Source organism: Ruegeria sp. BB9 (assembly GCF_056539345.1).
On sequence record NZ_JBQFUU010000002.1, the window covers coordinates 284,481 to 339,511 of the forward strand.

Genomic DNA, 55,031 nt, shown 5'->3' on the forward strand with positions numbered 1-55,031 from the left:
TCTTCCAGATTCTGCCAATCAAATGGCAAATGGTCAATCGGCAAAGCCGCTACTATTTTTGCTGGAACGGCATGTTCAATGTCATATATAGTGAGGTTCCACTAGCCCAGCACAACGTATAGGAACTCTTATGAGCCGCTTTGCCGCCCCCATCGCCGAGCAGATATGGGACATGAAATACCGCTTCAAACAGGCGGATGGCACGCCGATCGACAAGTCGGTTGAAGATACGTGGCGGCGGATTGCGCGCGATCTGGCTCGGGTGGAAAAGGACCCCTCGCATTGGGAGCAGAAGTTCTACGAAGCGCTTGAGGATTTCAAATACCTGCCCGCCGGGCGCATCACGGCCGGAGCAGGCACCGCGCGGCAGGTGACGCTGTTCAACTGTTTCGTCATGGGCACGGTCCCCGACAGCATGGGTGGTATTTTCGACATGCTGAAAGAGGCCGCGCTGACCATGCAGCAGGGCGGGGGGATCGGCTATGATTTCTCGACCATCCGGCCGCGCGGCGCGGACGTGCATGGGGTGGCTGCCGATGCCTCGGGGCCGCTGTCGTTCATGGATGTGTGGGACGCCATGTGCCGCACGATCATGTCGGCGGGCTCGCGCCGGGGCGCAATGATGGCGACGATGCGTTGCGACCATCCGGATATCGAACAGTTCATCACCGCCAAATCCGACCCGGCCCGCCTGCGCATGTTCAACATGTCGGTGCTGGTGACCGATGCCTTCATGGAGGCGGTCAAGGCCGATGCTTCGTGGGATCTGGTCTTTGACGGCAAGGTCTATCACACGGTGCAGGCCCGCGATCTGTGGAACAAGATCATGCAGGCCACCTATGACTATGCCGAGCCGGGCGTGATCTTCATCGACCGGATCAACCAGGCCAACAACCTGAGCTACGCCGAGACCATCGCCGCCACCAACCCCTGCGGCGAGCAGCCCCTGCCGCCGTATGGCGCCTGTCTGTTGGGTTCGATCAACTTGGCACGGCTGGTGTCGGCACCGTTCGAAGACGCGGCCCAACTGGACGAGGCCGCGTTGCAGGAGCTTGTCGCAACGGCCGTTCGCATGATGGACAACGTGGTGGATGCCTCGAAATTCCCGCTGCCGCAGCAGGCCGCCGAGGCGCAGGCCAAGCGCCGTATCGGTCTGGGCGTGACCGGGCTGGCGGATGCTCTGTTGATGCTGGGCCTGCGCTATGGCTCGGACAAGGCGGCGCGTCAGACCGAGCGCTGGTTGCACGCGATCGCCCGCGCCGCGTATCTGGCGTCGGTCGACTTGGCCAAAGAAAAAGGGGCCTTTCCCCTGTTCGATGCCGAGAAATACCTTGCCAGCGGCACCATGCAGCAGATGGATGACGATGTACGCCAGGCCATCCGCGACCATGGGATCCGCAATGCGCTACTGACCTCGATCGCACCCACTGGGACGATCTCGCTCTATGCGGGCAACGTGTCGTCGGGGATCGAGCCGGTCTTTGCCTATGCCTACACCCGCAAGGTGCTGCAGAAGGACGGCTCGCGCACCGAGGAAGAGGTGGTGGACTATGCCGTTCAGATGTGGCGCGACAAGTTCGGCGACGTGGAACTGCCCGACTATTTCGTGAACGCCCAGACCCTGACCCCGGCCGAGCATGTCAAGATGCAGGCGGCGGCGCAGAAATGGATCGACAGCTCGATCTCAAAGACGATCAACTGCCCCGAGGACATCTCATTCGATGCCTTCAAGGACGTGTACTTGCAGGCTTGGGACATGGGCTGCAAGGGCTGCACCACCTATCGCCCGAACGACGTGACCGGTTCGGTCCTGACCGTTTCGGAGAGCGACGACAAAGTGCCGGGCGAGAGCGCCGATGCCCCGCACGAGGTGGATGGCGGTGACGTGATCTACATGTCCGAACCGCTGGATCGTCCGCAATCGCTTGAAGGGTCGACCTACAAGTTGAAATGGCCCGACAGCGAGCACGCGATCTATCTGACGATCAACGACATCGTCATTGGTGGTCGGCGGCGTCCGTTCGAAGTGTTCATCAACTCGAAGAACATGGAGCATTACGCCTGGACGCTGGCCCTGACCCGGATGATCTCGGCCGTGTTCCGGCGCGGTGGTGACGTGTCCTTTGTTGTCGAAGAGCTGAAGGCCGTATTCGACCCGCGCGGCGGGGCCTGGGTGCAGGGCAAGTACATCCCCTCGATCCTGGCGGCGATCGGAGGCGTGATCGAGCAGCACATGATCGCGATCGGGTTTCTCGAAGGCGAAGGCATGGGGCTGAAGTCTGACCCGCAGGCGCAGGTGGTCAACATGGACGCACCACGCGGCAAGGCCTGCCCGTCTTGCGGCCAGTATGACATGGTGATGATCGAGGGCTGCATGACCTGCCGCAGCTGCGGACACTCGAAATGCGGTTGACGAATGCCACATAACTGTCGTTAAAGTTGTATTGTGTTTCGCCGGAGTCTCAATTTGATTTGACTCTCCGGCAACATTCTCGTGAAAGCTGCAATTCCGTCTCTTTTCCGCCGGATTCATCGTTGATACACACGCTAGTGTACGGGGTGATGAGTTTGAAAGGTCGGGCGGGCAGATGACAGCCGGGTATAACGGTCGCGTAGCAGTATTTTGGTCCCAGACGGAAATTGACGGGCTTGAAGCAGCGCCTGTGGCAGATTTGGCCATTGGAGCGTCTTGGTCGTGGCATGGGTGCATGACACGCTTGCCGGATTGTGACGCGGAATATTCCGTGAAGACTGGACATGATCAGGCGTTGATGGCGTTGGCCGGGCATGGCCCCGAAGCCGCAACGCTGAAGCCGATCGCCACGCTTGCAGTTATCTCATTGACGAATGGGGCGCAGACCTACGAGGCCGAGTTGACGTTGGTCGAAGGTCAGAAGGACGCGGTTCTTCTGTTCGAAAATAGCTGCCCCCCGCGGGGTCAGGACTTCTGGGTGAGCGCCGTCGAAGAATATGCCGACGCAAGCCAATCGGGTGCGGGCAACGTTGTTTCCTTCCCCACGCATCGCAGGTCAACGGAGCAAACGTTGGTTCTTGCGCCGCACATGACGGCGACCGCCGCTGAATAAACGGCCCATTCCCTAGGAACTATTTCTTCGTCCACGCATCGCAGCGTGTTGACTCTGGTCTGTCCGCAGATATAAGCGCGGCTTCATTGGTGTTGGTGGCCCTCGCAAGGGGATGCCTGTCATGGGGGAAACCTCAAGAGGACAACGCCCTTCATAGTGGCCTGTCAGGGCCTCGACCTTAAGAAGGAGATCAGCCGTGACCAAACGCACGTCTGCCAAGCACAAAATCGACCGCCGGATGGGCGAAAACATCTGGGGTCGCCCGAAATCCCCGGTCAACCGTCGTGAATACGGCCCTGGCCAGCATGGTCAGCGCCGCAAAGGCAAACTTTCGGACTTCGGTCTGCAGCTTCGCGCCAAGCAGAAGCTGAAAGGCTATTACGGCGACCTGACCGAAAAGCAGTTCCGCCGCATCTACGCCGAAGCCGTACGTGTGAACGGCGACACCGGTGAAAACCTGATCGGTCTGCTGGAGCGCCGTCTGGACGCTGTTGTCTACCGCGCCAAATTCGTGCCGACCGTGTTCGCCGCACGTCAGTTCGTGAACCACGGCCACGTCAAGGTGAACGGCAAGCGGGTGAACATCCCCAGCTACCGCGTCAAGGAAGGCGACGTGATCGAGGTCCGCGACAAGTCCAAGCAACTGGCCGTCGTTCTGGAAGCCGTTGGCCTGGCCGAGCGTGATGTTCCGGATTACCTGGAAGTTGACCACTCGAAGATGACCGCGACCTTCGTGCGCACCCCGTCGCTGGGCGACGTGCCGTACCCGGTCATGATGGAACCGAACCTGGTCGTCGAATTCTACGCGAAGAACTGATCTTCGCAGACAGTTTCAGAAAACGGGCCGTACCTGCGAAGGTGCGGCCCTTTTTCATGGCCAGCACTCAGATCGGCAGAGGGCGGTCTTCTGCGATGGCCTCCATCGCGAAATACGAGGTCACGCTGTCCAGTTCGACCTTCTCGATCAGGCGCTGATAGACTTTGTCATAGGTCGCCATATCCTGCGTCACGACCCGTAGCTGATAGTCGTAGTCGCCGCCGATCCGGTGGAAATCCACGACTTCTGGAATGGTCAGGACATGGCTGCGAAAGGCCTGCAGCCACTCGGCCGAGTGGTGCCGGGTCCGCAGCATCACGAAAACCACCAGATTCAACCCCAGTTTTTCGCGTGCGATCCGGGCTGTCGACCCTGTCAGGACGCCTGCGTCGTTCAGCGCCTTCAACCGCCGCCAGCAGGCGTTTTGCGACAGTCCGACTCGCTCGGCCAGTTCGCGCTGGGAAAGGGTCGCATCTTTTTGCAGTTCGCGCAGAAGGCGCTTGTCAATTTGATCTACCTTTTCATTCATTCCAGATCATATGACCCAAAAAATTAACAAATCAAGCAAAGATAGGTGAAGATTACTCGGCTAAAGTAGATCATATTGGAAATGCAATATGGAGCCAATGACATGACCCTGTCCCATTTTCGTGCAGAAATCCAAGCCGCCACTCACAATTCGACCCTGCGCGACGGGCTGATCGGAGAGAACGTTCTGATCCCGGGTCTTCATGGGGACGTGCCGCTTGTGTACGCGGACTACGTTGCGTCGGGCCGCGCATTGCGGCAGGTCGAGGATTTTGTGGCCCAGCATGTTTTGCCTTTCTATGCGAACAGCCACACCGAGGCCTCCTATTGCGGTTCCTACATGACGCGACTGCGCCGCGAGGCGCGCGCGGAAATAGCCCGCATCGTTGGCGCGAGGGGAGATGACGCGGTGATTTTCACCGGGTCTGGTGCCACTGCGGGACTCAACCGGCTGGTCAGTTTGATGGGAGTGCAAGAGGCTGACCAGCCGGTTGTCTTGATTGGCCCGTACGAGCACCATTCGAACATCCTGCCCTGGCGCGAGAGCAAGGCGCAGGTCATCGAGATCCCCGAAGGCCCCGAGGGCGGGCCGGACATGGCGGTGTTGAAACAGACGCTGATCGACCATGGGGACTCGGATCTGGTGATTGGGTCATTTTCGGCGGCGTCGAACGTTACGGGCGTGGTCACTGACCCCGATCCGGTGACGCGGCTGCTGAAACGGCACGGGGCGCGCGCGGTCTGGGATTACGCCGGGGGTGGGCCCTACCTGCCGATGGATATGGGGCCGGACGATGCGCGCAAGGATGCCATCGTCGTGTCTCCGCACAAGTTTCCGGGCGGGCCGGGGGCTTCGGGTGTTCTGATCGTGAACCAGAGCGCCGTGCGCCGCACCTGTCCCAGCTGGCCGGGCGGGGGCACGGTCAGCTTCGTTTCGCCCTGGCGCCACGACTACAGTACTGATCTGGCCACCCGCGAAGAGGCGGGGACCCCGAACGTGATCGGCGACATCCGCGCGGCCCTGGCCTTCATCGTCAAGGATGCCGTGGGCACCGACGAGATCGCCCGGCGCGAGGCGCTGTACAACCGCATGGCGTTGGATGGGTGGCGTGACAATCCACACCTGACCCTGCTGGGCGTGGACCACCCGCACCGCCTGCCGATCTTTTCCTTCCTGGTCCGCGACACTGCAGGGCAACCGGTGCACCAACAGCTGTTCACCCGGATGCTCAGCGACATCTACGGCATTCAGGCGCGCGGCGGGTGTGCCTGCGCCGGCCCCTATGCGCATCGGCTGCTGGGCATCGACAAGGCGGCCTCGGAAGCGCTGCACGCGGCGTTGTCGGCCGGTGAAGAGATGAAGAAACCGGGTTGGGTGCGGCTGAACTTCTCGTACATGATGACCGAGGACACGGTTCAGTTCATCATCGACAGCGTCAATGACCTGTCGCGCCGCACGCAGGAATACGCCCCGTTCTACGCCGCTGATCCGGCAACCGCCCGCTTCAAGGCGGCGTGACGGAATTGCCGCTTTTCCCAAGGCCTTGAGACCTGTATGAGGGGCGCAACCAACGGAGCCCCTCATGAACAAGATCACCCCGCAACCCGGCATCATGGATATCGCGCTGTATCAGGGCGGTCAGTCGCATGTCGAGGGCGTGGAAAACGTCATCAAGCTGAGTTCCAACGAAAACCCCTTTGGCCCCAGCCCCAAGGCGATCGAAGCCGTGCGCGAAAGTGCCACGATGCTGCATCGCTATCCGGTGACCGATCACTACAACCTGCGCGCCGCGATCGGCGAGCGGCACGGGCTGGACCGCGACCGGATCATTTGTGGCGTGGGCAGTGACGAAGTGCTGCAATTCGTGGCCCAGGCCTATGCCGGGCCGGGGGACGAGGTGATCCATACCGAGCACGGCTTCTCGATGTATCCGATCATCGCCCGCATGGCCGGCGCGACCCCGGTCGAGGTGCCCGAGCGCGACCGCAAGGTCGATGTCGATGCGATCCTGGCCGCGGTGACTGACCGTACCCGCATCGTGTTCGTGACCAACCCGGGCAATCCGACCTCGACCATGATCTCGGACGCCGAGCTGACGCGCCTGGCCGAGGGCCTGCCGCAGACCTGCCTGATGGTTCTGGATGGCGCCTATGCGGAATTCGTGCCGGGCTTTGACGGCGGTGCCGGTCTGGTGGACCGGTTCGACAACGTGATCATGACCCGGACCTTCTCGAAGATCTACGGGCTTGGCGGCATGCGGGTCGGCTGGGGCTATGCGCATCGCGAAATCATCGACGTGCTGAACCGCGTGCGCCAGCCCTTCAACCTGTCGCTGACGGCCATCGCAGCAGCGGAGGCCGCCGTGGCCGATGTGGAATATGTCGAGTTCTGCCGGGCCGAAAATGCCCGCCTGCGTGAATGGCTGTCGGCCGAGCTGGCCAAGATTGGCGTTCCGTCCGATCCATCCTGCACCAATTTCATCCTCGCGCGGTTCGCGGATCAGGCCGAGGCCGAGGCCTGCGACGCCTATCTGCAATCGAAAGGTTTGATCGTGCGCCGGGTTGCGGGCTACAAGCTGCCCAACGCGCTGCGGATCACCGTGGGCGACGAAAAGGCCTGTCGCCGCGTGGTTGCGGCCATCACCGCGTTCAAAGGGGGCGCCGCATGAGCCAGATCTATGACCGCGTGGCGCTGATCGGGTTGGGTCTGATCGCCTCGTCGATGTACTGGGCGATCAAGCGCGCCGGGTTGGCGGGCGAGGTGACTGGCTATGCCAGGTCCGAGGCCACCCGCGACACTGCGCGGCGCATCGGGCTGTGCGACCGGGTCTGCGACACCGCGCAAGAGGCGGTGGAGGGTGCCGATCTGGTCGTGCTCTGCGTGCCGGTGGGCGCAATGGGCTCCGTCGCCAAGGACATCGCGCCGGTGCTCAAGCCCGGCGCGACCGTTTCGGATGTAGGCTCGGTCAAACGTCACGTCATTGAAGAGGTTGGCCCGCATATTCCTGAAGGCGTGCATTTCGTGCCCGCCCACCCGCTGGCCGGGACCGAGCATTCCGGCCCCGAATCCGGCTTTGCTGAGCTGTTCGACAACCGCTGGTGCCTACTGGTTCCGGTCGAAGGGTCTGACCCCGAGGCCATCGCCCGCCTGCGCGCCCTGTGGGAGGGGATGGGGTCCAATGTCGACGAGATGGATGCTGATCACCACGATCTGGTTTTGGCCGTCACCAGCCACGCGCCGCACCTGATCGCCTATACAATGGTGGGCGTCGCCGACGACCTGCGGCGCGTCACCGACTCCGAGGTCATCAAGTACTCGGCCGCCGGTTTCCGTGATTTCACCCGGATCGCGGCCTCGGACCCGACCATGTGGCGCGACGTGTTCCTGACCAACAAGGACGCGACGCTGGAAATCCTCGGTCGTTTCACCGAAGAGCTGTTTGCCCTGCAGCGTGCGATCCGTACGGGCGACGGTCAGCACCTGTTCGACTACTTTACCCACACCAGGGCGATCCGGCGCGGCATCATCGACGCGGGTCAGGACACCGACGCTCCTGATTTCGGGCGTGTGAAGGCCAAGTCATGAAACTGATCAAAGGCAAAGCCTTGTCGATGATTGCGGTGGTTTGGGCCGGCGCGGCCACTGCATCGGCCCCCGACACATCACTGGTTCCGGTTGCGCGGCCATCCCCGGCGGCAGAGCTGGTGCAGGCCGCCTATGTACCGCCGAGTTCGGCAACCTCGATTGCTGTGCCAGAGAAGATGCGACCCGCTGTGCGGCCCGTATCCCCTCAGGTCTTAGCCGTGGCGGCGCGCCCGGCCGACCTTCCGCTGCTTGGACCGGATACGTCGCTCAAACCCTATCTGCGGCCCGAGGCGTTGGAACAGCAAGTCCTGTTCAAAAAGCGAAAACTGCGCAAAGGATCGGTGTGCGGTGATATCGCCATTCAGGGCAAGGCCGTGGGCTCGGTTCCGGGCAAGATCAAAGCCTGCGGGATCAAGGATGCCGTCCAGATCACATCGGTGTCGGGCGTGGTTCTCAGCCGCCCATCCACGATGGATTGCGGTACGGCGATCGCCTTGAATAAATGGGTCGACAAGACCGTCAAGCCGACGTTCAAACGGCGCGGCCCAGTAGTCGAACTGCAGGTTGCCGCACATTACGCTTGCCGTACCCGGAACAACCGGAAAGGTGCAAGGATCTCGGAGCATGGCAAGGGTCGGGCCATTGATATCTCGGGGTTCAAAATGGCCGATGGCGAGGTGGTGACTGTTCTGGACGGTTGGCGTAAAAACCCCTCGAAGAAGCAGCTGACCAAGATCTGGCGCGGGGCGTGCGGGCCCTTCGGCACGGTGCTGGGCCCGAATTCAGACCGCTATCACCAGAACCATTTCCACCTTGATACCGCCCGTTACCGCAGCGGACCCTACTGCCGCTAACGCAGGATCAGACGCGGGGCCGGCCCCAACGGCAACGGTCCCAAAGCCACGAATCCGTCGCGGAAATTCAGCTGCAGGTCCAGCGCGTTGGGGTTGCCTCCGAGGCCGGCCAGCAGGTTCAACGCCCGCGTGACCGGATCAACGGCCTGATCGGGCAAGGCACCTGCAGCGTTGGCCATGGCAATCATGTCACGCCAGTTCTCGGCTTTGACCGCAATCTCTCCAACCGGAATGCCCTGTTCATCAACCTCCAGTTCGCCGGTTGCAAACAGACGCAATTCGCCCCATTGCACCTCGGCAAGATGCAAGTCGATCAAACGAGGTTGAGGGCGACGTTCTTCCAGCGCGGAGCGGTCCCAGGTTTTGTCGAAGGTAACATTCATGTCCAGTTCAAGCGTCTCGAAGGCTTGGGGCAGCGAAGCAGCCGTTCGCATCAGCGCGCGCAGGTCTTCACCGGGCGTGAAGGCATCCGAACTGACCCCGATTGCATAGCTCTCGGGCTGGGTGCCTTGTTCCATGACCAAGGCAAGTGACTGACCGGCGGCCATGTCGGTTCCGTCCTGGGTCACCGACCAGTTGCCCGATGTCAGGGCCATCTTCTCCAACTCCAGCGCGACGCCCGGACGCAAATTCAGTTCCGCCTGAAGGCTGTCGGCCAGGATGATTGCGGTCTGGTCGAAATAGGACAGCCGCTGCGGCGTATCCGCAAAGCGCAAGATCTGTCGTCCGGGCCAGATGGCGGGGCTTTCGAATTCGATCCAATCCGCGCTCCAGGCTGTGCCATTCACCGGATCGGCCAGCGCGACACTGTTCAAGCGGGTCACGTGGTGCAGCGGAAACCCGGCGATTTCCACGTCGGAATAGTCGGCCTGCCATCCAAGATCCTGCTGATGCGCGAACCAACCGGTGATGGCGCTGCGCAGCCCATACCCGGCTATGGCCCAATACCCGCCCCAGAGGATGGCCAGAAATATGAACACTCGTACCAGTCGGCGCATCGCAAATGGCCCTTTTTCCTGCCTTGGAATTGATGTTTATAGGCCTAAACGGGCAAGGACCAGAACTATGACGATGTGGGTATTCGGATACGGGTCGCTGTTGTGGAATCCGGGCTTTCCGGTGGCCCGGCGCGAGCAGGCGACACTTCACGGCTATGCGCGGTCATTTTGCATGCGGTCGATCCATCACCGCGGAACCGAGGAAAACCCCGGACTTGTCCTGGCCTTGGACGAACACCCGGATGCCCATTGCAAGGGCTTGGCGCTGGCGGTCGAACCAGGCCATGAGGAACGCACCCTTGAGGAACTGCGCGAGCGCGAATTGATCTCGTCAGCCTATGTGGAGAAGATGCTGGACGTGCATCTGGACAGCGGCCAGCCGGTGACGGCAGTGACCTATGTGATCGATCCCGACCACGTGCAGTATTGCGGGGGCCTGCCGCTGGAGGAGCAGGCGCAAATCATCGCGCGGGCCGTGGGCGGCCGCGGCCCCAACCCCGAGTATCTTTACAATACCGCTGAACACCTGTCCGAGATCGGGTTGCACGACCCGGATCTTGAGTGGTTGGCACAACGGGTGCGCAGCCTGACCGCATAAACCCTTGGCCTTGCCACCAGATTTTCGATAGATTCGCCTCAGAGCAGGCAAAACCGGGAAAGACGCGCATGGCGCATGTACAGCAGGGCGCGAGACCGCATTTCTCGCAACCGATCCGTCAAATCGTGATGATGCTGATCGCCATCGGGCTGTCGGGCCTGGGCGTGTTCATGGCACTGCCTTACGTGCTGCCGGTTTTTTATGCCAACCCCTATCTGAACGGATTCATCCTGCTGGTCTTTTTCATCGGCGTGGTGGCTTGTTTCTATCAGGTGACCCAGTTGATCGGTTCGGTTCGCTGGATCGAAGCGTTCGTGGGCGGCGTCGTGCGCGAAGATGCTCGTACACCGCAGCTGTTGGCACCATTGGCGTCGCTGCTTCGCGCACGCGGGGCGAAATCGCAGATCAGCTCGACATCGACCCGGTCGATCCTGGATTCGGTCGCGGAACGGGTCGAGGAAGAGCGGGAATTCACCCGTTACATCACCAACGTACTGATCTATCTGGGTCTTCTGGGCACATTCTTCGGCTTGGCAACAACGGTTCCTGCAATTGTCGACACCATTCGCAGCCTGAACCCCCAAGAGGGCGAAGAAGGCCTGGCCGTATTCAATCGCCTGATGAGTGGTCTCGAATCCCAGCTGCAAGGCATGGGCGTGGCGTTCGGGTCCTCTCTGTTGGGGCTTGCCGGATCGCTGATCGTGGGTTTGCTCGAACTGTTCGCCGGCCACGGGCAGAACCGTTTCTACCGTGAGCTTGAGGAATGGCTGTCGTCGATCACGCGCGTCGGATTTGCCGCCGGAGACGAAGGTGGTGCGGAACTGGCGGTGCTGACCCCGGTCCTTGATGCCATGTCCGAGCAGATGGACGCGCTGCAGGATCTGTTCGCGGCCCAAGAGTCGGATCGCGCCGAGGTATCGGCCAAGCTGGGTGCATTGGTCGATGTCATCGCGGACATGAACCAGCGACAGGCGGAAACCGAAGGGGTCACCGCCGCGCTTGAGCGGATCGCGTTGGGGCAGGACGCGCTGCTGGATCACATGCGTGAACATGGTGCGGGCGAGGGGATCGACGCCGAAAGCCGGATGCGGCTGCGGTCGATGGACGTGCAGCTTCTGCGCATTCTCGAAGAAATCTCAGCCGGTCGCCAGGACAGCATGAACGAACTGCGCAAGGATTTCGAACTGCTGGTCAAGGCGCTGACGCTTCCGCGCGGGGCGGCGCGCCATACACCGGGCGGAGAATAACACATGGCCCTGTCTCGTCGAACCGGTCAGCGTTTCCAGGGCTCGGTCTGGCCCGGCTTCGTTGATGCGATCACGGGGCTGCTTATGGTCATGACCTTTGTGCTGACCATTTTCATGGTCGTGCAGTTCGTGCTGCGCGAAACCATCTCCGGACAGGAAGACGAATTAACGGCCCTGTCGGACGAAGTGGCCGCCCTTGCGGATGCTTTGGGCTTGGAAGAGCGCGAGAACAGCCGCCTGCAGGCCCGGTTGGGGGCACTGAACACCACGCTGTCGCAGGCCGAAGAAGATCTGAGCCAGGCGCAGGCCTTGATCTCTTCTCTGACCTCGGAGCGTGACCAGCGCGCGGCCGAGTTGGAAGAGGCGCAGATTCGTATCACAGGGTTCGAAGCGCAAGTCGCCGCGCTTTTGGCTGATCAGGCGCGTGCGCAGGGCGATATTGCCGAATTGGAGTCCCAACGCGAGCAACTGCTGTCCGAGCAGGAGGCATTGAACCTAGCCTTGGCCCAAACCCGTGCGGAGGTGGATGCCCAGGCCGAGGCTGCACGGCTGGCGGCTGCACGCCGCGAAGCGTTGGAGGCCTTGGTAGCTGACCTTGAGCAAGCGGACAGCGCCCGCGCGGCCCAGATCGCGGAATTGCAAAGCCAACTGTCCGAGGAGGAAGCCGCACGCGTCGCCGAGGCTGCTGCCGCTGAGGCGCTGCGCAACAGACTGCAGAATGCGGATGCCGAATTGACGGCCATGACCCTGGCACTGGAAGAGCAGCGCAAGAAGGCCGAGGAAACACTTACACTGTTGGCCGCCGCTCAGACGGCCAAAGCCGAGCTTGAGCGGCAATTCGGTGAGTTGAATGACGAGGAGCTCAAGGCTCAGCTTGAAGCAGCCCTTGCGGCGCGAACCGAAGCCGAGGCTGAGGCCGAAAGCCAGCGGACGCTGGCCGAGCAGCGCGACGCCTTGCTTGCCGTTGCCCGGGAAACGATCGCCACCGAAAAGGCTCTGTCCGCAAAGGCGCAACGCCAGACGGCCCTGTTGAACCAGCAGATCGCCGCATTGCGCGGCCAATTGGGGTCGTTGCAGGCGCTGCTGGATGACTACAAAGACAGGAATGCCGAAGCCGAAGTGCAAATTCAGACCCTTGGGCAGGACCTGAACGCGGCCCTTGCCCGGGCCGCTTCCGAGGAACGGCGCCGCCGCTTGTTGGAAGAGGCTGAACGCGTCCGTCTGGAGGCCGAGGCCGAGAAACTGGCCGGTCAGAATCAGGAGCTTACGGCCCAGGCCGAAGACCTGCAGAGGTACCGCTCCGAGTTCTTTGGTCGCCTGCGCGACGTACTGGGCAACCAGGAAGGCGTTCGGATCGAGGGCGACCGCTTCGTATTCTCGTCCGAGGTGCTGTTCCCACCCGGTTCGGCGGTTCTGTCCGAGGATGGCCGGCGCGAGGTCGCGAAAGTGGCGGGCATTCTGCGTGGGATTGCGGCGGACATTCCGCCCGAATTGAACTGGGTCATCCGGGTCGACGGTCACACGGACAATATCCCGCTGAACGGAACAGGACGCTATCGCGACAATTGGGAGCTCAGCCAAGGGCGGGCGCTGTCGGTCGTGCGCTACATGGTCGAACAGCTGGGCATTCCGCCGGAACGCCTGTCAGCGAACGGATTTGGCGAGTTTCAACCTGTAGATACGGCGGACACTCCGGAAGCGCGGGCAAAGAATCGTCGCATCGAATTGAAGCTTACCGAACGCTAAGCCAGTGTCAGCGCGGCCCGAAGCGGAAGCTGGGATCGGGTGTGCCCGCAAAACAGCGTGGAACAACCGGGTAGTCGTCGGTCAGAAAATACGCGTAGGTGCCCGAAGGAAACGCGGCCGAGACGGTCATGGCGCCATTGCATTCGTCGAGCGTTCCAAGTCCCGCCACGAACTCGTAGTCTTCGTTGAACGTTCCATGTGCCGTCCGTCAGGGGCGGCTCCGCCCGGGCGCTGACCGGCCTTCAGCCGGTAGGATGAGGTCATTTGCGTGACCTTGCCGCCCACCAAACCGGTTCGGGCGTAAATCGGAAACCCGTCCGCCGCATACCCGATCAATGGAGAGTGTTCTTTCGGTGACCAGCCCTGCAGTTCGATCAGGCCGGTCGGAACCCCGTGGTAGTGATATTTTCCGTTTGGTTGGACATGTGCGAAATTGGCATCGAGTCCAAGGGCGATCGCACCGCCCAAGGCATTGTAGGACCAGCCCGACCGGGGATCGCCGTGCCAGAATTCAGCGGCCAGTGGGTCAAAGACGACCCCAGTCAGAGTTACACCAAAGTTCCACCCCATGCGCAGAGGCGTCGGGGTTGCACTCGCCCTCGGAACGGCCGGCACGCTCAACTTGACCGGCTGCTCGGCGATATGATGCGGGTTGCCTTTGTTCGGAAAGCGACGGACCAGATGATTGGGGATGCCATTGCCGGTAATCGACAAGGCGCGGCCTTGTTCGGTGATCTCTGATCTGTTGACGCCTGGGTTGACGGTCGCCGGTTCCAGGTTCAACGGTTGGGCGCGGGTTTCGTCATGAAAGCGAAACCGATGCTGGGCAGAGGCGATTACGCCGACGACCGAGGCCGCGAAGGCGATGCTCCAAATGACGGCGATTTTTCTGGACACTGTGCTGCTCCACTCCAAAGGCTTTGGTTTGAAACGTGGCGCGCAGCGGTTTCCGTCGCTGGGAACTGTCTTTTTGGAGGATACTGGCAGGAGAGGGGGGCGGCCACTCACGAAATCGCCCGGCAGAACTGGCTGCCGGGCGACGAGACTTGTTTGATTGGACCTAGGTCTAATCCGCGGTCAGCAGCGGCGGCTTGTCGCCCGAGATCCGCGGATTGTCGGGGCCGACAATCTCGAGATCCAGATCGCCTTTCTTGACCGAGACCCGCACAACACCGCCCTTGGCCAGCTTTCCGAACAGCAGTTCTTCGGCCAACGGTTTCTTGATGTGCTCCTGGATGACCCGGCCCAGCGGCCGTGCGCCCATCTTGTCGTCATACCCCTTGTCGGCCAGCCACTCGGCGGCTTTCGGAGTCAGGTCGATGGTCACGCCACGATCCAGCAGTTGCGCCTCAAGCTGCAGGACGAATTTTTCGACCACTTGCAGGATGACCTCTTTGGGCAGCGGCGCGAACGAGATTACTGCGTCCAAACGGTTGCGGAATTCAGGCGTGAACATCCGTTCGATCGCGGCGGTATCTTCACCCTCACGCCGGTCGCGGGCAAAGCCGATTGCGGCCTTGGCCTGTTCTTGCGCGCCTGCGTTCGAGGTCATGATCAACACCACATTGCGGAAGTTCACCGTCCGGCCGTTGTGATCGGTCAGCTCGCCGTGGTCCATCACCTGCAGCAGGATGTTGAACACGTCCGGGTGGGCCTTCTCGATCTCGTCCAGCAGCAGCACGCAATGCGGGTGCTGGTCGACGCCGTCGGTCAGCAGTCCGCCCTGATCAAACCCGACATAGCCCGGAGGCGCACCGATCAGACGGCTGACCGCGTGTTTTTCCATGTATTCCGACATGTCGAAGCGCAGCAGTTCCACGCCGAGCGTATCGGCCAGTTGCTTGGCGACCTCGGTTTTGCCGACACCGGTCGGGCCGGCGAACAGGTAGTTGCCGATCGGTTTTTCCGGCTCGCGCAGACCGGCCCTTGCCAGCTTGATTGCGCTGGACAGAGCCTCGATTGCCTGGTCCTGCCCGAACACCACCCGTTTCAACGAGTTCTCAAGGTCCTTCAGAACCTCGGCATCGTCCTTGGTGACGTTCTTCGGCGGAATGCGCGCGATCTTGGCCACCACGGCCTCGATCTCCTTAACGCCGATGGTCTTGCGCCGCTTGCTTTCCGCGACCAGATGCTGTGCGGCACCGGCCTCGTCGATCACGTCGATCGCTTTGTCGGGCAGCTTGCGGTCGTTGATGTAACGCGCAGACAGCTCGACCGCGGTCTTGATTGCGTCGGCGGTGTATTTGATGTCGTGATGCTCTTCGAAATAGGGCTTGAGACCGCGCAGGATCTTCACGCTGTCCTCGACCGACGGCTCGTTCACGTCGATCTTCTGGAACCGACGCGACAGCGCGCGGTCCTTCTCGAAGTGCTGGCGGAACTCCTTGTAGGTGGTCGAGCCCATGGTGCGCAGCTTGCCGCCCTGCAACGCGGGTTTCAGCAGGTTCGAGGCATCCATGGCGCCGCCCGAAGTGGCACCCGCACCGATCACGGTGTGAATCTCGTCGATGAACAGCACGGCGTCGGGGTGATCCTCAAGCTCGGTCACCACGGCCTTGAGCCGCTCTTCGAAATCGCCGCGATAGCGCGTGCCGGCCAGCAATGCGCCCATGTCCAGCGAATAGATGGTCGTGTTCGACAGAACCTCGGGCGCGTCGCCCTGAACGATCTTGTAGGCCAGTCCTTCGGCAATCGCCGTCTTGCCCACGCCCGGATCACCCACCAGCAGCGGGTTGTTCTTGCGGCGGCGGCACAGAACCTGGATGCACCGCTCGACCTCGTCGGCGCGACCGATCAGAGGGTCTACATCGCCGGCGCGGGACTTGGCGTTCAGGTCCACGCAATACTTGCCCAACGCGCTTTCCTTCTGGTCGGCGTCACCGGAGGCGTTCTGCGCTTCCTCTTCACCCTGATCAGCGCCGGTCACCGGACGGTTTTCACCAAATGCCGGGTCTTTGGCGACGCCGTGGGCGATGAAATTCACCGCGTCATAACGCGTCATGTCCTGCTCTTGCAGGAAGTATGCCGCGTTGCTTTCCCGTTCGGCAAAGATGGCCACCAGAACATTCGCCCCGGTCACCTCGGTCCGGCCCGAGCTTTGCACATGGATCGCGGCGCGCTGGATAACACGCTGGAACGCGGCTGTCGGTACGGCTTCGGACCCGTCGATGTCTGTCACCAGATTGGACAGATCCTCGTCGATGAACTCGACCAGAGAGCTGCGCAATTCGTCCAGATCCACGCTGCACGCCTTCATGACGCGCACCGCATCGGGTTCTTCCAGCAGCGCCAGCAGCAGATGCTCCAGCGTTGCGAATTCGTGACGCCGTTCGTTTGCAGCCGCCAGGGCCGCGTGAATGGCTTGTTCCAGTGTGCTCGAGAATGAAGGCACGCGGGTGCTCCTCTGTATTGGGCCGGAAGGGGTTCGAGTATTGGCCGGATCCCCATCCCAACCATGACCTCATACTTTTAGAGTTTGGTTGATCATGGCGCGGCTTCAAGGGTTTTCTTTCACTTGACAGTCACATTTAATGTGACCGTGGCCGTGAAGAAGACCAATTAGGCATTAGAACCGGTCTTTTCTACCCCGGATCTCGGCAAAAACGGCGACCGGGTCAGCCCCCACCATTCCAAGCTGCGCCTGAATCTTGGGATCAGTGGCGCGCAGGAACGGATTGGTCGCCTTTTCCTCGCCCAGATTTGACGGCACGGTCGCGCGGCCCTCTGCCCGTGCCTGATCGATCTCATGCACTCGTTGCAGCAGCGCTGTGTTGTCAGGATCAATGGTCACCGCAAACCGGGCGTTTGACTGGGTATATTCGTGACCCGAGCAGACCGACGTCTCGTCGGGCAAAGCAGCGAGTTTCGAAAGCGAGGTCCACATTTGTGCCGCGTCTCCTTCGAACAAGCGGCCGCACCCCAGCGCCATCAGGCTGTCGGCCGTGAACACCACCGCGCTTTGGGGCAAATAATAGGCCACATGTCCCACCGTATGCCCCGAGACATCCAGGACCTCGACAGGTTCGCCCCCAATCTCGAACTGGTCTCCGTCAGCCACCTGTTTGTCGAGGGGAGGAAGTCGGTGAGCGTCGGCCACCGCACCAATCACCTGTGCTGGGTGCTGCTCGAGGATGCCCGGCAAGCCATCGACGTGATCCCAGTGGTGATGGGTCAGAAGGACATGGCTCAGGCGCCAGCCGCGTGCGGTCAATTCGGCCAGAATGGGCCCGGCCTCCGGGGCGTCGACCAGGGCCGTCTGTCCGCTTGTCGGGTCATGTGCCAGAAAAGCATAATTGTCGGAAAGGCAGGGGATGGTGACGATCTCAAGAGGCATGGCCTTTTGCCCTTTCGTTGTTAGACTGCGCTCAGCTAAGCCGATCGACCGGGTATCTGCAATGCATCTTGATGTGCAGGATCTTAGGAACTTCTATTACCGCAGCACGCTGGGGCGTGCGGCGCAGGCTGCCATTCGTGGCCGGCTGATCGAACTGTGGCCCGAGGCCAAGGGCCAGACGGTGGCCGGATTCGGCTTTGCGGTGCCTTTGTTGCGCCCTTATCTTGCTGACGCGCGGCGTGTCATCGGCCTGATGCCCGGACCGCAAGGGGTGATGCCTTGGCCCGCCGGTATGCAGAATGTATCGGTGCTGACCGAGGAAACCCGGTGGCCGATCGAAACCGGTCATGTGGACAAGCTGGTGGTCATGCACGGGCTCGAGACCTCGGAACGGCCCAGTCAACTGCTTGAAGAATGCTGGCGTGTTCTGGGGCCGGGCGGTCGGGCGGTGTTTGTCGTTCCCAATCGGGCCGGGCTTTGGTCCCGAACGGACCGAACACCCTTTGGCTACGGACATCCGTATTCGGCAACGCAATTGGAGAACCAGCTGCGCGCACATCATTTCGTGCCCGAGATGCACTGTTCCGCGCTTTATCTGCCGCCCTCGTTCCGGCGGTTCTGGCTGCGCTCGGGTGGGTTGATCGAAAAGACAGGGCAACGGATCCCGACCATCATGGCCGGTGGTGTTCTGATGGTCGAAGCCAGCAAGCTTGTGCGGCCACCAAGCGGCAGCGTGACCAAGGATGCCGAAAAACGCCCCATCAAAGCGCTGGACGGATTGTTGAAGCCGGCGTGAACCTGCGCGCATCCACGAGCGCGGGATCCCCGGAAACATGAGGGAAAAAGGCCACAGGAATCGCAAAAACAGGCAACTTGGTAACATTTTTCACGCCGGCGAATGGGTTCAAACCGTCGCAGTTTACGTAACCAATTGAAAAGAAAGATTTTGTGGATAAAGCTGACCCCGGCATAACATATTGCTAGGTGGCTTAGGCTCTGCTACATCCCCGGTGATTTTGATCCCCGCCCTTTCAGGACGGGGTTTCCTCACGCCCCCGGTTCAGCTGCCGCACGCGAAATCGGGGCCCAAAATATCGGAAGGGTGGACGTGTCCGAACCAGCTTCGATTTCGACCGGCATAGCCAAGCGCTATGCAACGGCGATCTTCGAGATCGCAAAAGAGAACAAGGACCTTGCAGGTCTGGAAACCGGCATCAATGACCTTTCGGCTGCATTGAGTGAAAGCGCGGACCTGCGCGAGGTGATCTCTTCGCCGCTGATCTCTCGGGCCGACCAGCAGGCGGCCATCACCGCCGTGGCCGACAAGATGGGCCTGCACCCGATCATGCGCAACACGCTGGCTCTGATGGCGCAGAAGCGCCGTCTGTTCGTGCTGCCGCAGCTGATCAAGGTTCTGCGCGAAATGCTGGCCGACGAGCGCGGCGAAGTGACTGCCGAAGTTGCCTCGGCCAAGGCGCTGACCAAAACCCAGCTGGAAAAACTGTCCAAGACACTGTCCGAGCGCGTAGGCAAGGACGTGACCATCAATGCGACCGTCGATGAAAGCCTCATCGGTGGTCTTGTCGTCAAAGTGGGCTCGCAGATGATCGACAGTTCGATCCGCTCCAAGCTCAACTCCCTACAGAATGCAATGAAAGAGGTCGGATAAATGGGTATCCAAGCCGCAGAGATTTCTGCAATCCTGAAAGACCAGATCAAGAATTTTGGTCAAGAAGCAGAGGTGGCCGAAATCGGCCGCGTGCTGAGCGTCGGTGACGGTATTGCCCGTGTTTACGGCCTGGACAATGTGCAGGCGGGTGAAATGGTCGAGTTCCCCGGCGGCATCATGGGCATGGCGCTGAACCTCGAAGCCGACAACGTCGGTGTCGTGATCTTCGGCTCGGACCGTGACATCAAGGAAGGTGACACCGTCAAGCGCACCAACTCGATCGTGGACGTTCCGGTTGGTGACGAACTGCTGGGCCGTGTTGTTGACGGTCTGGGCAACCCGCTGGACGGCAAAGGCCCGATCAATGCCAAGCAGCGCGGCGTCGCAGACGTCAAGGCGCCGGGCATCATCCCGCGTAAGTCGGTGCACGAGCCGATGGCGACCGGCCTGAAGTCGGTTGACGCGATGATCCCGATCGGCCGTGGCCAGCGTGAGCTGATTATCGGCGACCGTCAGACCGGCAAGACCGCCGTGGCTCTGGACACCATCCTGAACCAGAAGGTCTACAACGAAGCCGCTGGCGACGATGAATCGAAGAAGCTGTACTGCGTCTACGTGGCCATCGGCCAGAAGCGTTCGACCGTGGCTCAGCTGGTGAAGAAACTGGAAGAATCCGGCGCCATCGAATACTCGATCGTCGTAGCCGCAACCGCGTCCGACCCGGCGCCGATGCAGTTCCTGGCACCCTATGCCGCAACCGCGATGGCCGAATACTTCCGCGACAACGGCCGCCACGCTCTGATCATCTACGATGACCTGTCGAAACAGGCCGTCGCTTATCGTCAGATGTCGCTGCTGCTGCGCCGTCCGCCGGGCCGCGAAGCCTATCCGGGTGACGTTTTCTACCTGCACTCGCGCCTGCTGGAGCGTTCGGCCAAGCTGAACGAAGACTTCGGCGCCGGTTCGCTGACCGCTCTGCCGGTCATCGAAACCCAGGGCGGCGACGTGTCGGCCTTTATTCCGACCAACGTGATCTCGATCACCGACGGCCAGATCTTTCTGGAAACCGAGCTGTTCTATCAGGGCATCCGCCCCGCCGTGAACACCGGTCTGTCGGTTTCGCGTGTGGGCTCGTCGGCTCAAACCAACGCGATGAAATCGGTCGCTGGTCCGGTGAAACTGGAACTGGCCCAGTATCGTGAAATGGCTGCATTTGCGCAGTTCGGTTCGGACCTCGACGCCGCAACCCAGCAGCTGCTGAACCGTGGTGCGCGTCTGACCGAGTTGATGAAGCAGCCGCAGTACTCGCCGCTGACCAACGCGGAAATCGTATGCGTGATCTTCGCCGGCACCAACGGCTATCTCGACAAGATCGACGTTTCGGACGTTGGCCGCTACGAGGCCGGTCTGCTGGCGCATCTGCGCGGCAAGCATGCCGATCTGCTGCAGTGGATCACCGACGAAGATCCCAAGATCAAGGGCGAGGCTGCCGACAAGATCAAGGCTGCGCTGGACGAATACGCCGCAACCTTCGCTTAAGGAGACGCGGCGATGCCAAGTCTAAAGGACCTTAAAAACAGGATCGAGTCGGTCAAATCGACCCGCAAGATCACCAAGGCCATGCAGATGGTCGCGGCTGCAAAACTGCGCCGCGCCCAAGAATCTGCCGAAGCCTCGCGCCCCTATGCCGAGCGGTTCAATGCCGTGATGGCAGGGCTGGCAGCATCGGTCGGGGGCAGCGACAGCGCCCCCAAGCTGCTGCGCGGCACGGGCAGCGACGATGTCCACCTTCTGGTCGTCATGACGGCCGAACGTGGGCTCTGCGGCGGCTTCAACTCGAACATCTCCAAGCTGGCTCGCGCCAAGGCGGATGAGCTTCGCGGCAAGGGCAAGACGGTCAAGATCCTGACCGTCGGCAAGAAAGGCCGCGACGCGCTCAAGCGTGAATATGGCGATCTGTTCGTCGGTCACATCGACCTGAGCGAGGTCAAGCGCATCGGCTATGCCAACGCGCAGGACATCGCAAAGGACATCCTGTCGCGTTTCGACGCGGGCGAGTTCGACGTTGCAACGATCTTCTACGCGAAGTTCCAGAACGTCGTGACCCAGATCCCGACGGCCCAGCAGATCATCCCCGCCTCGTTCGAGGAGACCGAAGGGGACGACAGCGGCGCCGTGTTCGATTACGAGCCCAGCGAAGAGGCCATCCTGGCCGAATTGCTGCCCAAGGGGGTCGCCACGGCGATCTTCTCGGCTCTGCTTGAAAACGGGGCCTCGGAACAGGGTGCACGGATGTCCGCGATGGACAACGCGACGCGCAACGCGGGCGAGATGATCGACAAGCTGACGATCCAGTTCAACCGCTCACGTCAGGCCGTGATCACCAACGAGCTGATTGAAATTATTTCCGGCGCCGAAGCGCTGTAGAGACAAACCGGAGACGAAACATGGCGAATGCAAAAGGCAAAGTCACACAGATCATCGGGGCCGTCGTCGACGTGCACTTCGAAGATCAGTTGCCTGAAATTCTGAACGCACTTGAAACTGAAAACAACGGCAAGCGCCTGGTGCTGGAAGTTGCCCAGCACCTGGGTGAAAACACCGTCCGGACCATCGCGATGGACGCGACCGAAGGTCTGGTCCGTGGCGCGGATGTTGTCGACACCGGCGCACCGATCTCGGTTCCGGTTGGCAACGCCACCCTGGGTCGCATCCTGAACGTTGTCGGCGAGCCGATCGACGAAAAAGGCCCGGTCGAAGCGACTGAAACCCGTGCCATCCACCAGCCCGCGCCCGAGTTCGACGAACAGTCGACCGAGTCGGAAATCCTGGTCACCGGCATCAAGGTGGTTGACCTGCTGGCCCCCTACGCCAAAGGCGGCAAGATCGGCCTGTTCGGCGGCGCCGGCGTGGGCAAGACCGTTCTGATCATGGAACTGATCAACAACATCGCGAAAGTGCACTCGGGCTTCTCGGTGTTCGCCGGTGTTGGTGAACGGACCCGTGAAGGCAACGACCTGTACCACGAGATGATCGAATCGAACGTCATCAAGCCCGACAACCTGTCGGAAAGCCAAGTGGCCCTGGTCTACGGTCAGATGAACGAACCTCCGGGGGCGCGTGCCCGTGTTGCTCTGACCGGTCTGACCCTGGCCGAGCAGTTCCGCGACCAGTCCGGTACCGATGTTCTGTTCTTCGTCGACAACATCTTCCGCTTCACGCAGGCGGGCTCCGAAGTGTCGGCTCTGCTGGGTCGTATTCCTTCGGCCGTGGGCTACCAGCCGACGCTGGCCACCGACATGGGCGCTCTGCAGGAACGCATCACCTCGACCAAGAAGGGCTCGATCACCTCGGTGCAGGCGATCTACGTGCCTGCGGACGACCTGACCGACCCCGCGCCGGCAACCTCGTTCGCGCACCTCGACGCAACCACCGTTCTGAACCGTGCGATCTCGGAAAAGGGTATCTATCCGGCCGTGGACCCGCTCGACTCGACCTCGCGCCTGCTTGACCCGGCCATCGTCGGCGAGCGTCACTACAAGGTTGCGACCGACGTTCAGCAGATCCTCCAGCGCTACAAGTCGCTGCAGGACATCATCGCCATCCTCGGCATGGACGAACTGTCGGAAGAGGACAAGCTGACCGTGGCCCGTGCCCGTAAGATCGAGCGCTTCCTGTCGCAGCCGTTCGACGTGGCCGAGGTCTTCACCGGTTCGCCGGGTGTTCAGGTTCCGCTGGAAGTCACCATCGACTCGTTCGAGCGTGTCGTGGCCGGCGAATTCGACCACCTGCCCGAAGCGGCCTTCCTGATGGTCGGCGGCATCGACGAAGTGATCGCCAAAGCCGAGAAGATGGCCGCAGCAGCTGCCTAAGGAGTATCCCCGATGGCAAACACGATGCAATTCGACCTCGTCAGCCCGGAGCGGAGCCTTGCTTCGCTTCAGGCCAGCGCGGTCCAGATTCCCGGCGCGGACGGGGACATGACGGCGATGCCCGATCATGCCCCCACCATCACCACGCTGCGTCCGGGCATCCTGAAGGTCGAAGCGCCCGAAGGGTCCAGCGAATACCTGGTCACCGGCGGGTTTGCCCAGATCAACGGCGATGCCCTTTCGGTACTGGCCGAAAAGGCCATCCCGGTTGACGAAGTGACCCGCTCCCATCTGGACGAGCTGATTGCCGAGGCCCGCGCCTCGCACGAGGCGGCGAAGGAAAACGGCGAACAGACCATTGTCGACGAGGCAGCCAAGCTGCTGGCCGACATGGAAGCGCTGGGAACGCATATGAGCCTGTAACGGCCGATGCACTGTCAGAATTGGAAACGGCCCTGCTGCTGCGGGGCCGTTTTTTTGTCGTGATTTCGCCGAAAGGTCAGGATAAGTTGCGGAAATTCATAGGAATTGATGCGCAATGAAGAAATTTTTGACCCACCCCATCGGAATTGACCGAGGTGAAGAGGTTCTGTTCTCGGAATTCGCAGATGGCGGAGACATGTGGACGGGCGAGGGGCCGCGGGAACGACGCCGGCCCGTCACCTTCAGCCAACCCTTCCGCACCCCGCCCGTCGTGCAGATTGGAGTGTCCTTGTGGGATGTCGATACCTCATCGGCCTTGCGTGCCGAGCTGCTGTCCGAAAATGTTACAACCACGGGCTTTGACGCGGTGTTCCGGACATGGTCGGACACACGTATCGCCCGGATCCGCGTGGCATGGACCGCGATCGGGGAAGTGGCCCACGAGGACGACTGGGATATTTCCTGACCCGCCGTTCCCAGCGGGTCCTTTGTAATGATTTAGGGATCGATCATTGCCACGCGTTTCGCGTGCCGGCCGCCTTCGAATTCGGTGCTCAGAAAGGCATCGACAATTTCCAGCGCCAATCCAGTGCCAACAACACGCGCGCCGATCGACAGCATGTTGGCGTCATTGTGCTGGCGGATCATGCGGGCGGAGAACGTATCCGAACAGACGCCGCAGCGGATGCCCGGAACCTTGTTTGCAGCCATCATGATACCCTGCCCCGTGCCGCACAGGACAATGCCCAATTGGCACTCGCCCGAGACGACGGCCTCGGCGGCGGCTTTGCCGTGCTTGGGGTAATCGGTGCTTTCGGGGCTGTCAGGGCCGAGATCCAGAACGTCCCAGCCTTGTGCCGCTGCAAAAGCGGCAACTTCCTTGCGCAGGTCGATGGCAGCGTGATCGCTGGAAAGAACCAGACGTTTGTTGGCGGTCATGGGAATGGCTTTCCGGTTTCTTCAGTCTGTGTGGTACAGGGATTCGTAGATCGGGATCAGGGTCTTGTCTTCGAACAGCGACGACACTGACGTGCCCTGCCAGATGTTCAGAATGGCCTGTGTGAAGATCGGGGCCGTCGGCACCGTGCGGATATTCTTGGCCTTCTTGATGTCTTCGGTCGGCATGATCGTGTCGGTCAAAACAAGCGATTTCATCACCGAGTTCGAGACGCGTTCAACGGCCGGGCCGCTCATGACGCCATGGGTGATGTACGAGTGAACCTCGCGTGCGCCGTTGTCTATCAGCACCTGCGCCGCCTTGCACAGCGTACCGGCCGTGTCGCATATGTCGTCGACGATCAGGCAGATCTTGTCCTTCACGTCGCCGATCACGGTCATCTCGGCCACTTCCCCGGCTTTTTCACGCCGTTTGTCGACGATCGACAGAGGAGCGCTGATCCGCTTGGCCAGCTCGCGGGCACGAGCCACACCGCCGACGTCCGGCGAAACCACCATCAGATCGTCCATCTGGTCGCGGAACTGGTCCTTGACGTCCAGCGCAAAGATCGGAGAGGCATACAGGTTGTCGACCGGCATGTCGAAAAACCCTTGGATCTGTGCCGCATGCAGATCCATCGTCAGGATGCGTTCGATCCCGGCACCGGTCAGCATGTTGGCCACAAGCTTGGCGCTGATCGGGGTGCGCGCCTTGGTGCGGCGATCCTGGCGGGCATATCCGAAATAGGGGATAACCGCGGTGATCCGCGCCGCCGACGATCGGCGCAGCGCATCGGCGATGATCAGTAGCTCCATCAGGTTGTCATTGGCCGGGTTCGAGGTGGGCTGGATGATGAACATGTCCTCGCCCCGGACGTTCTCGAAAACCTCGACAAAGATCTCGCCATCGTTGAACCGTTCGACCCGCGCATCGACCAGACGCTGGTTGACGCCGCGGTGCAGGCTCATGCGGCGCGCGATGGTTTCGGCAAGCGGAAGGTTTGCGTTCCCAGCAATAAGCTTGGGTTCGTGATGTGTCGGCATCGGCTGAGGTCCCCGGGCAGCAGTGGCAATGTGACAGATTCGTGATGTTGACACCGCTTAGCATGGCCTTACGGTTCCGCAAAGGTAACTGGGTGGAGAAAGTGCACATGGCCGACATTGACTACTTTTTTGCGACACTGTCGCCCTATTCCTACCTCGCCGGGCTACGGCTGGAGGAGATCGCGGCCAAGCACGGCGCCACCATCGCCTACAAGCCGGTCGACATCATTGCGCTGTTCGGGCGCACCGGCGGCGTGCCCCCCAAGGACCGCCATCCGTCGCGCATCGAATACCGGGCGCAGGAACTGGTGCGTCAGGCCAAGAAGACGGGCCTGCCGTTCAACCTGCAACCTGCACATTGGCCGACCAACGCAGCGCCGTCCTCATACGCCATCATCGCAGCCATTCAGGATGGGTCGGGTGATGTGGGCAAACTGTGCCATTCCTTTCTGCGCGCCTGCTGGGCCGAGGACAAGGACATCGCGCAGGACGACGTGATCCGCGACTGTCTGGCCGGGGCGGGCTTTGATCCGGCGCTGGCCGACAGCGGACTGCTGGTCGGGGCCGAGACCTATGCCGCCAACCTCGAAGAGGCGGTGGACCGCGGCGTGTTCGGCGCGCCTTTCTACATCACGCAAGATGACCAAAGGTTCTGGGGGCAGGACCGGCTTGACGATCTGGACCAGCATCTGGCGACGCTCAAGGCATGACCGTGGCCAAGGCCGTGCTGCCGCCCGTCCACGTTCGCACTCTTGGGGCGGGTGCCCGAAAGGTGCTGGCGCTGCATTGCACTATTGCGCATTCTGGTGCGTGGTCCGGTCTGGCGGCCGCTTTGGACGACCAGGCGACACTGACTGCACCCGACATGCTGTCGCACGGGCGCAGCCCGGATTGGGACGGTCGGGGAGATTTCTTCGACCTCACCACAGCCCTGTCGCGGGCGCAGTTGAGCGAACCGATGGACGTGATCGGGCACAGTTTCGGTGCGATGGTCGCCCTGCGGCTGGCCATCGAATACCCGGACCTTGTGCGCAGCGCCGTTCTGATCGAGCCGGTGTTCTTTGCGGTCGCCCACCAAGACGCGCCAGCGCTTGCGGCGCAGCACGCGGCCGAATCCCAGCCCTACAAGGTCGCCCTTGCCGAAGGCGACGCGCCCCGGGCCGCGCGTCTGTTCAACCGCATGTGGGGCACGACCGACCGCAGCCCACGCTGGCCGGATCTGCCCGAGCGAACCCGGAATGCGATGATCCGGGGTGTTGGCGTGGTCGGCGCGGTCGAGGGGCCGCTGTTCCGCGACACCACCGGCCTGCTGGCCCCGACGGCCATGACGCGGGCCGAAATGCCGATCCTGCTGCTGCATGGATCGGCCTCGCACCCGATCATGGCAGTGGTCAATGCCGGGCTGCGCGCCCGCTTGCCCGAAGCGCGGCAGAGCGTTGTCGAGGGGGCAGGGCATATGCTGCCCATCTCGCACCCCGGCGAGACGGCAGCGCAGATCGACGCATTCTGGCGCGCCTAGAGCAGCGCCAGGAACCGGTCGATTTCTTCGGTCGGAGTCGACCAGTCGCAGACGAACCGGCAGGCCAGCATCTCGTCCTCGTCCGGGCCGTCCAAGGGGTCGCCCCACAGGTGATAGACCGCACCGGCCGCGTGCAGCCGCTTGTGCAGGCTGCGGGGAAAGCTGGCAAAGATGATGTTGGCCTGGGGTTCATGCAGGAACTGCGCACCCGCCGCCCGCAGCCCCTCGGCCAGCTGCGCACAGTTGGCGTTGGCCTTTCGGGCCGAGCGCAGCCACAGATCATCGCGCAGGTAGGCCGCCATCTGGGCCGACAGATACCGGTGCTTGGAAAACAAATGCGCCCCGCGCTTGCGGCGCAGCTCGAACTCCCAGGCCTTGCTTTCGTCGAAGAAGACTACCGCTTCGACACCCATCAGCCCGTTCTTGGTGCCGCCAAAGCTGACCGCATCCACGCCCGCCTTCCATGTCATCTCGGCCGGGGAACAATTCAGCGCGACCAGCGCATTGGTGAACCGCGCGCCATCCATGTGGACGGGCAGGCCGAACTCCTTGGCGACCCCGCACAGGGCCTGCAACTCGGCCAGCGAGTAGACCGAGCCCCGCTCGGTCACCTGTGTGATCGACACCGGACCGCGTTGTGGCCCATGCACGCCGCGTGTCTCTTCGGCGGCGATGGTGCGGCGCAGTGCATGCGGCTGCATCTTGTCGCCACCCGGAACCAGCGTCAGCTTGGCGCCGGTGTAGAATTCGGGCGCGTTGCACTCGTCCTCATGAATATGCGCGACGGACGAGCAGAATACGGTCTCCCACGGCTGCGACAGGGTCGCCAGAGCCAGCGAGTTTGCCGCCGTTCCGGTCGCCACCAGATAGACCGCCGCCCCGGGCGCCTCGAATATGCCCCGGATTCGGTCGCGCACCTCGTTCATCAGGTCATCGGCGCCATAGGCCATCTGATAGCCCTGATTGGCCTCGGCCAGCGCGGTCAGGACCTCGGGGTGGACGGGCCCGGAATTGTCAGAGGCGAAATGCATCAGGTTGGCTCCTCGATAATGTAGTCTTCCCACTCTTCCTCGGGCGTCTCGAATTCGGAAACGGTAAGCCCCTGAACCGAAACGCCGGCGGCGTGGACGCTGTCGGGCGACCCTGACAGCAACGGGTGCCAATCGTACAGGGGCTTGCCCTCCCACAACAGGCGGTAGGCGCAGGTCTGCGGCAGCCAGTAGGTGTGTTCGTGAATGTTGTCCGGGCGCATGACGATACATTCCGGCACGAATTGGTGGCGGATGTCATACTGGGTGCAGCGGCAAGTTGCGTCATCCAAAAGCCGGCAGGCGACACGGGTCAGGGCAACCTCGCCGCTGTCCTCGTCTTCCAGCTTGTTCAGGCAGCATTTGCCGCAGCCGTCGCACAGGGCTTCCCATTCGCGCGGGTTCATCTTTTGCAAGGGCTTGCGCTCCCAGAAACGCGGGGCCAGCCCGGCGCGGTCGATCGGATCCGTGCTCATGTCGCGGCCAGGATCTTGCGCGCGCGGTCGCAATCTTCGGTCATCTGGGCGATCAGAGCATCGAGGCCGTCAAAGGTCATCTCGGGGCGCAGAAATTCGACCAGGCCAACCGAGAGGGTCGCACCATAGAGATCGCCGGAGAAGTCGAACAGGAAGGTTTCGATATTAGGCACCTCGCCGTGGAACATCGGCCGCACCCCGACCGAGGCCGCACCGTGATAGCTGCCGGCATGCGGGCCATCCAGCACGTCGATCAGAACCGCGTAGACGCCGAATTTCGGGGGATGGATTCCTTCGATCGACATGTTTGCCGTGGGAAAGCCCAATTCGCGGCCGCGCTGTTCGCCGCCGATCACCTCGCCTTCGATCCGGTGCCAGTGGCCCAGCATGGCCGCCGCGTCCCGCGGGCGGCCGTCGCTCAGGGCTTGCCGGATCGCGGTGGACGAGACCACGTGATCGGATTGCTGCATCAATGGGGCGATGGTGACACCGAACCCCATCTGCTGGCCAAACTGCACCATGTCCTGCGCGGTGCCGCTGCGGCCTTTACCGAAACAGAAATCGGCCCCGATCACCACATGGGCCAGACCCAAGCCTTTGCAGATCACGGTGCGGGCGAATTCCTCGGGCGTCAGTCCGGCAAGCGCGGCGTTGAACGGCAGTTCGTACAGCTTCTGCACGCCCAGCTTCTCTAGCCGGTGCGCACGCGCATTGCCGCGCATCAGACGAAAGGGCGGGGCATCCGGGGCGAAATACTCGCGCGGGTGCGGCTCGAACGTCAGAACGCCCAGGGGTGCCTCGGGGCATGCCTGCCGGGCCAGATCGATCACCGACTGGTGGCCAATATGAACGCCGTCGAAATTCCCGATCGCAACGCTAGCGCCGCGGTCTTCTGGGTCTACAAACTGGAAATCCCGGATGATCTGCATGGGGCTTGCCTAGCGGGACTGTCCGCCGGGTTCAAGCGGCAGTTCCGGACCAGCGTCCAGTGGGGCGCCAAAACCTGCCGTCAGTCGAATTTCCGTGATGGAGCCAAAACCATCGCCTCGCCAATCAGAACCTTCTTGCCGTCTACCGCGCAATGGCAATCCAGCTTGACCCGGCGCTTGGCGAAGTCGATGTCGATCACCTTGACTTCGGCATAAACCGTGTCGCCGGGGCGGACCGGCGCAAGGAATTTAAGCGACTGACCCATGTAGACGGTCCCATGGCCCGGAAGCTGTTCACCAATCACGGCCGAGATCAGACCGGCGGTCAGCATCCCGTGGGCGATGCGCCCTTCGAAGATCGTATCGCGGGCATAGTCGTCATCCAGATGCACCGGGTTCCGGTCGGTCGAGACCTGGGCAAACATCTCGATGTCTTCGTCCGTCACCACTTTGCGCAGGTAGCGGGTCATGCCCATTTCGATGTCTTCGATACAGATCGTTCCGCGCGGAAGATTGTCCAACATGTTACCCTCACTATGCATCGGTCCGGCAACAAAAAATTACCAACGACCCAAGGTTGGCAACTTTATTACTTCGCAACTGCAGAAAATCAAGCGTTTTCTACCTAGCGCAGACGGCCGATCGTATAGGTTGGGTTGATGTTTTCCTTGGAAATATAATCGCTTAAAGCATCCGGATCCGGCTGGTGCGACGTTTTTGTTTCCGATGCGGCCAGACCGCCGCTGATGAACAGGGAATCAATTCCCTCTCCCATGCCGCCGGCGATGTCGGTATGCGGACCGTCGCCGATGGCCAGAATCTCGTCATCCGGCACGTCCGTTCCCAGCGCATGCAGGCGACGCCGGGCCAGATCATAAATGGGCGGGTGTGGTTTGCCGAAATACAGGCTCTCGCCGCCCATTTCGGTATAAAGCTTGGCCAGCGCACCGGCGCACCATTCCCGAACTTCGCCCCGATCGACGACGATATCGGGATTGGCGCACAGCAGCTTCAGGCCTTTCTGCTTGGCATACAGGAAGTCCGGCCGATTCACGGCCGGATCGGCCATCGGGTCGAACGGGCCACAGCAGACGATCCCCTCGGCCTGGTCCAGCGGCACACGTTCGATGTGGATCGGGTGGTCCAGGATTTTCAGCGGCTCGAAGAAGCCGGCGTCGCGCTCCCATTCACCCATGAAATAGACTTTGTCACCCACGGCTCCGCGGAACATGGCGGATCGGGCCGAGTCACCACTGGTCGCGATGGTGTCGTAGCAGTCCGCGGGGACGTTGAACTGTTTCAACTGCTCGGCAACCCCGGCACGCGGCTTCGGAGAGTTGGTAACCAACACCACCTTGCCGCCCCGGTCGCGATAAGCCTTCAGCGCGGCAACAGCCTCAGGGTAGGCGGTGATGCCGTTGTGGACGCAGCCCCACAGATCCACGAACAACGCCTTGTAACGGTCGGAAATCTGGTCAAGCGCGGAGATGATCTGGGTCATGCGGGCCTCGGGCTGTTGAAACGGCGTTGCGCCACCTATGGCAAAGCTGGCCCCGCTTGACCAGAGGCAGCCGGGTGCAGGCCGTCATTCCTCGTCGCTCAACTTTTCGACATCCGGGGCCTGCTGCACGGTTTCGGTTCCAAGAATGACCTGCGCGCCGATGCGGGTCTGGTACCGAATGACGGCGAGGTAGCCGGGGCCAAGTTCATCCTGCAAGACGTCGACCAACGACGTTTCCCGCAGGCTCTCGGGCAACAGCCCGGCAACGGACGAGACCTTGAATTGCGCCTCGGGCGGCAGATCGACGATCACCCAAACCTCGGCCCGTTTGCGCTTGGCATTCACGTCGATGCGGATGATCTCGACCGATACCGGGTCCGCCCAGTCGCGGATCGCTTGCGCAACCTCGGCCTCGGTACGAGTTTCTAGGTATCGGTTGTAAGTCGATTTGCCCAACTGGACCACGACGAGGGCCAGGAACGCCATGGTTATGACCACACCGGCAGTAAAGTTGAGCTTGCGCCGGCCCTTGCCGAATGCAACCGACCTTGCGGCATAGACGATGTAGACCGCGCAGGCCGACAGAACGATCGCACCAAGGTTGGTCGCGAACAAAAGACCCGCCTCGTAGGCGTCGGCGGGTTCGCCGAAATACAGCAGGATCCCGGACGCGGACAATGGCGGAACCAGAGACACGCCGATGGCGGCGCCGGGCAACAGGCTCAGTTCGGCCTTGTTGATCTGGACGTATGCGCCGGCCACGCCGGCCGCCAGCGCCACGATCAGGTCTTCGGTGCCCGGGTCGGTGCGGGCCAAGACCTGATCGGGGATCAGGATGCCGCGCGGCACATCGGCCAGATAAACCAGGATCCAGGCCATCAGAACACACAGAACCGCCGCAATGCAGACCGTTAGGGTCAGAACGAAAGCGCGTTTCAACCAACCCATGACCATCGCAGCCGCAATGCCCAGAATTGGTGTCATCAGCGGCGCGACCAACATCGCGGCGATGACCACGGCGCCAGAGTTCCGCAGCAGGCCCATGGTTGCGATGATCACGGAAAGGGTCAGTAGCATGGCAAAGCGCCGCCAATAGGCAAGCCTGTCGCCGCCTTCGAACAGCAGAATGCTGCGTGTCGTACTGTACTTCCGTGTGACCACCGTGTCCCGATCCACCCTGTCCCTGCGTCCAGCCTAGCAACGATTTGCCATCCGGCAAACCTTTCGACGCGCAAACAAAAAAGGCGCCCGCTGAGGGCGCCTTTCGCTGAACTGTGAACGGGATCAGACCTTGAGGTTCGGAATGATCTGCTTCTTACGGCTCATGATGCCCGGCAGAACAACCGTGTCGCCGGACACCGAAGCGCCAAAGCTTTTCTCGGCAACCGATTTGACCAGGTCGTTCGGCACCAACAGGGTGGCCTCTTCGTTCAGGATGTCGACGACGAACAGCAGTACCTGGTCCACGCCGTCTTCCTTGGCTACCTCGACCATCGACTGGGCCAGGCTGTCCTTGCGGTCCAGCACGACGCCCGGTGCGGTGGTTTCCAGAACGGATACTCGGAACTTGGTACCGTCGACCTCATATTCCTTGCTGTCCATGCGGATCAGTTCGGCGTCCGAGAAAGACGATACGTCAGATTTCGCGGCGAACATTTCGGCAGCATAGGCCGAAACATCCAGACCAAGCTCGGCGGCCAGCTTCTCGGCTACTTCGCGGTCATGCGCGGTAGTGGTGGGCGAGCGGAACTCCAGCGTGTCCGACAGGATGCAGGTCAGGGCCGCGCCCTTGACGGTCTCGGGCATCTTGGCGGCGTCGTCGCCCATCAGGTTGATCATGATGGTTGCCGTGCAGGCCAGCGGGCGAACGGTAATGTCGATCGGGCCTTTGGTTTCCAGCCCACCGACCAGCTTGTGATGGTCGATGATGGCGCGGATATCGGCATTGTTGACATTGGCAGGAAGCTCGGCCGGGTTGTTGGTGTCGACGATGATGACTGGCGCATCGGTCTCGACATCCTCGATGATGCGCGGCTTGGGCAGGTCCCAGCGCTGCAGCATGAAGGCGGCTTCGGTGTTGGGCTCGCCCAGCAGGACGGCCTCGGCCTTTTCGCCTTTGACTTCGTTCAGATACCAGGCCCACAGGATCGGCGATCCGGTTGAGTCGGTGTCGGGAGATTTGTGGCCAAATACTTGGATGGTCATGTCTGTTTCCTGCACATAAGGAGTTTGCGCGCCTTATAGGGTGGTCCATTGGCGTTGTCACCCGGCAGATACACGGCTGCGACGGTTGGTCTGACAGAAGCGCTGACCGCTCAGAACTGTGCGCGGCTCAGTTGATATCCGGCGCGTTCCAGCTGTTGCAAAAGTCCATGGTCGCCACCCAGATGGCCGGCACCAACCGCGATCACCGCCGTCTGGTTTTCGATGATCAGGATCGTTTCCATCCAGTTGTCGTTGCGTTGAACCAGAAGCTGGTCCTCGAATGCGGCCCATTCCTGTGCAAACACATCAGGCGCCAGGCCCGAAGCATCGCGCCCATATATCTTTGCGAATTGCAAGATTTCTGCGTGTTTCTCCTCGAAATATGCGCTGGCCATGGTCACCATGTGGTCATCACCGGCGTCAAACGCATCGACCAAGCGCACCAGAGACTGCACCTGCTCTTCAAGCGTGTGGCTGTCGAAGATCGCGATCAGATCTTCGATCTGTTCCAGCGAATATTGCGGCTTGCCCGCAGCTTCGGCCAGTTCAGTCAGGCGCGCATCCATTCCCCGGTCTGCGTCTGGCACCTGAAGCATGCAGGGTGGAATACCCAGCATCATGGACAGGAACCAAGGGCGCAGTTTCGCGGCCATCCAACCGGGAATGCCGCGTGCCGAAAGCGCCTTGGAAATCACGGCCCAGTCCTCTTCGCTCATCAGATCGATCAGAGTTGGTCCAGAGTTGATCAGGACCGGGCTGAAATCCTTGGCCAGGTCTTGTTCGAAAGCGGACATGTCGGATTGGGTGATCTCGAAATAAAACGCGTCCGCCTCGCTCAACGTCGGTGCCAACCGCTCGACCACCGGGCCCATTCGCGGATCGTTGACGTGCAATGTGCCGATCAGATGCAAAACAGTGTTGTCCTTCTGTGCAATCCAGTGATTGCCTTCGGGATATGCCATCTGACTGGTGGCCGCGTTCAACTCGGCCCGGGCCTCAGGCGTCATGTCTTGTCGCAAATCGCGCCCGTCACAGGCGGCATGGGCCACAATTGGATGCAGAGCGGCAAGCAGGGCAAAAAGAAACACGCGCATCGAGACCATTCCGATTGTGGCTGAAAGAACTTGGGAACAGATAGCCACGCCCGCCTACCGCGCGCAAGCCGTGTATCCGTATGGCGTTTCTCTGAAAAAACCATAGCATAGCGTCATGAACCGCGAACAGGATCTCTATCCTCCGATCAAGGCGCTATTGCAGCGGCAAGGGTACACCGTGAAAGGAGAGGTCGGCGTCGCCGACATCGTGGCCGTCAAGCCCGGTTGTGATCCAGTGATCGTTGAATTGAAGCTGAGATTTTCGCTGGCCTTGTTCCATCAGGCCGTGACCCGGTTGAAGGTATCGGATCAGGTCTATGTGGCCGTCTGCAAGCCCACCGGCCGGTCGGCGCGCCGGGCGCTGCGGGACAACCTGTCCCTGTGTCGTCGGTTGGGGCTGGGTTTGATCACCGTTCGTGCGGATGGGTGGGTCGAAGTCCATTGTGACCCCGGCCCCTATGCGCCGCGAAAGAACAAGGCCAAAGCTGCGCGACTGTTGCGCGAGTTCGAGCGGTTGGAAGGGGATCCGAATTCGGGTGGGGCAACCCGGCACGGAATCGTAACTGCCTATCGGCAGGATGCCCTGAAATGTGCCGCGCATCTGGCCGAACACGGGGCGACCAAAGGCGCTGAGGTCGCCAGTGCCACCGGCGTTGCGGCCGCGACGCGCCTCATGCGCGAAAACCATTATGGCTGGTTTGAAAAGGTGGCAAAGGGCGTCTATGAACTGTCGCCTTCCGGGTCCGAAGGTCTGAAGCATTGGGCTTACAGCTGGGAAGACCCGACCTGACCAGGCCGGCCTCAGGCTGCGCGCGAAAAAAATTCATCACCGATTGTTGACTCGCCGGAAATCACCCCCTAGCTATGCGTCGTTAGCACTCGACCAAGCTGAGTGCTAACGCCCCGCAAGACCGCGGGGGGAGGAAAACAACCTTTGAGCCCAAGGAGCTGCAAAGATGGCATTGAAACCGCTTCATGACCGCGTGCTGGTTCGCCGTACCGAAAGCGAAGAGAAAACCGCAGGCGGCCTGATCATTCCCGACAGCGCAAAAGAAAAGCCCAGCGAAGGCGAAGTCGTTGCAACCGGCGAAGGCGCGCGGAAAGACAGCGGCGAACTGATCGCGATGGCTGTGAAGCCCGGCGACAAGATCCTGTTCGGCAAATGGTCCGGCACCGAGGTCCACGTCGACGGCGAAGAGCTGCTGATGATGAAAGAAAGCGACATCATGGGGATCATCGAGTAACGCGCATGCGCTTGCTCTGATCTTCATTTCAAACACATTTCTCGAGGAGAAAAAGACATGTCTGCAAAGGACGTCAAGTTCGACACCGATGCCCGCAACCGCATGCTGAAGGGTGTGAACATCCTGGCGGATGCTGTGAAGGTGACCCTCGGCCCCAAAGGCCGCAACGTGGTTCTGGACAAATCCTTCGGCGCGCCGCGCATCACCAAAGACGGTGTTTCGGTCGCCAAGGAAATCGAACTGGAAGACAAGTTCGAGAACATGGGCGCGCAAATGGTGAAAGAAGTCGCCAGCCGCACCAATGACGAAGCCGGTGACGGCACCACCACCGCGACCGTTCTGGCTCAGGCCATCGTCAAGGAAGGCCTCAAGCAGGTTGCTGCCGGCCTGAACCCGATGGACCTGAAGCGCGGCATCGACATGGCAACCGCCAAAGTCGTCGAAGAAATCAAGAACGCTGCCCGCGAAGTCAAAGACAGCGACGAAGTCGCGCAGGTTGGTACCATCTCGGCTAACGGCGAAGCTGAAATCGGCCGCCAGATCGCAGACGCGATGCAGAAGGTTGGCAACGAAGGCGTCATCACCGTCGAAGAGAACAAAGGTCTGGAAACCGAGACCGACGTCGTCGAAGGTATGCAGTTCGACCGTGGCTACCTGTCGCCCTACTTCGTCACCAACGCTGACAAGATGGTCGCCGAGCTGGAAGACTGCATGATCCTGCTGCACGAGAAAAAACTCTCGTCGCTGCAGCCGATGGTTCCGCTGCTCGAGCAGGTGATCCAGTCGCAGAAACCGCTGCTGATCATCGCCGAGGACGTTGAAGGCGAAGCGCTGGCAACTCTGGTTGTCAACAAGCTGCGCGGTGGTCTGAAAATCGCTGCCGTCAAGGCTCCGGGCTTCGGCGATCGCCGCAAGGCAATGCTGCAGGACATCGCAATCCTGACCGGCGGTCAGGTCATCAGCGAAGACCTGGGCATGAAGCTGGAAAACGTCACCATGGACATGCTTGGCACCGCCAAGAAAGTGTCGATCACCAAGGACGAAACCACCATCGTCGACGGTGCTGGCGAGAAGGCCGAGATCGAAGCACGCGTTGCCCAGATCCGTACCCAGATCGAAGAAACCACCAGCGACTACGACCGTGAGAAGCTGCAAGAGCGCGTTGCCAAACTGGCAGGCGGTGTTGCCGTTATCCGCGTCGGTGGCATGACCGAAGTTGAAGTGAAAGAGCGCAAGGACCGTGTGGACGACGCTCTGAACGCAACGCGCGCCGCCGTTCAGGAAGGTGTCGTCGTGGGTGGCGGTGTTGCCCTGGTTCAGGCCGGCAAGGCTCTGGCCGATCTGAAAGGTGTCAACGCCGATCAGGACGCCGGTATCAACATCGTTCGCAAGGCCATCGAAGCGCCGCTGCGTCAGATTGCTGAAAACGCAGGTGTCGACGGTGCCGTCGTTGCCGGCAAGGTGCGCGAGTCCTCGGACACCGCCTTCGGCTTCAACGCTCAGACCGAAGAATATGGCGACATGTTCAAGTTCGGCGTGATCGACCCGGCCAAAGTGGTGCGTACCGCTCTGGAAGACGCAGCCTCGGTTGCAGGTCTGCTGATCACCACCGAAGCAATGGTTGCCGACAAGCCCGCCAAAGAAGGTGCAGGCGCCGGTGCTGGCATGCCCGACATGGGCGGCATGGGCGGCATGATGTAAGACTGTCCGGGTTCGCGTCAGCGAATTCAGACAACCCGCAAGGGAAAGTCTTACCGAAAATTTCAGCGGGGTCGCCTTCGGGCGGCCCCGTTTTGATTTTTTCAGTGATCCGCGGTGTTTCGGCCGGCGCTGCATGCAATTCTGGGGATCGCTGCAGCCGGTCACGCGGAAGCGCAGGAAAGCGGGTGTCCATTGCGTGCGGACACGGTATTGGTGAGGCATGCAGCTGTTTCTTCTGACCGTCCTGACCATGTGCGCCTTTGCGGCCAATTCCATCCTGAACCGGTTGGCCGTGGAGAGCGGAGCCAGCGACCCGGCGAGTTTTGCCGTTGTTCGTGTGCTCTGTGGTGCGCTGGTCCTTTGCGCATTGGTCGTGTCGCGGGGTGGCACCCTGCGGGTGTTCGACAGGCGCCGAGTAATCGGAGCAGGGTCCTTGTCGTTGTACATGGTCGGGTTCTCGGTGGCCTATCTCTCACTTGATGCGGGATTGGGCGCCTTGATCCTGTTTGCAGTGGTCCAGATCTCGATGTTTCTGGCCGGCTCCCTTGCCGGGGCGATCCCGACTTTTCGACAGGTGGCGGGGGCAGCAATTGCGATGGCCGGATTGGCGTGGGTGCTGTGGCCTGGCGCTGAGGTGCGTGTGGACCCGACCGGAGCAGCCTTGATGGCCGCCGCAGGGGTCGGGTGGGCTGCGTATTCGATTGCCGGTCGGTCCGAGCCCGATGCGCTGGCAGGAACGGCCTCGAACTTTGTCGTGGCCTTGCCGGTGACCGCTGGCATTTTGGTCGCGGGCGCTCCGGCGTGGGACTTGACCTGGGCGGGTTTGGGTCTGGCGGCCGTATCTGGCGGCGTAACCTCGGGGTTGGGGTACGCCATGTGGTATCGCCTGCTGCCCCAGCTGGCCCCAGCAGTTGCAGCCGTAGTTCAGCTGAGCGTCCCGGTGATTGCGATCATTGCAGGTGTGGCGCTGCTCGGCGAGCAACTGAGCCTGCGGCTGATGGCAGGGGCAGGGTTGGTTGTGGGCGGTATTGCATTGGCAGTTATGCGCGTGAGGCGGCGCTAGGTCTTTCCTCTCTGAAGAATAGCCATTATCTGGCAGCCATGCGGATCCTGTTTTTCATATTGCTTTTCCTGATGCCGATCGCCGCGCAGGCAAAATGTGTTGTCCTGCTGCATGGGCTTGCCCGGACCGAAGCATCGTTTTCGGTCATGGAGCAGTTGTTCAAGGTGCACGGGTACACCGTTGTGCGGCCGGGTTATCGCTCGACGGATCTTCCGATTCCGGAACTGGCCGACCGGACCATACCCGAGGCGTTTGCGGCGTGCGGAGATGACACCATCAACGTTGTCGCGCATTCGATGGGAGGAATCCTGTTGCGCTACTGGCTGCAGGATCACCATCCGCAGAATCTGGGCCGCGTCGTCATGCTTGGCCCGCCCAACCAAGGCAGCCAATTGGTCGATGAACTGGGCGATTGGGAAGTGTTCGGTCTGTTGAACGGCCCCGCCGGCCTGCAGCTGGGTACGGGTCCCGAAGGTATTCCGCGTCGCCTGCCACCGGTCGACTTCGAGCTGGGGGTGATTGCAGGCGAGAACTCCTTGAACCCGGTCTTTTCGTCGCTGGTTGATGGACCGGATGACGGCAAAGTCGCTGTCGAAGAAACCAAAGTCCAGGGCATGACCGACCACATCGTGCTGCCGGTGACGCATACGTTCATGATGAACAACCCTCAGGTCATGGCGCAGGCTTTGCACTTCATCGAGTTCGGTGAGTTCGATCCCAACATAACCTGGCTGGACGGTGTGATGGACATCATCGATGAGATCTGCATCGGAGAGGACTGCGCCGAACCCGCCTCGGAACCAACGCGATGACCGCATTGGAACTGACCTTTTCCGGGGCACAGGTTCTGCACTCTGACCGCGGACTTGTCGGTGACGATCTCTCGATCGCGGGTGGCTTGATCCAAGAAGGCGGCGGTGCGCCGGTCGTTGATCTGAGCGGCTATCTGATCCTGCCGGGCATCATCGACTTGCACGGGGACGGGTTCGAGCGTCACATCGCCCCGCGCCGGGGGGCCATGAAGCAGATGGACGAGGGCATCCGCGCTGCCGAGGCCGAACTGGCGGCCAATGGCATCACCACCGCCGTGCTGGCGCAGTTCTACAGCTGGGAGGGCGGCGTGCGCGGCCCCAAGTTCGCCGCCGACGTGTTCCGCGCGATCGCGGCGGTGAAGGGCAGCGTGGTTACCGACCTGATCCCGCAGTTGCGGTTCGAAACCCACCTGCTGGACGATTATGCCGACCTGCCGGGGCGCATCGCCGACTGGCAGGTGCCCTATGTCGTGTTCAACGATCACCTGCCCCATGACCGTCTGGCGCAGGGGCGCACCCCGCCGCGTTTGACCGGGCAGGCGCTCAAGGCCGGTCGCAGCCCCGAGGCGCATCTGAAGATGCTGCAGGACATGCACGCCCGCTCCTCCGAGGTGCCCGCTTCGCTTGATGCGCTGTGCGCGGCGTTGGCCCAACAAGGCGTGCGTCTGGGCAGCCATGATGATGCGACGGCAGAGGCCCGTTCCCACTGGCGCGCGCGCGGCGTGCATATCGCCGAATTTCCTGAAACGCTCGAAGCAGCCGAGGCGGCCAAGGCCGCGGGCGATCACGTCATTCTGGGCTCGCCCAACGTGGTGCGGGGCGGATCGCACAAGGGCAACGTCAGCGCGCTGGACCTGATCGCCATGGGGCTGTGCGATGCGCTGGCGTCGGATTACCACTATCCCAGCCCGCGCAGGGCGGCGCTGATGCTGATGAAATCGGGGCTGATGGATCTGGCAGGCGCGTGGGCGCTGGTGTCGTCGGGTCCCGCGCGGGTGCTTGGCCTTGAGGACCGCGGGTCGCTGCACCCCGGCAAACGCGCCGATCTGGTCGTCCTGGATGCGGAAACGCAGCGCGTGGCGGCCACCATCGCCGGTGGCCGGGTCAGTTTTCTGTCGGGGGATATCGCCGGGCGGTTCGTCGCCGCGGCGCGCTAGCGTTTGATCCGGTTGAAATGGCCCATCTTGCGGCCCGGCTTGACCTCGGCCTTGCCGTACAGGTGCAGGGCCACGTCGCGCTGTTGCGCAAGCTCGGGCACGCGGTCCATGTCTTCGCCGATCAGGTTCTCCATCACCACATCCGCGTGACGCTGCCCGTCGCCCAGAGGCCAGCCGGCTACGGCGCGGATATGCTGCTCGAACTGATCGACTGCACAGCCGTTCTGCGTCCAGTGGCCCGAGTTGTGAACGCGCGGCGCGATCTCGTTCACGATCAGGCCCTGCGGCGTCACGAACAGTTCGACCCCCATGACGCCGACATAGTCCAGCGCGTTCAGGATATTCGCGGCCAGCAGCACCGCGTCGGTCCGCAGCGCAGGGGACAGGCGCGCGGGCACCGTGGTCGTGTGCAGGATGCCGTCGCGATGCACGTTCTCGCCGGGGTCGAAGCAGGCCACCTGGCCGTCCAGCCCGCGGGCGGCAATGATCGACACCTCGTGGCTGAAATTGACGAAGCCTTCCAGGATCGCGGGTGCACCCTGCATGTCGGCCAGCGCGGTCCGGGCGTCCTCGGGCGACTTCAGCCGCGCCTGCCCCTTTCCGTCATAGCCGAAGCGGCGGGTCTTGAGGATCGCCGGCGTGCCGATCCGTTCGATGGCGGCCTGCAGACTGTCCAGGTCGGTCACATCGGCAAAGGGTGCGGTGTTCAGGCCCAGGCCTTGCAGGAATGTCTTTTCGGTCAGCCGGTCCTGACTGACCCGCAGCGCCTCGCGGCCGGGTCGGATGGGGCGGTGCGATTCCAGAACGTCCAGCGCTTCGGTCGGGATGTTTTCAAACTCGTAGGTGATGACATCGACCGATTGCGCAAAAGCGGCCAGCGCCTCGGCATCCTCATAAGGTGCGGTGGTCACGCGATGCGCCACCTGGCCCGCCGGCGGGTTGGCGCCCGGCTCCAAGATATGGGTCACGAAGCCCAGCCGCGCCGCGGCCATCGACAGCATCCGCCCCAGCTGGCCGCCGCCCAGAATTCCGATCACTGCGCCGGGCTGCAAGGGGTTACTCATCGCGGGGCTCCTCGGGGATCGAGTCCGACAGCGCCGCGCGCCAAACGTCCAGCCGGTCGGCCAGGGCTGAGTCTTGCAGGGCCAGAATAGCAGCGGCCATCAGGCCGGCATTGGCGCCGCCGGCCGATCCGATGGCCATGGTCGCAACCGGGAAACCCTTGGGCATCTGCACGATGGAATAGAGCGAGTCGACACCGGACAGCGCCCGCGTCTGAACTGGAACGCCGATCACCGGCACCCGCGTCTTGGACGCCATCATCCCCGGCAGATGTGCGGCACCGCCAGCGCCGGCGATGATTACCTGAAGCCCGCGCTGCACGGCGGTCTTGCCGTACTCCCACAAACGATCCGGCGTGCGGTGGGCCGAGACGATCTTGGTCTCGTAGGCCACGCCCAGTTCGTCCAGTATCTCTGAAGCGCCCTTCATGGTGGGCCAGTCCGACTGGCTGCCCATGATGATTCCGACCTTGATCTCGCTCATCCGCCCTGTTCCCCGCCTGCGTTAGGAAGCGCGCACTATAGTGAAATCCGCTTGCGTGGCAATGCGGTTGAGCGCGCCCGGTCAGGCGATGATGTCAGGGGTCAGGCGATCCTCGATCAGCCGGATGATATCCTTCAGGCGCAGCTTTTGTTTCTTCAGCCGCTTCACCGTCAACTGATCAGCGGTGCCGGTCGCTTCGAGCGCCTTGATTGCCTCGTCCAGGTCGCGGTGCTGCTGGCGAAACACCTCCAGCTCGACGCGCAGAACCTCGTCGGTTTTCATCGAAATGTCGGTGGGCGCATTCATGGGCGACTCATGTGTGGCTGGTGGTGCGTGTTACACAAGATAGTGCGTTCAAGTGAATCCGCCTAGACCTTGTGGAGACACACGTTTCATCCCATATTGTCTTGTGCGCAGCTGCCTTTACGGGGCCGCGCATCACGTCGCTTTGACAAAGAAGGACGAGAAAACGTGTCAAAACTTACTCTTGGCTCATACCCGCATCTTCTGGGGTTCGAGCAGCTGGAACGCCTTCTGGAACGGTCTGCAAAGGCCGGAAACGAAGGGTATCCGCCCTACAACATCGAACAGACGTCGGATCATTCCTACCGCATTACCTTGGCCGTGGCCGGGTTTGCCGAGGATGACCTGTCGATCACCATCGAAGATCGGCAACTGGTGATCCGGGGCCGTCAGCGCGACGACAGCGAGGGGCGCGTGTTCCTGCACCGCGGCATCGCGGCCCGTCAGTTCCAGCGCATGTTCGTGCTGGCCGACGGTGTCGAGGTCGGCGAGGCCATCATGGAAAATGGTCTTCTTCATATCGACCTGACCCGCGCCGTGCCCGAAACCGTTGTGCAGACGATCAACATAAGGAAGGGGTAAGCCATGAATACACCGTATGAAATCAACACCGAAGGCAATCGGATCGTCTATGTGAAGGCCGTGAACGTGGCCAACCTGCCGCACGAGGTGCGCACGCAGGTGGGTGATCTGGATCATCTTTATGCCGTTCACGATTCAGATGGGCAGCAACTGGCGCTTGTCGCCGATCGAAAGCTGGCCTTCGTACTGGCGCGGCAGCATGACCTGTCTCCGGTGGCCGTGCACTGACACGGGCACAGACCGATTCAGCGTGACAAGCGGCGTGTGAGGCGTCAAACATGCCACCCGCGGGTTTGCATTCCCGGCACTTTCTGACTGCAAGCACGAGAGGGCGCATGAGCTGGTTCGATTTCGATTGGGTGGATGCCTTCAGCGACACGGCATTCGGCGGAAATGGCTGTGCAGTCGTGCATGGTGGCGCGCATTTGCCGGAATCGGTCTGCACGGCGTTTGTCCGCGAGACGTCTTTGGTCGAATGCACATTTACCGGACCATCCGATGTAGCGGATATTCGAGTGCGGTATTTCCTTGCCAGCCGTGAAATTCCCTTTGCCGGACACCCGACCATTGCGACCGTAGCTGCCATGCGCCATCGTGGAATGATATCTGGTGACGCACTGACGCTGGAAACCGGAGCAGGAATCGTGTCAATCCAGCTGCATGGCGACCAGATTGAGATGACCCAGATCGCGCCCGAATTCGGCACGCGGGTGCCAGAAGACCTTGTTGCCGCTGCGATCGGCCTACCTGCAAGCGCGATCATTTCGCCGCCGCAGATGGTTTCGACCGGGCTTCCATTTTGCATTACAGTTCTGCGGGATCATGCAGCCTTGCGCGCGGCACAACTGAATGTGGATGCACTGCAACGGGTGGCGGAAACTGCCGGATATGCCGGCTCTGACATGGCCGAACCTTTCCTTGTGACCCTGCAGGGGGCTACGGCTCAAGGGGATACGTTCTCGCGTTTGTTGCTGGCACCGCCCAGCCCACCCGAAGATCCGTTCACCGGCTCCGCTACCGGTGCAATGGCGGCTTACCTGTGGAAATACGGGCTGATGCCGAAAGAGAGCTTTGTCGCCGAACAAGGCCACGACATGGGCCGCCCAGGTCAGGCGACTGTAACGCGGGTCGGGCCAACGGATGCGATGACGGGCATCAAGGTTGCCGGCCGCGGGTTTGTCCTGATGCGCGGCCAGACCGACCTGCCGGACAGCCTGCAATGACCGAACCTGCGATCGCGATTCTGCCCTATGGGCACCGCTTGGGGCCAAAGCTCGCTTCGGTTCCGCTGGCAGATCTGAATTGGCCGCTGGGCTGCCCCGAGCGCCTGTCAGGAAAGACCGTAGGTGACCTCGCGCCCACCGACCACCTGATCATGTATCCCAATTCCACCGTACACCTGCGCATGCGACGCGGCACGCGGGCTCGGATATCGCTGATGATGGGCGAGCCATCGGCCATACATGGCAAGCACGACCGGATGCTGCGCTGGACCTGGCGGCGGTTTTTCCGGGTGTTCACCTTTCACGACGTATTGCTGAACAGCCTGCCCAACGCGGTTTTCCTGCCCTATGGCGTGACCCAAGTCCCCGAGTGGCAGGATCTGAGCGTCGTAAAGACGCGGTCATGCTCGCTGATCGCGTCGGCGAAGCGCGATCTGGAGGGGCACCAGCTGAGGCACAGGCTGATCGATTGGGCCCGCGACACAGGCGCTGACATCGACATCATGGGCCGCGGCTATCAACCGTTCGAGCACAAGTCAGACGGGTTGGCACCTTATCGTTATTCGGTCGTCATCGAAAACGTGCGCGAGAGGAACTACTTCTCGGAGAAGCTGATCGACGCCGTTCTGTGTTCGACAGTCCCGATCTATTGGGGGTGCCCCAATATCGGCGACTTCCTCGATACCAAGGGGATGATCCTGTGCGAAACCGAGGCGGACATCCAGCAGGCCGTGCAGATGCTGTCGGTGGAAGACTATGAAAAACGCCTGCCGTATCTGCGGGCGATGCAGCCGCAAGCCGCCATCTTTGGAGAGTTCGAACTGAGGGCTGCCGAGGCCCTGCGGGATCAGCTTTCAGCAGGCTGACTGTGCAACACGCGCACTTTGGCTCTGCCGGAGTGGGTCAGCGCCGCGAGACACGTTCCAGATAATCGATCGCGTCCTGCAATTCCTCCAGAATGTCATACCAGCCATCCACGTCGTTCAGCCGGCGGAACTCGGCTTTGACCGAGTCGTGGTGCATCATGTCCTTGGCCTCTTTGAGACTGTCGCGCGCCGAGTCTGGCTCCATGTTGCCGGCAGCGGTCTTGGCCGCATCGATGACCTCAAGGATCTGGCGAAGACGGGTCGTGCCGGGCGTCGGCGGAACCGGTGGCACGACAAGCCCCAAAGGGTGATCCTGGGGCGGCGGCTGCAGTGTATCCAGCGCCTTTTGAATCTTGGCTTTGATCTTGTCGCATTCCTTCACCCAATCCGCGTAGGTGCGGATCGATTTCAGAAGGTCCAGCAGCCAGTCTATGGGGATAAATGGTGTCAGGCACCCAGCCACAGCCGGCGAAGCCATCAACGCCGGAAGTTGCAACCGGGAAAACTGGGCGATCTTGTAGTCGGCAATTACCGCTGCGCGGTTGTCTCCCGCAAACATGGCTCCGCCATCTTCGGTGCTTTTTTGAGTTGCCATATGTTCACCCTCCCAAAGGATGCTGATAAATTATGTCTGCGCAAAATATGTCAAATAGTAGCATTTTCTGGATGAAACGTCGAACTACCGCAAATCTGCGCGGATGGAAGGGGGGTGTTCAAAGCAGTGTTCTGGAAATGAAAGACCCCCGGAGATGTCTCCGGGGGTTAGTGTTGATAGCAGTTGGCTGTGGCTCAGGATCCGGCGATCAATCCCATGCTTTCCAGCTTCAGCAGAACCTGATGGGCGCAGTTGTCCACGTCCACATTCTCGGTCTCGACGCGCAGTTCCGGGTTTTCCGGCACATCGTAAGGGTCCGAAATACCAGTGAACTCTTTGATCTTGCCTTCACGCGCGAGCTTGTACAGGCCTTTGCGGTCGCGGCGTTCGCATTCCTCGATGCTGGTGGCCACGTGAACTTCGCAGAACGCGCCGAATTGCTCGATCTCCTCGCGCACGGCGCGGCGGGTGGTGGCGTAGGGCGCGATCGGGGCACAGATGGCGATGCCGCCGTTCTTGGTGATCTCGGAGGCCACATAGCCGATGCGGCGGATGTTCAGGTCGCGGTGTTCCTTCGAGAAGCCCAGTTCCGAGCTCAGGTTCTTGCGGACGATGTCACCGTCCAGCAACGTGACGGGACGGCCGCCCATCTCCATCAGCTTGACCATCAGAGCGTTTGCGATGGTCGATTTGCCCGAGCCCGAGAAACCGGTGAAGAAGACGGTAAAGCCCTGCTGGCTGCGCGGCGGATAGCGGCGGCGCAGCTGCTCGACCACCTCAGGGAACGAGAACCACTCGGGGATCTCCAGCCCCTCGCGCAGGCGGCGGCGCAGTTCGGTGCCCGAGATGTTCAGGATCGTGACGTTGTCGCGGTCCTCGATCTCGTCCGCGGGTTCGTACTGGGCGCGTTCCTGCACATAGACCATGTGTTTGAAATCGACCATCTCGATGCCGATCTCGTCCTGGAATTTGCGGAACAGGTCCTGGGCGTCATAGGGGCCATAGAAATCCTCGCCCAGGCTGTTCTTGCCGGGGCCGGCATGGTCGCGGCCGACGATGAAGTGGGTGCAGCCGTGGTTTTTGCGGATCAGGCCGTGCCAGACCGCTTCGCGCGGACCAGCCATGCGCATCGCCAGGTTCAGCAGGCTCATGGTGGTGGTCGAGGCCGGGTACTTGTCCAACACCGCCTCATAGCAGCGCACGCGGGTGAAGTGATCGACATCGCCGGGCTTGGTCAGGCCCACGACCGGGTGGATCAGCAGGTTGGCCTGAGCCTCACGCGCGGCGCGAAAGGTCAGTTCCTGGTGTGCGCGGTGCAGCGGGTTGCGGGTCTGGAAGGCGACGATGCGGCGCCAGCCCAGCTTGCGGAAATAGGCGCGCAGCTCGTTCGGGGTGTCGCGGCGGGCCTTGAAGTCATAGTGCACCGGCGGCTGGATGCCGGTCACGGGACCGCCCAGATAGACCTTGCCTGCCACGTTGTGCAGGTAGTTCACTGCGGGGTGCGCATCATCATCGGCACCGAACACCTTCTCGGCCTCACGCGACTTGTCCGGGGTCCAGCGGTCGGTAACGGTCATGGTCGCCAGGATCACGCCTTCCTGGTCGCGCAGCGCAATGTCCTGACCCAGTTCGATCTTCTCGGCGAAGCCCTCGCTGACATCCAGCGTGATCGGCATCGGCCAAAGGCTTCCGTCGGCCAGGCGCATGTTTTCGACAACGCTGTCATAGTCTTCCTGACTCAGAAAGCCCTTGAGCGGGTTGAACCCGCCATTCATCAGCAATTCCAGATCACAGATCTGGCGCGGGGTCAGGTCCCAGCTGGTCAGGTCGGCGGCTTCGACTTTCAGCTTTTGGGCGGATTCATAGGAAACATACAGTTCTGGGATCGGAGCCAGGTTACTCAACATCGTCATCGCAATACTCTTGAGGCAGTGTGGTCAGTCAGTGATTCAGGTGCATTTCCGGGCCATGTGCCCCGGTCGTCAGTCGAAGTCCATATACATTCATGAAACAAAGGAGGATATGCGCGGTTTTTCCCCGGAATGGAAGGTTTTTCCGGGCCTGAACCAAAAAGGCGACGAAAATCCCACCGGATGGGGACAATATCGTCACCCGGCGGCGATCTGTTCTGGAGAGGACAGAAGTTGGTCCAGATCCAGAGCGCGCTCGACGGGCAGGGCAGTGACGGGCTGGGTTACGCCCCGCAGTTGGAACAGACGCAGGTCAAGCCCATCGGTCTCAAACCCGGCCGCGCGCAGCACGGCTTCCGAGACCAACAGCTCGGCCCCGAGCGCCTTGGTTTCTCCTTCCAGCCGACTGGCGACGTTCACGGCGTCTCCGATGATGGTCCGCGCGGCGTGGCCGGCAGCACCGATCTCTCCCAACACAAGGTCGCCCAGGTGCAGGCCCATGCCGATGCGGATCGCGGGGCTATTTTCCTGGGACAGCTGCTGGTTGAATTGCGCAAGCGCATGACTGATGTCGATCGCAGCTTTCAGGGCAGAACGGGCCGAGCTGGACGTGTCGGGTGTTTCGAACACGGCCAAAAGGCCATCGCCCATGTATTTGTCGACGACCCCGCCGTCTGCGGTAATGGCTGGAACAATGGCGTCAAAGAACCGGTTCAGCAGGAACACGATGTCATAGGGCAGTTGCCCCGTTGTGCGCGCGGTAAACCCGCGCATGTCCAGAAACAGCACGGCCAGTTTACGCTCTTGCCCCTGGCTGGCATGCGCCCGCTGGCGTCCACCATCCGGCCGGAAAACACGGAAAACCGTCAAGGGGCTGGAGGGGCGGACCTGGCAGGCAAGGCGCGTGCGCTGTGGGGCCCCCACGGCTTTCAGGCTGCGGGCTTCGACCTCGCTGGGCGGTGGCAGTGACTCGGCGCCATCTTCGACGATGACACGGCAGGTGGTGCAGCGCCCCCGGCCGCCGCACAGTGCGGTATGCGGAATACCGTTGGCTTGTGACATCTCAAGCAGTGTCATGCCTTTCTCTGAGGTCACTTCCGGCCCATCGACATATCTGACGCGCACCGAGTGTCGTCTGCGCCAAAGCTTGCCCCCGAAATGGAACGCAAGAGCTGCGGCAAGCGCGATCCAGAAGGCCATCAAGGCTTTGTCCTTGACGCTGAACAAAACCTGGAACTCTTCGGGGCCGGGCCAGTTGTAATGCTCGATATACTGTTCGCGTAGATCCGGATCCGCAAAATCCATCCAGATGCGCCGCCCTTCTGTCAGCAAACCGGCCAGGGCAAAGCTTGGGATGAAGACGGCAACTCCGATCAGATAGGGTACGGTTTGACGCCACCACGAGGTCAGTCGCAGCCAGATATGAAGTCCGATGCACCCGTGTATCCAGACGATCAGCATCAGCAGGCTTTGCATCCAGATGGCCGAATTTGGCCACATCAGAATGATGATGTAGCCCATCTCATCATTCACGTCGAAAACCTGATGCGCATAGCGTGTCTGTACGACGTGCGAGATCAGTTGCAGCGGAATGAGAAGGCCAAGAACGATCTGCAGGGCCGTATGAAAAGGCATTCGCAGGGTTCGGCGCTGGGCGATCGACACCAATGCCAGACCTGCATGTGCGATCAGGGCAAGATACAGGACAGCGCTGCCAATCGAATGGCGCGTGACCGTTTTCCGAGAGTCCTGCATGTCATGCAGGTAGTCGGTGTGAAACAGCCCCAACCCAATATTGATGAAGTGGAAGAAAGCAAAGGCAAACAGCACAAGACCACTGATGATCCTGAGACGGGTCGCCCAACTGCCCTGCCAAAGGGGGGTGTTCAAAAGATCACCTGAAATCTGCCGCGCTCGGGGCAAGTCTGCGTTGCCGCGCAGTGCGGGTCAAGGTGCCAGAGGAGGGCGGTACGCAGCGCCGAAGGCGCTGCGCGTCGCGGTCATTCCTGTTCGGCAAGGAACCGTTCGGCATCCAGCGCCGCCATGCAGCCCATTCCGGCCGAGGTCACCGCCTGCCGGTACACATGGTCGGTCAGGTCACCGGCCGCGAACACGCCGGGGATCGAGGTCTGCGTGGTGCCGGGTTTGGTTTTGACATAGCCGCCCATGTGGGTTTCCAGCACGTCCTTGACCAGTTCGTTGGCAGGTGCGTGGCCGATGGCGACGAACACGCCCTTGCAGGGGATCTCGGTGATTTCGCCCGTCTTGACGTTCTTCACCCGCACGCCTTCGACGCCCAGCGGGTTATCGGTGCCAATCACTTCCTCCAGCTGGTGGAACCACAACGGCTCGATCTTGTCGTTCTTGAACAGGCGGTCCTGAAGGATCTTCTCGGCCCGCAGTTCGTCCCGGCGGTGGATCAGCGTGACCTTGCTGGCGAAATTGGTCAGGAACAGCGCTTCTTCCACGGCGGTGTTGCCGCCGCCGATCACCACGATCTCCTGTCCGCGATAGAAGAACCCGTCACAGGTGGCGCAGGCCGACACGCCGAAGCCCTTGAATTTCTCTTCCGACGGCAGCCCCAGCCATTTGGCGCGTGCGCCGGTCGCGAGGATGACCGCGTCCGCAGTGTAGACGGTGCCGCTGTCGCCCTTGGCGGTGAAGGGACGTTTCGACAGATCCAGGTCGTTGATGATGTCACCGATCACCTCGCAGCCCATGGCCTTGGCGTGATCCTGCATGCGCACCATCAGGTCGGGGCCTTGAACTTCGGTGTCGCCTGGCCAGTTTTCGACCTCGGTGGTGGTGGTCAGCTGGCCGCCCGGTTCGATGCCCTGCACCAGAATCGGGTTCAGCATCGCGCGGCTGGCATAGACGCCCGCAGTGTATCCGGCAGGCCCCGATCCGATGATCAGAACCTTGGTGTGTCGTGTCTCGGCCATGGAACCCCCACTCGATTATTGCCTGAGCGCCGTCGTGGGCGCCGGGCTTCGATATAGCGACAGCATCGGTCAGCTTAAAGCCCCTTCGTCTCACGCGTCCGTCATGTTGTACTAAGGTGCCGGCTTGCCTGATCGACAGACAAAGATTATTGCGCTGTTGCGAAAGAATATTGCGCATGGCACCTGCGCTGATATAAGAACCGAAAATTTCAGGAGCACCGCATGGTCACGACACGGCTGGACGAGATCGACCGAAAGATCCTTGCAGAACTGCAGGCAGACGGGCGAATGACCAATGTCGAGCTCGCCAAACGTGTCGGAATCTCGGCCCCACCCTGCCTGCGGCGCGTACGCACGCTGGAGGAGGCCGGCTTTATCCGAGGATACCACGCTGAGGTCAACGCCCGGGAACTGGGGTTCGAAGTTCAGGTCTTTGCGATGGTTGGCCTTGAAAGCCAAGCCGAGGCGGAGCTGCGGGCGTTCGAAGACCGCTGCCGAGACTGGCCGCTGGTCCGGGAATGCCACATGCTGAACGGCGAGGTCGACTTCATCCTGAAATGCGTCGCCCCCGACCTCAGCAGTTTTCAACAGTTCCTGACGGGTGAGTTGCTGACCACGCCGAACGTGGCCAGCGTCAAGACTTCGCTTGTCATCCGCGGTGCAAAAGACGAACCCGGCGTGCCGTTCGACGTATTGGAAGAACGGATGAACCGGACGGCGTAAAGCCGACGCGTCTGGTTTGCGATGCGCATGGCGGCAGAACCGCCACGATGGCCAGAGAAATGGCCCAACTCAGTAAAATCTGCATGTTGCCCCCCAAAATGCAGTGGTGATGGTTAAAGCTGTCACGCCGTGATGGCGTCGATCTCGCCCTCCCCGGCGCGTGCCATAAGCAACGGACCGAAATCGTGCAAGGAATGGATATGCGCGAACAGGTTCAGGTAGATCGAGCGCAGCGAGTGGCTCATCATCCGGACCGCGTTCACGCCGGGATGATAGGTTTCGAACTGCAGCCCATCGACATTGATGACCGCGTGGCGCTCCAGGCAGATATGGAACAGCTCGACCGGAGTGGGCGGCTGCGTTTCGATTACGGACATGCCGTCCTGAAATTCGGCAACGGGTGTCAGCATCGGCTGGCCACCTCCAAGATGCCTCAGATGCGCCGGCGTCGCCAGCAAGCGGGCCGCGGGGCCGGCAATGACGCCGGACAATGGTTTTTGCATGCCGAACGTGTCTGCCATGATGCGGGTCAAAGGGCGTGTCCGCCCGCGCGAGTCTTCGCGACCAGGTACCAGAGTGACCGAGCCTTTCCACAGCACCTTTTCGGATGCGCCGGTCTGGGTCAGGACCGTGTCGCCCGGCATCAGGTCCTCGATGGCGACCGGGCCGTGTTCCGTCTCGACCAGTGACCCACGTGTAAAGGCGCAGAACGCGTCTTCGAAAACGGGCAGAGCCGGAGCGATGTGGCGTGTCTGCGAAACTTCCCCGTTTTTCAGCAGCGCACTCACTTCGTATCGACGCAGTTGCGCCTTCTGTTTGGCGCCTGGACGCGGTGCTTCGCGCAGCAGTGCCGAAGTGTCGACGGCATTCTGCGCGGCACGCGCCAGTGAATTTGGAATAGTCATATTATTCCGTTCCTTCCAATACGCCGAACAGGCGGGAAACATCCCTGTGCAGGCCCGCCTGACAGCTTGATTCTTTGTCTTGAAAAAAGTGCGCCACCTCCATGCGGGTGCCGACATGGCCGCGCATGGCGAATGGATTTCGCATTCGTTTGGTCAACACAATGACCCCCCAGACAAACTCGTACATTGCGAACGTAATTGTCCGCACACAAACGCCCTGAAAAACGTCGGCTGCGAATACCAGCCTCGGTTAACGCACCGGCCCAGAGCAGCTTCCGGTGCGCGTCTTGCCCTGTTGAGGCCGGCAGCTGGCCCCAGAGGGATTTCGTATCAGCGTCGCGCGGCCAACCGGCGCACGACCCTTGCAGAGTGACTGGAAACCCGCTTCCAGGGCATTTCCGGTTGTTGGTCCCTGGCGGCCGCGACAACGGCGCGAAGAAAGCGAGATTTCAACTTCATATTCATGTCCTGCTCGATGTTTGGGGCTAAGCCCTTTTCCCTTTGTAAAGCCAATGTGACGCGTCTTTGCGGCAGCGATGTGGCTGTTCCGGGATCAATTGAGGACAAAGATGAAGTCTTGCGGCACCCCCTGAGTTTGGATGCCAGAAATCAGACGTTCGGAGAACGTATAACCATCTGAACACTGGCAAAAATTAACAACGATTCTGATGACAGATAGACACAATAAATGTGGCGGAAAAGTGGCGCTTTCGCCTCAATTCGGCCGATCTTTACAATCGTATGGCGGAAATCAGGCGGCCGTAATCCGCCTCGCCGGCATGGGTCGCGCGCCGGTAGGAATAGAACTTTTCGGGATCGGAATAAGTGCAATGCCGTGTCCATTCTGCCTGCCCGACACCGGCCTGACGCAGCTTGTGAAGGCCAAAGGCCGGCAGGTCGAAATGCATCCGGTCACCTTGCCCATTTGCAAAGAAACGCGCGTTGTCCTGGCTGTCCAAAAGGAAGTCATCCAGAAACTCGGGGCCAACCTCGTAGGCGCGCTGCGAGATCGTCGGGCCGATGACGGCGGTGATGTCTTTTCGGTGCGCGCCCAGCGCCTCCATGGCGTCCAGCGTCGCCTCTAGGACACCGTCCAGAGCACCGCGCCATCCTGCATGTGCCGCCCCGATCACTTTCGCTTGAGGATCCGCAAACAGCACCGGCTGGCAGTCGGCCGTCAGGATCGTCAGCGCGAGGCCCGGCGTTGCGGTAACGATTGCATCGGCCCTTGGCTTCTCGCCTGCAATCGGCTTGTCGATGGTGATCACGTGCGGGGAATGTACCTGATGCACGCCGACCAATGCATCCAGTTCAACGCCCATGGCCTCGGCCACTCTGCTCCGGTTCAGCGCGACCGCCTCGCTTAGGTCGGACGAGCCGGTGCCGCAATTCAGTCCGCTGAAGATACCGGAAGAGGCGCCGCCCTTGCGACTGAAGAACCCGTGTCGAATCGGTGACAGCAAATCCGAGGTCAGAATTTCCAGAGTCATGTCCCAAGTCCCGATGGTGGCATCGCAGTTTTCGGGTAGAGGCCCAGCACCTTGAACAGGTTTCCCATTTCCTCGGGATGCGTCAACCGCCGATGTGCACGAACCAGCGTTTCCAGTTTTGATCCGGTCAATGCGCTGGCCAGAGATTGTGCGCGTTGGGTGATGCCCAGACGCTCAAGAAACACACCCTGAGGCGTCAGCCGCGTATGGGCGCAGCCCGTCGCGCGCGCCGCAATTGCCAGCGTTTCAAAATCCACATGTGCAGTCAGGTCGGCCTGACCCGGTGTGGCGAGCGGATCGACGCATTCGTGCCCCTTGACGGCCTGCAACGTATCGCCCAGCGAACGCCAGTCGCCATAGTCGATAACGAGAGCCATACCACCGTGGCTGCGGATGATGCGGGCCGTTTCGGTCACGATGGGAACGGCCGCCGCGCACAGCTCGACCAGATCACCGTCCCGTGTATCCTCGAGGCGCGTCGCCAAGGCCGCCTGCGTCGCCCTCGGGCCAAGGCCGAATGCCAGCTGATCGCCCTGCAGACCCACAAGACGTTCGCACCAGCCGTCGCCGTCGCGCAGAAACTGGCGGATGGGCAGGGCGTCGAAGAATTCGTTGGCCACAAGAAACAGCGGAAGCTCTGGGAGATCGCCCACCGAAACGATCCATTTCGGTGCGTGCGCATCCAGGGCCTCGGCTTGAAGTCCGCGCAGAATGGGCGAGGCTTCGAGCAATACCACCTGCGCGGCGTCGTGGAACCCGGGCACGCCCCGGGTCGCCCGTAGAATGTCGGCCATGAGTGTTCCGCGCCCCGGGCCCAGCTCGACCAGCGCAAACCGGCCGGGTCTGCCTTGATCAATCCAGCTCTGCGCGAGGCAAAGACCAATCACTTCGCCGAACATCTGGCTGATTTCCGGAGCGGTGACAAAGTCTCCATGTGTGCCTATTGGGTCGCGGGTGGTGTAGTAGCCGTGCGTTGGATGCAGAAGGCATTCGGCCATATAGTCCGCCACGCTCATCGGCCCGTCCTGCCGGATGCGGTCGGTCAGATGGCCAAGCAAGCTCATGCCGCCCGCCGTGCCCGTAGGGCAAACCACAAGCCGACTGCGATCATCGGTACAGATAGGATCTGGCCCATCGTCAGGCCGTAGCCGCCCACATGCCACGCAAGTCCAAGCGGGTTTCCGGCCGAGACGAATTGCGCATCGGGTTGGCGAAAGAACTCGACGATGAAGCGCGAAGCGCCATAGCCCGCCAGAAATACGCCCATGATGCGACCGGGCCAATGAAATGCGCCGCGCCGATAGACCAGCCACAACAATAGCAGGCCCAACAGCACGCCTTCCAGCGCAGCCTCGTACAACTGCGACGGGTGGCGGGCGCAAAGCCCAGCAGCGACATTGGCGCAGTCCTGAGCTGCTGCGCCGGGAAAGATCACCGCCCAGGGCAGTTCGCTGGGTCGGCCCCACAGCTCGGCATTGAAG

At 61.4% G+C, this 55,031-nt stretch carries 58 protein-coding genes (1 of these 58 only partly in view); 30 read left to right on the forward strand and 28 right to left on the reverse strand.

Going from position 1 to position 55,031, the window contains the following annotated elements:
* The first annotated feature begins 130 nt into the window (after positions 1-130).
* The 3 genes from ACR0FC_RS08790 (at position 131) to rpsD (ending at position 3,903) form a co-directional block, all read left to right on the forward strand.
* Positions 131-2,413, forward strand: a complete 2,283-nt coding sequence (locus tag ACR0FC_RS08790) for an adenosylcobalamin-dependent ribonucleoside-diphosphate reductase (protein WP_170339926.1) — start codon at positions 131-133, stop codon at positions 2,411-2,413.
* Between the two features lie 331 nt (positions 2,414-2,744).
* Positions 2,745-3,086 (forward strand): hypothetical protein, encoded by a 342-nt coding sequence (locus tag ACR0FC_RS08795; RefSeq protein WP_170339928.1) that lies wholly within the window; start codon positions 2,745-2,747, stop codon positions 3,084-3,086.
* 196 nt (positions 3,087-3,282) lie between these two features.
* Positions 3,283-3,903, forward strand: coding sequence for a 30S ribosomal protein S4 (gene rpsD / locus ACR0FC_RS08800; protein WP_093964621.1), 621 nt, complete (start codon positions 3,283-3,285; stop codon positions 3,901-3,903).
* Positions 3,904-3,970: 67 nt separating this feature from the next.
* Here rpsD and ACR0FC_RS08805 read toward each other — a convergent pair whose 3' ends face one another.
* Positions 3,971-4,432 carry an Lrp/AsnC family transcriptional regulator gene (locus ACR0FC_RS08805; protein WP_170339929.1) on the reverse strand — a complete coding sequence of 154 codons (462 nt, stop codon included), beginning with the start codon at positions 4,430-4,432 and terminating at the stop codon, positions 3,971-3,973.
* A gap of 102 nt (positions 4,433-4,534) precedes the next feature.
* Between ACR0FC_RS08805 and ACR0FC_RS08810 the strand changes: the two genes are divergently transcribed.
* The 4 genes from ACR0FC_RS08810 to ACR0FC_RS08825 all read left to right on the forward strand — a co-directional run bounded on the left by ACR0FC_RS08810 (position 4,535) and on the right by ACR0FC_RS08825 (position 8,871).
* Positions 4,535-5,950 carry an aminotransferase class V-fold PLP-dependent enzyme gene (locus ACR0FC_RS08810; RefSeq protein WP_170339931.1) on the forward strand — a complete coding sequence of 472 codons (1,416 nt, stop codon included), beginning with the start codon at positions 4,535-4,537 and terminating at the stop codon, positions 5,948-5,950.
* 64 nt (positions 5,951-6,014) lie between these two features.
* A complete protein-coding gene (gene hisC, locus ACR0FC_RS08815; RefSeq protein ID WP_170339933.1) occupies positions 6,015-7,100 on the forward strand; it encodes a histidinol-phosphate transaminase in 1,086 nt (361 codons plus the stop codon).
* Positions 7,097-8,017 (forward strand): prephenate/arogenate dehydrogenase family protein, encoded by a 921-nt coding sequence (locus ACR0FC_RS08820; RefSeq protein WP_093964624.1) that lies wholly within the window; start codon positions 7,097-7,099, stop codon positions 8,015-8,017. The genes hisC and ACR0FC_RS08820 overlap by 4 nt, the downstream gene beginning before the upstream one ends.
* The gene (locus ACR0FC_RS08825; RefSeq protein ID WP_170339935.1) at positions 8,014-8,871 is read left to right on the forward strand and encodes an extensin-like domain-containing protein; all 858 of its coding nucleotides are present in this window, start codon (positions 8,014-8,016) and stop codon (positions 8,869-8,871) included. Before ACR0FC_RS08820 ends, ACR0FC_RS08825 begins: the two co-directional genes overlap by 4 nt.
* On the opposite strand, the gene ACR0FC_RS08830 is transcribed toward ACR0FC_RS08825, so the two are convergent.
* On the reverse strand, positions 8,868-9,869 hold the full coding sequence (locus ACR0FC_RS08830; protein WP_170339936.1) for a DUF2125 domain-containing protein: 1,002 nt from the start codon (positions 9,867-9,869) through the stop codon (positions 8,868-8,870). The two genes, ACR0FC_RS08825 and ACR0FC_RS08830, sit on opposite strands and share 4 nt — an antisense overlap.
* Before the next feature lie 67 nt (positions 9,870-9,936).
* Between ACR0FC_RS08830 and ACR0FC_RS08835 the strand changes: the two genes are divergently transcribed.
* The 3 genes from ACR0FC_RS08835 to ACR0FC_RS08845 all read left to right on the forward strand — a co-directional run bounded on the left by ACR0FC_RS08835 (position 9,937) and on the right by ACR0FC_RS08845 (position 13,460).
* On the forward strand, positions 9,937-10,467 hold the full coding sequence (locus ACR0FC_RS08835; RefSeq protein WP_170339938.1) for a gamma-glutamylcyclotransferase: 531 nt from the start codon (positions 9,937-9,939) through the stop codon (positions 10,465-10,467).
* A gap of 68 nt (positions 10,468-10,535) precedes the next feature.
* Entirely contained in the window at positions 10,536-11,714 is a 1,179-nt protein-coding gene (locus tag ACR0FC_RS08840; RefSeq protein ID WP_170339940.1) for a biopolymer transporter ExbB, read from the forward strand.
* A 3-nt stretch (positions 11,715-11,717) separates the two neighbouring features.
* A complete protein-coding gene (locus ACR0FC_RS08845) occupies positions 11,718-13,460 on the forward strand; it encodes a peptidoglycan -binding protein (RefSeq protein ID WP_170339942.1) in 1,743 nt (580 codons plus the stop codon).
* A 7-nt stretch (positions 13,461-13,467) separates the two neighbouring features.
* On the opposite strand, the gene ACR0FC_RS08850 is transcribed toward ACR0FC_RS08845, so the two are convergent.
* From ACR0FC_RS08850 to gloB, 4 genes are all read right to left on the reverse strand, one after another.
* Complete coding sequence (locus ACR0FC_RS08850) at positions 13,468-13,590, reverse strand: YHYH protein (RefSeq protein ID WP_367646648.1); 123 nt, start codon at positions 13,588-13,590, stop codon at positions 13,468-13,470.
* A complete protein-coding gene (locus ACR0FC_RS08855; RefSeq protein WP_170339946.1) occupies positions 13,587-14,357 on the reverse strand; it encodes a YHYH protein in 771 nt (256 codons plus the stop codon). Before ACR0FC_RS08855 ends, ACR0FC_RS08850 begins: the two co-directional genes overlap by 4 nt.
* Positions 14,358-14,526: 169 nt before the next feature.
* Positions 14,527-16,851, reverse strand: coding sequence for an ATP-dependent Clp protease ATP-binding subunit ClpA (clpA, locus tag ACR0FC_RS08860; RefSeq protein WP_093964631.1), 2,325 nt, complete (start codon positions 16,849-16,851; stop codon positions 14,527-14,529).
* Positions 16,852-17,025: 174 nt separating this feature from the next.
* Entirely contained in the window at positions 17,026-17,793 is a 768-nt protein-coding gene (gloB, locus tag ACR0FC_RS08865) for a hydroxyacylglutathione hydrolase (RefSeq protein WP_170339948.1), read from the reverse strand.
* A gap of 61 nt (positions 17,794-17,854) precedes the next feature.
* On the opposite strand from gloB, the gene ACR0FC_RS08870 reads away from it, so the two are divergent.
* The 7 genes from ACR0FC_RS08870 (at position 17,855) to ACR0FC_RS08900 (ending at position 24,223) form a co-directional block, all read left to right on the forward strand.
* Positions 17,855-18,589: a class I SAM-dependent methyltransferase gene (locus tag ACR0FC_RS08870; protein WP_170339950.1), complete on the forward strand. Its 735-nt coding sequence runs from the start codon at positions 17,855-17,857 to the stop codon at positions 18,587-18,589.
* Positions 18,590-18,901: 312 nt separating this feature from the next.
* Complete coding sequence (locus tag ACR0FC_RS08875) at positions 18,902-19,462, forward strand: F0F1 ATP synthase subunit delta (protein WP_093965027.1); 561 nt, start codon at positions 18,902-18,904, stop codon at positions 19,460-19,462.
* Positions 19,463-21,001, forward strand: a complete 1,539-nt coding sequence (gene atpA / locus ACR0FC_RS08880; RefSeq protein ID WP_170339951.1) for a F0F1 ATP synthase subunit alpha — start codon at positions 19,463-19,465, stop codon at positions 20,999-21,001.
* 12 nt (positions 21,002-21,013) lie between these two features.
* Complete coding sequence (locus tag ACR0FC_RS08885) at positions 21,014-21,889, forward strand: F0F1 ATP synthase subunit gamma (RefSeq protein ID WP_170339953.1); 876 nt, start codon at positions 21,014-21,016, stop codon at positions 21,887-21,889.
* 20 nt (positions 21,890-21,909) lie between these two features.
* Complete coding sequence (gene atpD / locus ACR0FC_RS08890; RefSeq protein WP_093964636.1) at positions 21,910-23,334, forward strand: F0F1 ATP synthase subunit beta; 1,425 nt, start codon at positions 21,910-21,912, stop codon at positions 23,332-23,334.
* Positions 23,335-23,346: 12 nt separating this feature from the next.
* Positions 23,347-23,757 (forward strand): F0F1 ATP synthase subunit epsilon, encoded by a 411-nt coding sequence (locus ACR0FC_RS08895; protein ID WP_093964637.1) that lies wholly within the window; start codon positions 23,347-23,349, stop codon positions 23,755-23,757.
* Between the two features lie 115 nt (positions 23,758-23,872).
* A complete protein-coding gene (locus tag ACR0FC_RS08900; protein ID WP_093964638.1) occupies positions 23,873-24,223 on the forward strand; it encodes an H-type lectin domain-containing protein in 351 nt (116 codons plus the stop codon).
* Between the two features lie 32 nt (positions 24,224-24,255).
* Here the strand turns inward: ACR0FC_RS08900 and rpiB are convergent, their stop codons facing one another.
* A complete protein-coding gene (gene rpiB / locus ACR0FC_RS08905; RefSeq protein WP_170339955.1) occupies positions 24,256-24,696 on the reverse strand; it encodes a ribose 5-phosphate isomerase B in 441 nt (146 codons plus the stop codon).
* A gap of 21 nt (positions 24,697-24,717) precedes the next feature.
* Positions 24,718-25,737 carry a ribose-phosphate pyrophosphokinase gene (locus tag ACR0FC_RS08910; RefSeq protein WP_093964640.1) on the reverse strand — a complete coding sequence of 340 codons (1,020 nt, stop codon included), beginning with the start codon at positions 25,735-25,737 and terminating at the stop codon, positions 24,718-24,720.
* A 107-nt stretch (positions 25,738-25,844) separates the two neighbouring features.
* Between ACR0FC_RS08910 and ACR0FC_RS08915 the strand changes: the two genes are divergently transcribed.
* Together ACR0FC_RS08915 and ACR0FC_RS08920 are read left to right on the forward strand one after the other, a co-directional pair.
* Positions 25,845-26,447: a 2-hydroxychromene-2-carboxylate isomerase gene (locus ACR0FC_RS08915; protein WP_170339957.1), complete on the forward strand. Its 603-nt coding sequence runs from the start codon at positions 25,845-25,847 to the stop codon at positions 26,445-26,447.
* Positions 26,444-27,256, forward strand: coding sequence for an alpha/beta fold hydrolase (locus tag ACR0FC_RS08920; protein WP_170339959.1), 813 nt, complete (start codon positions 26,444-26,446; stop codon positions 27,254-27,256). Before ACR0FC_RS08915 ends, ACR0FC_RS08920 begins: the two co-directional genes overlap by 4 nt.
* On the opposite strand, the gene ACR0FC_RS08925 is transcribed toward ACR0FC_RS08920, so the two are convergent.
* The 8 genes from ACR0FC_RS08925 to ACR0FC_RS08960 all read right to left on the reverse strand — a co-directional run bounded on the left by ACR0FC_RS08925 (position 27,253) and on the right by ACR0FC_RS08960 (position 34,489).
* The gene (locus tag ACR0FC_RS08925) at positions 27,253-28,287 is read right to left on the reverse strand and encodes a threonine aldolase family protein (protein ID WP_170339961.1); all 1,035 of its coding nucleotides are present in this window, start codon (positions 28,285-28,287) and stop codon (positions 27,253-27,255) included. The genes ACR0FC_RS08920 and ACR0FC_RS08925 overlap by 4 nt on opposite strands.
* Positions 28,287-28,760, reverse strand: a complete 474-nt coding sequence (locus tag ACR0FC_RS08930; protein ID WP_170339963.1) for a YcgN family cysteine cluster protein — start codon at positions 28,758-28,760, stop codon at positions 28,287-28,289. Before ACR0FC_RS08930 ends, ACR0FC_RS08925 begins: the two co-directional genes overlap by 1 nt.
* The gene (locus ACR0FC_RS08935) at positions 28,757-29,689 is read right to left on the reverse strand and encodes a bifunctional riboflavin kinase/FAD synthetase (protein ID WP_170339964.1); all 933 of its coding nucleotides are present in this window, start codon (positions 29,687-29,689) and stop codon (positions 28,757-28,759) included. Before ACR0FC_RS08935 ends, ACR0FC_RS08930 begins: the two co-directional genes overlap by 4 nt.
* An 80-nt stretch (positions 29,690-29,769) precedes the next feature.
* Entirely contained in the window at positions 29,770-30,213 is a 444-nt protein-coding gene (locus ACR0FC_RS08940) for a MaoC family dehydratase (protein WP_170339967.1), read from the reverse strand.
* Between the two features lie 101 nt (positions 30,214-30,314).
* A complete protein-coding gene (locus tag ACR0FC_RS08945; RefSeq protein WP_170339969.1) occupies positions 30,315-31,190 on the reverse strand; it encodes a TIGR01459 family HAD-type hydrolase in 876 nt (291 codons plus the stop codon).
* An 84-nt stretch (positions 31,191-31,274) separates the two neighbouring features.
* On the reverse strand, positions 31,275-32,351 hold the full coding sequence (locus tag ACR0FC_RS08950) for a DUF389 domain-containing protein (RefSeq protein ID WP_170339971.1): 1,077 nt from the start codon (positions 32,349-32,351) through the stop codon (positions 31,275-31,277).
* A 123-nt stretch (positions 32,352-32,474) separates the two neighbouring features.
* Positions 32,475-33,395: a manganese-dependent inorganic pyrophosphatase gene (locus tag ACR0FC_RS08955; protein WP_170339973.1), complete on the reverse strand. Its 921-nt coding sequence runs from the start codon at positions 33,393-33,395 to the stop codon at positions 32,475-32,477.
* Positions 33,396-33,505: 110 nt separating this feature from the next.
* The gene (locus ACR0FC_RS08960) at positions 33,506-34,489 is read right to left on the reverse strand and encodes a TraB/GumN family protein (protein ID WP_170339974.1); all 984 of its coding nucleotides are present in this window, start codon (positions 34,487-34,489) and stop codon (positions 33,506-33,508) included.
* 115 nt (positions 34,490-34,604) lie between these two features.
* Between ACR0FC_RS08960 and ACR0FC_RS08965 the strand changes: the two genes are divergently transcribed.
* The 6 genes from ACR0FC_RS08965 (at position 34,605) to ACR0FC_RS08990 (ending at position 40,466) form a co-directional block, all read left to right on the forward strand.
* Entirely contained in the window at positions 34,605-35,279 is a 675-nt protein-coding gene (locus tag ACR0FC_RS08965) for a DUF2161 domain-containing phosphodiesterase (RefSeq protein WP_170339976.1), read from the forward strand.
* A gap of 166 nt (positions 35,280-35,445) precedes the next feature.
* Complete coding sequence (gene groES, locus ACR0FC_RS08970) at positions 35,446-35,733, forward strand: co-chaperone GroES (protein ID WP_093964650.1); 288 nt, start codon at positions 35,446-35,448, stop codon at positions 35,731-35,733.
* 57 nt (positions 35,734-35,790) lie between these two features.
* Entirely contained in the window at positions 35,791-37,434 is a 1,644-nt protein-coding gene (gene groL / locus ACR0FC_RS08975) for a chaperonin GroEL (RefSeq protein ID WP_170339978.1), read from the forward strand.
* Positions 37,435-37,654: 220 nt separating this feature from the next.
* A complete protein-coding gene (locus ACR0FC_RS08980) occupies positions 37,655-38,497 on the forward strand; it encodes a DMT family transporter (protein WP_170339980.1) in 843 nt (280 codons plus the stop codon).
* A gap of 38 nt (positions 38,498-38,535) precedes the next feature.
* Complete coding sequence (locus ACR0FC_RS08985; protein ID WP_170339982.1) at positions 38,536-39,309, forward strand: alpha/beta fold hydrolase; 774 nt, start codon at positions 38,536-38,538, stop codon at positions 39,307-39,309.
* Positions 39,306-40,466 carry an alpha-D-ribose 1-methylphosphonate 5-triphosphate diphosphatase gene (locus ACR0FC_RS08990; RefSeq protein ID WP_170339985.1) on the forward strand — a complete coding sequence of 387 codons (1,161 nt, stop codon included), beginning with the start codon at positions 39,306-39,308 and terminating at the stop codon, positions 40,464-40,466. Before ACR0FC_RS08985 ends, ACR0FC_RS08990 begins: the two co-directional genes overlap by 4 nt.
* Here the strand turns inward: ACR0FC_RS08990 and ACR0FC_RS08995 are convergent.
* The 3 genes from ACR0FC_RS08995 to ACR0FC_RS09005 all read right to left on the reverse strand — a co-directional run bounded on the left by ACR0FC_RS08995 (position 40,463) and on the right by ACR0FC_RS09005 (position 42,317).
* Positions 40,463-41,530, reverse strand: coding sequence for a 5-(carboxyamino)imidazole ribonucleotide synthase (locus ACR0FC_RS08995; protein ID WP_170339987.1), 1,068 nt, complete (start codon positions 41,528-41,530; stop codon positions 40,463-40,465). The two genes, ACR0FC_RS08990 and ACR0FC_RS08995, sit on opposite strands and share 4 nt — an antisense overlap.
* Entirely contained in the window at positions 41,523-42,011 is a 489-nt protein-coding gene (gene purE, locus ACR0FC_RS09000) for a 5-(carboxyamino)imidazole ribonucleotide mutase (RefSeq protein WP_170339989.1), read from the reverse strand. The genes ACR0FC_RS08995 and purE overlap by 8 nt, the downstream gene beginning before the upstream one ends.
* A gap of 81 nt (positions 42,012-42,092) precedes the next feature.
* Positions 42,093-42,317 carry a YdcH family protein gene (locus ACR0FC_RS09005; RefSeq protein WP_005981552.1) on the reverse strand — a complete coding sequence of 75 codons (225 nt, stop codon included), beginning with the start codon at positions 42,315-42,317 and terminating at the stop codon, positions 42,093-42,095.
* 165 nt (positions 42,318-42,482) lie between these two features.
* On the opposite strand from ACR0FC_RS09005, the gene ACR0FC_RS09010 reads away from it, so the two are divergent.
* The 4 genes from ACR0FC_RS09010 to ACR0FC_RS09025 all read left to right on the forward strand — a co-directional run bounded on the left by ACR0FC_RS09010 (position 42,483) and on the right by ACR0FC_RS09025 (position 44,985).
* Positions 42,483-42,896: an Hsp20 family protein gene (locus ACR0FC_RS09010; RefSeq protein WP_093964658.1), complete on the forward strand. Its 414-nt coding sequence runs from the start codon at positions 42,483-42,485 to the stop codon at positions 42,894-42,896.
* Positions 42,897-42,899: 3 nt separating this feature from the next.
* Positions 42,900-43,124, forward strand: a complete 225-nt coding sequence (locus ACR0FC_RS09015; protein ID WP_093964659.1) for a DUF1150 family protein — start codon at positions 42,900-42,902, stop codon at positions 43,122-43,124.
* A 107-nt stretch (positions 43,125-43,231) separates the two neighbouring features.
* Positions 43,232-44,119, forward strand: a complete 888-nt coding sequence (locus tag ACR0FC_RS09020; protein ID WP_170339990.1) for a PhzF family phenazine biosynthesis protein — start codon at positions 43,232-43,234, stop codon at positions 44,117-44,119.
* Positions 44,116-44,985, forward strand: a complete 870-nt coding sequence (locus tag ACR0FC_RS09025; RefSeq protein ID WP_170339992.1) for a glycosyltransferase family 10 — start codon at positions 44,116-44,118, stop codon at positions 44,983-44,985. Before ACR0FC_RS09020 ends, ACR0FC_RS09025 begins: the two co-directional genes overlap by 4 nt.
* 37 nt (positions 44,986-45,022) lie before the next feature.
* On the opposite strand, the gene ACR0FC_RS09030 is transcribed toward ACR0FC_RS09025, so the two are convergent.
* The 4 genes from ACR0FC_RS09030 to trxB form a co-directional block, all read right to left on the reverse strand.
* Positions 45,023-45,580, reverse strand: coding sequence for a hypothetical protein (locus ACR0FC_RS09030; RefSeq protein ID WP_170339994.1), 558 nt, complete (start codon positions 45,578-45,580; stop codon positions 45,023-45,025).
* Positions 45,581-45,774: 194 nt separating this feature from the next.
* Entirely contained in the window at positions 45,775-47,493 is a 1,719-nt protein-coding gene (locus ACR0FC_RS09035) for a bifunctional sulfate adenylyltransferase/adenylylsulfate kinase (RefSeq protein WP_170339995.1), read from the reverse strand.
* A 195-nt stretch (positions 47,494-47,688) separates the two neighbouring features.
* Positions 47,689-49,380 (reverse strand): adenylate/guanylate cyclase domain-containing protein, encoded by a 1,692-nt coding sequence (locus ACR0FC_RS09040; RefSeq protein WP_170339997.1) that lies wholly within the window; start codon positions 49,378-49,380, stop codon positions 47,689-47,691.
* Positions 49,381-49,490: 110 nt separating this feature from the next.
* Entirely contained in the window at positions 49,491-50,432 is a 942-nt protein-coding gene (gene trxB, locus ACR0FC_RS09045; protein WP_093964665.1) for a thioredoxin-disulfide reductase, read from the reverse strand.
* Between the two features lie 222 nt (positions 50,433-50,654).
* On the opposite strand from trxB, the gene ACR0FC_RS09050 reads away from it, so the two are divergent.
* Entirely contained in the window at positions 50,655-51,155 is a 501-nt protein-coding gene (locus ACR0FC_RS09050; protein WP_093964666.1) for an Lrp/AsnC family transcriptional regulator, read from the forward strand.
* A gap of 122 nt (positions 51,156-51,277) precedes the next feature.
* Here the strand turns inward: ACR0FC_RS09050 and ACR0FC_RS09055 are convergent, their stop codons facing one another.
* From ACR0FC_RS09055 to lgt, 5 genes are all read right to left on the reverse strand, one after another.
* The gene (locus ACR0FC_RS09055) at positions 51,278-52,060 is read right to left on the reverse strand and encodes a Hint domain-containing protein (protein WP_170339999.1); all 783 of its coding nucleotides are present in this window, start codon (positions 52,058-52,060) and stop codon (positions 51,278-51,280) included.
* Between the two features lies 1 nt (position 52,061).
* Positions 52,062-52,247, reverse strand: coding sequence for a hypothetical protein (locus ACR0FC_RS09060; protein ID WP_170340001.1), 186 nt, complete (start codon positions 52,245-52,247; stop codon positions 52,062-52,064).
* A 544-nt stretch (positions 52,248-52,791) separates the two neighbouring features.
* Complete coding sequence (gene pgeF / locus ACR0FC_RS09065; protein WP_170340003.1) at positions 52,792-53,550, reverse strand: peptidoglycan editing factor PgeF; 759 nt, start codon at positions 53,548-53,550, stop codon at positions 52,792-52,794.
* Positions 53,547-54,614: a class I SAM-dependent methyltransferase gene (locus ACR0FC_RS09070; protein ID WP_170340005.1), complete on the reverse strand. Its 1,068-nt coding sequence runs from the start codon at positions 54,612-54,614 to the stop codon at positions 53,547-53,549. Before ACR0FC_RS09070 ends, pgeF begins: the two co-directional genes overlap by 4 nt.
* A protein-coding gene (gene lgt, locus ACR0FC_RS09075; RefSeq protein WP_170340007.1) for a prolipoprotein diacylglyceryl transferase crosses the window boundary here: on the reverse strand, positions 54,611-55,031 show its end. The gene runs 467 nt beyond the window's last position; only the last 421 of its 888 coding nucleotides appear in the window; the start codon falls outside the window, past its right edge; the stop codon is at positions 54,611-54,613. The genes ACR0FC_RS09070 and lgt overlap by 4 nt, the downstream gene beginning before the upstream one ends.

Excerpts from the sequence above, each read along its gene's own strand:
- ACR0FC_RS08790 (WP_170339926.1), top strand. The coding sequence starts at position 131 with ATGAGCCGCTTTGCCGCCCCCATCGCCGAGCAGATATGGGACATGAAA.
- ACR0FC_RS08805 (WP_170339929.1), bottom strand. The coding sequence starts at position 4,432 with ATGAATGAAAAGGTAGATCAAATTGACAAGCGCCTTCTGCGCGAACTG.
- ACR0FC_RS08810 (WP_170339931.1), top strand. The coding sequence starts at position 4,535 with ATGACCCTGTCCCATTTTCGTGCAGAAATCCAAGCCGCCACTCACAAT.
- hisC (WP_170339933.1), top strand. The coding sequence starts at position 6,015 with ATGAACAAGATCACCCCGCAACCCGGCATCATGGATATCGCGCTGTAT.
- ACR0FC_RS08820 (WP_093964624.1), top strand. The coding sequence starts at position 7,097 with ATGAGCCAGATCTATGACCGCGTGGCGCTGATCGGGTTGGGTCTGATC.
- ACR0FC_RS08825 (WP_170339935.1), top strand. The coding sequence starts at position 8,014 with ATGAAACTGATCAAAGGCAAAGCCTTGTCGATGATTGCGGTGGTTTGG.
- ACR0FC_RS08830 (WP_170339936.1), bottom strand. The coding sequence starts at position 9,869 with ATGCGCCGACTGGTACGAGTGTTCATATTTCTGGCCATCCTCTGGGGC.
- ACR0FC_RS08835 (WP_170339938.1), top strand. The coding sequence starts at position 9,937 with ATGACGATGTGGGTATTCGGATACGGGTCGCTGTTGTGGAATCCGGGC.
- ACR0FC_RS08840 (WP_170339940.1), top strand. The coding sequence starts at position 10,536 with ATGGCGCATGTACAGCAGGGCGCGAGACCGCATTTCTCGCAACCGATC.
- ACR0FC_RS08845 (WP_170339942.1), top strand. The coding sequence starts at position 11,718 with ATGGCCCTGTCTCGTCGAACCGGTCAGCGTTTCCAGGGCTCGGTCTGG.
- ACR0FC_RS08850 (WP_367646648.1), bottom strand. The coding sequence starts at position 13,590 with ATGACCGTCTCGGCCGCGTTTCCTTCGGGCACCTACGCGTATTTTCTG.
- gloB (WP_170339948.1), bottom strand. The coding sequence starts at position 17,793 with ATGCCTCTTGAGATCGTCACCATCCCCTGCCTTTCCGACAATTATGCT.
- ACR0FC_RS08870 (WP_170339950.1), top strand. The coding sequence starts at position 17,855 with ATGCATCTTGATGTGCAGGATCTTAGGAACTTCTATTACCGCAGCACG.
- atpA (WP_170339951.1), top strand. The coding sequence starts at position 19,463 with ATGGGTATCCAAGCCGCAGAGATTTCTGCAATCCTGAAAGACCAGATC.
- ACR0FC_RS08885 (WP_170339953.1), top strand. The coding sequence starts at position 21,014 with ATGCCAAGTCTAAAGGACCTTAAAAACAGGATCGAGTCGGTCAAATCG.
- atpD (WP_093964636.1), top strand. The coding sequence starts at position 21,910 with ATGGCGAATGCAAAAGGCAAAGTCACACAGATCATCGGGGCCGTCGTC.
- ACR0FC_RS08895 (WP_093964637.1), top strand. The coding sequence starts at position 23,347 with ATGGCAAACACGATGCAATTCGACCTCGTCAGCCCGGAGCGGAGCCTT.
- ACR0FC_RS08900 (WP_093964638.1), top strand. The coding sequence starts at position 23,873 with ATGAAGAAATTTTTGACCCACCCCATCGGAATTGACCGAGGTGAAGAG.
- rpiB (WP_170339955.1), bottom strand. The coding sequence starts at position 24,696 with ATGACCGCCAACAAACGTCTGGTTCTTTCCAGCGATCACGCTGCCATC.
- ACR0FC_RS08910 (WP_093964640.1), bottom strand. The coding sequence starts at position 25,737 with ATGCCGACACATCACGAACCCAAGCTTATTGCTGGGAACGCAAACCTT.
- ACR0FC_RS08915 (WP_170339957.1), top strand. The coding sequence starts at position 25,845 with ATGGCCGACATTGACTACTTTTTTGCGACACTGTCGCCCTATTCCTAC.
- ACR0FC_RS08920 (WP_170339959.1), top strand. The coding sequence starts at position 26,444 with ATGACCGTGGCCAAGGCCGTGCTGCCGCCCGTCCACGTTCGCACTCTT.
- ACR0FC_RS08925 (WP_170339961.1), bottom strand. The coding sequence starts at position 28,287 with ATGCATTTCGCCTCTGACAATTCCGGGCCCGTCCACCCCGAGGTCCTG.
- ACR0FC_RS08930 (WP_170339963.1), bottom strand. The coding sequence starts at position 28,760 with ATGAGCACGGATCCGATCGACCGCGCCGGGCTGGCCCCGCGTTTCTGG.
- ACR0FC_RS08935 (WP_170339964.1), bottom strand. The coding sequence starts at position 29,689 with ATGCAGATCATCCGGGATTTCCAGTTTGTAGACCCAGAAGACCGCGGC.
- ACR0FC_RS08940 (WP_170339967.1), bottom strand. The coding sequence starts at position 30,213 with ATGTTGGACAATCTTCCGCGCGGAACGATCTGTATCGAAGACATCGAA.
- ACR0FC_RS08945 (WP_170339969.1), bottom strand. The coding sequence starts at position 31,190 with ATGACCCAGATCATCTCCGCGCTTGACCAGATTTCCGACCGTTACAAG.
- ACR0FC_RS08955 (WP_170339973.1), bottom strand. The coding sequence starts at position 33,395 with ATGACCATCCAAGTATTTGGCCACAAATCTCCCGACACCGACTCAACC.
- ACR0FC_RS08960 (WP_170339974.1), bottom strand. The coding sequence starts at position 34,489 with ATGCGCGTGTTTCTTTTTGCCCTGCTTGCCGCTCTGCATCCAATTGTG.
- ACR0FC_RS08965 (WP_170339976.1), top strand. The coding sequence starts at position 34,605 with ATGAACCGCGAACAGGATCTCTATCCTCCGATCAAGGCGCTATTGCAG.
- groES (WP_093964650.1), top strand. The coding sequence starts at position 35,446 with ATGGCATTGAAACCGCTTCATGACCGCGTGCTGGTTCGCCGTACCGAA.
- groL (WP_170339978.1), top strand. The coding sequence starts at position 35,791 with ATGTCTGCAAAGGACGTCAAGTTCGACACCGATGCCCGCAACCGCATG.
- ACR0FC_RS08980 (WP_170339980.1), top strand. The coding sequence starts at position 37,655 with ATGCAGCTGTTTCTTCTGACCGTCCTGACCATGTGCGCCTTTGCGGCC.
- ACR0FC_RS08985 (WP_170339982.1), top strand. The coding sequence starts at position 38,536 with ATGCGGATCCTGTTTTTCATATTGCTTTTCCTGATGCCGATCGCCGCG.
- ACR0FC_RS08990 (WP_170339985.1), top strand. The coding sequence starts at position 39,306 with ATGACCGCATTGGAACTGACCTTTTCCGGGGCACAGGTTCTGCACTCT.
- ACR0FC_RS08995 (WP_170339987.1), bottom strand. The coding sequence starts at position 41,530 with ATGAGTAACCCCTTGCAGCCCGGCGCAGTGATCGGAATTCTGGGCGGC.
- purE (WP_170339989.1), bottom strand. The coding sequence starts at position 42,011 with ATGAGCGAGATCAAGGTCGGAATCATCATGGGCAGCCAGTCGGACTGG.
- ACR0FC_RS09005 (WP_005981552.1), bottom strand. The coding sequence starts at position 42,317 with ATGAATGCGCCCACCGACATTTCGATGAAAACCGACGAGGTTCTGCGC.
- ACR0FC_RS09015 (WP_093964659.1), top strand. The coding sequence starts at position 42,900 with ATGAATACACCGTATGAAATCAACACCGAAGGCAATCGGATCGTCTAT.
- ACR0FC_RS09020 (WP_170339990.1), top strand. The coding sequence starts at position 43,232 with ATGAGCTGGTTCGATTTCGATTGGGTGGATGCCTTCAGCGACACGGCA.
- ACR0FC_RS09025 (WP_170339992.1), top strand. The coding sequence starts at position 44,116 with ATGACCGAACCTGCGATCGCGATTCTGCCCTATGGGCACCGCTTGGGG.
- ACR0FC_RS09030 (WP_170339994.1), bottom strand. The coding sequence starts at position 45,580 with ATGGCAACTCAAAAAAGCACCGAAGATGGCGGAGCCATGTTTGCGGGA.
- ACR0FC_RS09035 (WP_170339995.1), bottom strand. The coding sequence starts at position 47,493 with ATGACGATGTTGAGTAACCTGGCTCCGATCCCAGAACTGTATGTTTCC.
- trxB (WP_093964665.1), bottom strand. The coding sequence starts at position 50,432 with ATGGCCGAGACACGACACACCAAGGTTCTGATCATCGGATCGGGGCCT.
- ACR0FC_RS09050 (WP_093964666.1), top strand. The coding sequence starts at position 50,655 with ATGGTCACGACACGGCTGGACGAGATCGACCGAAAGATCCTTGCAGAA.
- ACR0FC_RS09055 (WP_170339999.1), bottom strand. The coding sequence starts at position 52,060 with ATGACTATTCCAAATTCACTGGCGCGTGCCGCGCAGAATGCCGTCGAC.
- ACR0FC_RS09060 (WP_170340001.1), bottom strand. The coding sequence starts at position 52,247 with ATGTACGAGTTTGTCTGGGGGGTCATTGTGTTGACCAAACGAATGCGA.
- pgeF (WP_170340003.1), bottom strand. The coding sequence starts at position 53,550 with ATGACTCTGGAAATTCTGACCTCGGATTTGCTGTCACCGATTCGACAC.
- ACR0FC_RS09070 (WP_170340005.1), bottom strand. The coding sequence starts at position 54,614 with ATGAGCTTGCTTGGCCATCTGACCGACCGCATCCGGCAGGACGGGCCG.